This is a genomic window from Streptomyces sp. NPDC101227, from assembly GCF_044767545.1.
In the GTDB taxonomy this organism is placed as follows: domain Bacteria; phylum Actinomycetota; class Actinomycetes; order Streptomycetales; family Streptomycetaceae; genus Streptomyces.
The window spans coordinates 113,768-157,904 of the sequence record NZ_JBIWOD010000021.1 but is presented as its reverse complement, the minus strand read 5'-3'; the positions used below and the strand labels follow the sequence as shown (position 1 = coordinate 157,904).

The following is a 44,137-nucleotide window of genomic DNA, read 5'->3' as shown; positions in this document are numbered from 1 at the left end:
ACGCATGCAGATGATCGTGGTGATGAAGTTGACCGAACCGAGGATCGTGCCGAAGCCGGAGAAGGCCAGACCCATGATCCACATATCGGCGCCGACGCCCGGCGAGCGGACCGCGTCCGACAGCGGGGAGTAGGCGAACCAGCCGAAGTCGGCCGCACCCTGCGGGGTGAGGAAGCCGGCCACCGCGATCAGCGAGCCGAAGAGGTACAGCCAGTACGCGAACATGTTCAGCCGCGGGAACGCCACGTCGGGCGCGCCGATCTGCAGCGGCATGATCCAGTTCGCGAACCCGGCGAACAGCGGCGTCGCGAACATCAGCAGCATGATCGTGCCGTGCATCGTGAACGCCTGGTTGAACTGCTCGTTCGTCATGATCTGCTCGCCGGGGCGGGCCAGCTCGGCGCGCATGAGCAGCGCCATCAGGCCGCCGACGCAGAAGAACGCGAACGACGTTGCCAGGTACATCGTGCCGATGGTCTTGTGGTCAGTGGTCGTGAGCCACTTGACCGCGGCGATACCCGGTTGCTTCTTGCGTACGGGCGGTGCTGCCGGAGCCGTATCGGCGGCGGCACCCTGAGGTTCGTTGAGGATGCTCACGTGTTCTTCGTCTCCGCATTCCTGGCGTGATCCGTCTGCTTGATGCCCGACGGCAGGTATCCGGTCTGGCCCTTCTTCGCCAGGTCCTTCAGGTGCTCCCGGTACTTAGCCGGAGAGACGACCTTGACGTTGAAGAGCATCCGGGAGTGGTCGACGCCGCAGAGCTCGGCGCACTTGCCCATGAAGGTGCCCTCCTTGTTGGGGGTCACCTCGAAGACATTGGTGTGGCCCGGGATGACGTCCTGCTTCATCAGGAACGGCACCACCCAGAAGGAGTGGATGACGTCACGCGACGTGAGGACGAACTGAACGGTCTCGCCCTTCGGCAGCCACAGGGTCGGGCCGGGGTTGCCGGTCTGCGGGTTCTTCGTACCCGGGGTGCCCGTGTCGTAGACGCCGTCGGCGCCGGCCGGCGCGGACTTCTTCCACTTGTCCGGGATGGCGGAGAGTTCAGGGGAGTTGATACCCGTGGTCGACTTGTCGCCGTCCACGTTCTCCAAGTAGTTGAACGCCCAGCTCCACTGGAAGCCCACCACGTTGATGACGTGGTCCGGCTTCTTGGAAGTCTTCAGAACTGCGCTCTCATCGCGCGCGGTGAAGTAGAAAAGCACCGCGATGATGATGAACGGGACGATCGTGTACAACGCCTCGATGGGCATGTTGTAACGCGTCTGTGTGGGGACCTCCACCTTGGTCCTGCTGCGGCGGTGGAAGATCACGCTCCAGATGATCAGGCCCCAGACCAGCACGCCCGTTGCGAGGGCGGCGGCCCAGGAGCCCTGCCAAAGAGAGAGGATCCGCGGCGCCTCGTCGGTGACGGGCGTTGGCATGCCGAGGCGGGGGAAGTCCTTATATGTGCAACCAGTAGCGGTCGCCAGGACCAGGCCCGCAGCAAGCACCTGCGGCAGCTTCCGCCGCATCGGGCGCCGCGACGAGCGGTCGGAGCCGTTGGGACTCACGTAGCGCCTTCCCGAGAGTCTCGCCCGCGCGGTCGGCTGCGGCCTTACTCGCTGGTCGGTCGCCGCCCTGCGTCGGGCAGGGGTTTGGATGTTTATGCGGACCAAACCCTACTGGACGCTATTTGGGGTCGCGCGGGGAGGGTGCCCAACGCGCCGCGAGCCACCCCGATGGGGTGGGCGTGTCCCTCCCGGGCCCCCCTCCGGACCCTCGAATGCCCCCTCCCACCAGGCATCTGACGGCGTGCCCGACTCCACGCCCGGCCCGTTCCCCCGCCGGGCCCGGGACCGGTGTTCTACCGTCTCGTACGTGCCCTACTTCGACGCCGCGTCCGCCGCCCCGCTGCATCCCGTCGCCCGGGAGGCCCTGCTCGCCTCTCTGGACGAGGGGTGGGCCGACCCCGCCCGCCTCTACCGGGAGGGCCGGCGGGCCCGGCTGCTGCTGGACGCGGCGCGGGAGGCCGCGGCGGAGGCGGTGGGCTGCCGCCCCGACGAGCTGGTTTTCACCCCTTCGGGGACGCAGGCGGTACATTCCGGGATTTTCGGGGCACTGGCCGCCCGTCGGCGTGTCGGCCGCCGTCTGCTGCACTCCGCCGTCGAGCACTCCTCCGTACTGCACGCCGCCGAGGTCCATGAGGCGGCCGGCGGCACGGCGGCGGCAGTGGGCGTGGACCGTACGGGCCGGATCGCGGCCGGGGACTTCGGTGCCGCGCTGCTGCCCGGCACCGCGCTCGCCTGCCTGCAGTCCGCCAACCACGAGGTGGGAACCGAACAGCCGGTCGAGGAGGTAGCGGAGCTCTGCCAGGAGGCGGGGGTGCCCCTCCTGGTGGACGCGGCACAGTCGCTGCCCTGGGGGCCGGTGCCCGGGGCCTGGTCGCTGATGGCGGCGAGCGCCCACAAATGGGGCGGCCCGCCCGGCGTCGGCCTGCTCGCCATCCGCAAGGGCACGCGCTTCGCGCCCCAGGGGCCCCTGGACGAGCGGGAGTCGGGCCGCGCGCCCGGGTTCGGCAATCTCCCGGCGATCGTGGCCGCGGCCGCCGCGCTGCGGGCCCTGCGCGTGGAGGCGGGGACCGAACGGGACGAAGCGGCCCGGCTGCGGGGGCTGGTGGAGCGGATTCGTGCCCGCGTACCGGAGCTGGTTCCCGATGTGGAGGTGGTCGGCGACCCGGAGCACCGCCTCCCGCACCTGGTCACCTTCTCCTGCCTCTATGTCGACGGAGAGATCCTGCTGCAGGAACTCGACCGCGCGGGCTTCTCGGTGTCGTCCGGATCCTCCTGCACGTCCAGCACCCTGACGCCGAGCCATGTGCTGCGCGCGATGGGCGTGCTGTCCGAGGGGAATGTCCGGGTATCGCTCCCCTACGGGACGCCCGAGGCGGATGTGGAGCGGTTTTTGGAGGTGCTGCCGGGGACGGTGCGGTCGGTGCGGGAGCGGCTGGGGGTGCCGACGGAGAGGCCGGCGCCAGCCGGCGCGGGGGAATCCGTGGCCGAGGAGTCCGCGCTGGTGGTCGACGCCCTCGGCGAGCGCTGCCCGGTTCCGGTCATCGAGCTGGGCAGGGCCATCGGCCGGGTACGGGTGGGCGGCACCGTCACCGTGCTGTCGGACGACGAGGTCTCGGCCGTGGACATTCCGGCGTGGTGCTGGACGCAGCAGCAGGAGTACGTGGGGCAGGAAGCGGCGGACCAAGGCGTCGCCTATGTGGTCCGCCGCTCCGTGTGACGTCCGCTCAGGTCCTCAGACGAGGTGCGTCTGGACCTCGGCCGCGGCGTCGTGGCCGTAGGCCTTGGTGAAGCGGTCCATGAAGTGGCTGCGGTGCAGCTCGTACTCCTGGGTGCCGACGGTCTCGATGACCAGCGTCGCCAGCATGCAGCCGATCTGCGCGGCGCGCTCCAGGCCGACGCCCCAGGCGAGGCCGGAGAGGAAGCCGGCGCGGAAGGCGTCGCCGACGCCGGTCGGGTCGGCCTTGACCTTCTCCTCGGGGACGCCGACCTCGATGGCGGGCTCGCCGACCCGCTCGATGCGGACGCCGTTGGAGCCGAGGGTGGTGACCCGGGTGCCGACCTTGGCGAGGATCTCCTCGGCGGTCCAGCCGGTCTTGGACTCGATCAGGCCCTTCTCGTACTCGTTGGAGAAGAGGTAGGCCGCGCCCTCCATCAGGGTGCGGATGCCCTCGCCGTCCATCCGGGCGATCTGCTGGGAGAAGTCGGCGGCGAAGGGGATACCGCGGCTGCGGCACTCCTCGGTGTGCCGGATCATCGCCTCGGGGTCGTCCGCGCCGATCAGGACGAGGTCCAGCCCGCCGACCCGCTCGGCCACGTGCTGGAGCTCGATCAGCCGGGCCTCGCTCATGGCGCCGGTGTAGAAGGAGCCGATCTGGTTGTGGTCGGCGTCGGTGGTGCACACGAAGCGGGCGGTGTGCAGCACCTCGGAGATGCGTACGGAGCGGGTGTCGACACCGTGCCGGTCGAGCCAGGCGCGGTACTCCTCGAAGTCGTTGCCCGCGGCACCGACCAGGATCGGCTGGATGCCGAGCTGGCCCATGCCGAAGCAGATGTTGGGGGCGACGCCGCCGCGGCGGACGTCGAGCTGGTCGACGAGGAAGGAGAGGGAGACCGTATGCAGCTGGTCGGCGACCAACTGGTCGGCGAAGCGGCCGGGGAAGGTCATCAGATGGTCGGTGGCGATGGAGCCGGAGACTGCGATACGCACGGCTGGTCTGCTCCTGCGGAAGGCGGAGGGACGGGCGGACGTAGGACAACGCTACCGGGCACAGCGCCGTACCACCCGGTCATCCCGGACGATTGGACATACTGAAACTACCCAATAGTAGGTCTTTCTTCGCGGAAGGCGGCTGCGTACGGTGCCCCTATGACCAAGCCTGTGAACGCCGTCACACCGTCCGCGGTACATTCCGCCTCCGCCACGGCCGACCCTGAGTCGCTCGACCAGCTGCGCGGCGACTGCGCGCGGATGGCGCCGCGCTTCCGGGCCCGGCGGTCCGGTGCCCCCGCGCCGGGCAAGGCATCGGATCTGCACGGGGTCTCCGTCCCGGCGAAGTCGGCCGCGCTCGTCGACGGGATGTCCGAGTACGGCGACTGAGTGACCGCGACCGGCGTACCGGCGACCGGGTAGCCCGGGGAGGGAACCACCCGCGCCCCGGCTCCGTCCCATCGACGTCCAGACCTCAGGGAAGCCGGCCTTCCGGCTTCCTGGAGGATGGCACGGCAGATGTTCAGCGGAGCTGAAGGAGCGATGCGGTGAACACCGAGGACAACGAGGACACCGGGGCGACCCCGAAGAGCCCGGAGCCCGAAGCGCGCAGGCGGCCGAGCCGGCTCGTGATCGCCTCGATGGCCGCAGCGGTGCTGATCGCCGGGGGCGGCGCGGCGTACTGGGCCTCGTCCGCGGCCGGCGACAAGGACGCCCCGACCGGGGCCGCGGCCAAGGGCAACCCGCCGCCGCTGGCCCTCGACGGCTACACCGGCGGCGGGATCGCGGCCGGCGAGCCCAATCCGCAGGGCGCGCACTACAAGGCGGTGAAGAAGCTGCCCGACGGGCCGGACTCGGCGCCGGTGTACCGGCCGAAGGGGCAGATCGGCAAGGCGGCCGTGGAACGGCTGGCGAAGGCGCTGGATGTGGCCGGAAAGGTCCGGTCGGAGGGCAATGCCTGGAAGGTCGGCGGGCTGACGCGGGATGCCCGTAGCCCCGTGCTCCAGGTCAACAAGACCGGCTCGGGGGCGTGGACGTACTCGCAGTACGGCACGCCGGGCGGGACGAACTGCGCGCTGCCCGACAAGGGCACCTCGTCGAACCGGCCCGGCTGCCCCTCGTACCGCGGTGGCGGGGAAGCGTCCACCGAGGACGACGGAAGCGGCAAGGGCGCGGTCTCGGCGGAGAAGGCCAAGCAGGCCGTGCGGCCGGCGCTCAAGGCGCTCGGCCAGCAGGACGCGAAGCTGGATGCGAGCGGGCTGTCCGGCGCGGTGCGGATCGTGACCGCGGACCCGGTGTTCGGCGGGCTGCCGACGTACGGCTGGCAGAGCGATCTCCAGGTCGGCTCGGACGGTCAAGTGGTCGGCGGCAGCGGCCAGTTGGCGCGTCCGGTCAAGGGCGCCGACTATCCCGTGATGAGCGCCGACCAGACCCTGGACCGGCTGAATTCCGGCGGCGGCCGCAACCCGGCCCCCTGCCCCTCGACGCCTCCGGAGGAGAAGAGCCACAAGCCGATCGCACCGTGCGAGCCCTCGCCGACGAAGGGCCAGCGGCCGACCGAGGTGACCGGCGCGGTCTTCGGGCTCGCGGTGGAGTACGTGGACGGCGGGCAGGCGCTGGTGCCGTCGTGGCTGTACCGGGTGCGGCAGCCGGGCGCCGATGACGGCCCCGACGCCACCTCGATCGTGGCGCCCCCCGCGGTGAACCCGAAGTATCTGGCGCACAAGGACCGGACGCCGGAGGTCCCGTCCGGGAAGCCCGGCGTGATGGCGCTGGAGTCGTACGACGTGAGCGGCGGCGGCCGGAAGCTGACCGTGCACTTCTGGGGCGGCGTGTGCAGCGTCTACTCGGTGAGCGCCGAGGAGTCGGGCACGACGGTGAAGACCAAGGTCGTCGGCCGGGACAAGAAGCCGCACCAGATCTGCGTGAAGATCGCCAAGCAGTTCACCAAGTCGGTGACGCTGAAGAAGCCGCTGGACGGCCGCAAGGTGATCGACGTCTCGACCGGCAGGTCGGTACCGAAGCAGTAGCGCCAGGTCAGGGCCTGAGGGAATGGCCTGAGGGAAATGCGATCAAGAACGGCGGCTGTGGGGCGCGGTGCCCCGCAGCCGCCGCTTTACGGCCGGTAGAGCGCCCGGGCGCGGGTGGCGTCGAAGGCGCCGTCCGTGCCGCCCGTGCCGCTGATCCCCAGGAAGTGCTCCAGCTGCCACCGCTGCGTGGTGCGGGCCTGGCGGTTCACCGTGGTGACCCACGGCGGGTAGACGCGGAAGGCCCGCTTACCGCCGGCGCCGTCCCTCGAGACGATGCCCCGTTCGCGGAGCGCGTCCCGCGAGAAGACGAACTGCCCGAAGTGGCCGCCGTCCCGGGTGCTGATGACGAAGAGATCGACGGGGTCGGCGGAGTCGAAGGGCCGGATCGGCCCGCTCGCCGACCGCTGCCACACCGTGACGAACTGGCCGATCTTCGTCGGGGTGATCTTGGCCGCCCGGAACCTCACCGAAAGGCCGTCCAGGGTGAAGGCGTACGCCCCGTATTCGGCGCTCTCCGCCTCGGGCTGCGGAGGGGAGCAGGCGAACCCGCTCGGGTCGTAGACCAGCGTCTTCGCGGCGAGCAGGTCGCCGTGGACCGGCCCCCCGCCGGGCCAGGGCCCGGCCGCGGGCGCACCGGCGGCCGGCGCGGAAATTTCATGATCCTTCGCCATTGCCCCATCGTGTCATCCCCGGCCGGCGGGCCGCGCCGAGGGCCGCCGCCCGGGAACGCCGAAGGCGGCGCTCCCCCACCAGGGGGCGCGCCGCCTTCGTACCCGCCGCTCCGCAGCTCAGCTGAAGGAGTCGCCGCAGGCGCAGGAGCCCGTGGCGTTCGGGTTGTCGATCGTGAAGCCCTGCTTCTCGATGGTGTCGACGAAGTCGATGGAGGCGCCGCCGAGGTAGGGGGCACTCATCCGGTCGGTGACGACCTTGACGCCGTCGAAGTCCTTGACCACATCGCCGTCGAGCGAGCGCTCGTCGAAGAAGAGCTGGTAGCGCAGTCCGGAGCAGCCGCCGGGCTGGACCGCCACCCGCAGCGCGAGGTCGTCCCGGCCTTCCTGCTCCAGCAGGCTCTTGACCTTCGACGCGGCCGCGTCGGACAGGATGATGCCGTCGCTGACGGTGGTCTTCTCGTCCTGAACGCTCATCTACATCTCTCCCGGGTTGTACGGACCGCTTGCCCTCGGCTGCAACCGAAGGACCCCCGGATCTATTCCGGCAGCGCCCAACTTGTCCTTGGCCTTCGTTCTTCATGCTCGCACATGACCGGGCGTACTCAGGTGGCTGCCTGGTCACACGGAGAGGCGGGAGGGGCGAAGCCCCAGCAAGGAGGGCGCGGAGCCGTCGCGGGAAGGGCGCGGAGCCCTCGCGGGAAGGGCGCGGAGCCCTCGCGGGAAAGGGGCGGAGCCGTAGCGGGAGGGGGGCGGAGCGGCAACGGGAAGGGGACGCCGCCGTAAAACGCAAGGGGAAGGCGGATGCGTCACATCGACACAATGGCCATCGTCAAAGTGACGTGAAGCGGTTATGATAGATAGCGTCAAATAGACGAAAAGGCAGTCCGTCCGAGAGGGCGGCTGCCTAAGAGCTGTCTGCGAAGAAGAGAGGGTGCGTGTCGTGACCACCGCCCAGCCCCTGGACGTCCAGCCGACCCCGCTGGCGCTGCTCCTCCTCGGCCGGGAGGCCGACCCGAAGAGCGAGCGCGGCGTGGAGTGTCCCGGCGACCTGCCGGCCCCGTCCGACCCCGACCTCGTCGAGCGCGCCCGCGCCGCCAAGGAGAAGCTCGGCGACAGGGTCTTCGTCCTGGGGCACCACTACCAGCGCGACGAGGTCATCGAGTTCGCCGATGTGACCGGCGACTCCTTCAAGCTCGCGCGGGACGCGGCCGCCCGTCCGGACGCGGAGTACATCGTCTTCTGCGGCGTCCACTTCATGGCCGAGTCGGCCGACATCCTCACCGGCGACGACCAGCAGGTCATCCTCCCCGACCTCGCCGCCGGCTGCTCCATGGCCGATATGGCGACGGCGGAGCAGGTCGCCGAGTGCTGGGACGTGCTGACCGAGGCGGGCGTCGCCGACCAGGTGGTCCCCGTCTCGTACATGAACTCCTCCGCCGACATCAAGGCCTTCACCGGCAAGCACGGCGGCACGATCTGCACCTCCTCCAACGCCAAGCGCGCCCTGGACTGGGCCTTCGAGCAGGGCGAGCCCGGCACAACAAAGGTCCTCTTCCTGCCCGACCAGCACCTGGGCCGTAACACCGCCGTCCGCGACATGGGCATGTCGCTGGACGACTGTGTGCTCTACAACCCCCACAAGCCGAACGGCGGTCTGACCGCCGAGCAGCTGCGGGCCGCGAAGATGATCCTGTGGCGCGGGCACTGCTCCGTCCACGGCCGCTTCTCGCTGGACTCCGTCAACGACGTCCGCGCCCGCATACCCGGCGTGAACGTCCTCGTCCACCCCGAGTGCAAGCACGAGGTCGTGGCCGCGGCGGACTACGTCGGCTCGACGGAATACATCATCAAGGCCCTCGAGGCGGCCCCGCGCGGCTCGAAGTGGGCCATCGGTACGGAACTGAACCTGGTCCGCCGCCTCGCCAACCGCTTCGCCGCGGAGGACAAGGAGATCGTCTTCCTCGACAAGACGGTCTGCTTCTGCTCGACCATGAACCGCATCGACCTCCCCCACCTGGTGTGGACCCTGGAGTCGCTGGCCGCCGGCAAGGTGGTCAACCGGATCGAGGTCGACAAGGAGACCGAGAGCTTCGCGAAACTGGCGCTGGAGCGGATGCTGGCGCTGCCGTAGTTGCCGCAGGCAAGCCGACGGACGCCGCGGGGCGCCCCTTCTTCGGGAGGGGCGCCCCACGGTCGTTACGGGTGGATCCGACCCTCGTCACGGGTGGATCCGACCCTCGTCACGGGTAGATCTGCTGACGGCAGGCGCGGCGGCAGGTCTTGCCGTCGAGTACGGTCTCCGCCTCGGCGAGCGACCTCTCCTCGTTGTCGTCCGCCGGCGCGGACCCGCAGCCGGGTGCCACCCTTCGCGGCACCAACTCGATGCTTCTCGCGGCACGTTGGCACCTGCTGGCCTGCGCTCGTCAGGTTGGCCACGGCCCGGCACGCACTAGCTTCGGTCCCGCGGCAGGAGCCAGGCGGCCAGTGCGGTCGTCACGCAGAGCGTGAGGCCCGCCGCGAGGAGGCTCTGGTGCATGCCGGGGAGGGAGAATTCCTCGCCCGTGCCGTCGCCCGCGAGCAGCACGCCGAAGAGCGCGACGGCCAGGGCGCCGCCCGTCTGGCGGAAGGCGTTGAGCAGACCGGAGGCCGTGCCGACGCGGTGGCCGGGGACGGCGTCCATGAGCAGGGCGGTGAGCGCGGGGACGGCCAGCGCGCCGCCCATGCCCGTGGGGATCAGGAGGATCACGACCAGCCAGAGCGGGGTGTGGGCCGTCAGCGGGAGCAGGACGAACATCGCCAGGGCCATCACCGCCTGACCCACCAGGATGACCGTGCGGCGGCCCAGACGTTCCGCCAGGCGCGGGGAGACGACGTTCATCGCCGTGGTGACGACGGCCAGGGGGACGAACATCAGGCCCGCCGCCGTGCCGGTCATGCCGCGCAGCTGCTGGTAGTAGAGGCCGAGCAGGAAGACCGCACCGTAGAAGCCGACGTTCGCGGCGAAGCCGGCCACGAGGGGCACGGCCACCTGGCGCTGCCGCAGCATGCCGAGCGGGACCATCGGCGCGCGGTGTCGCTTCTCGGTGGCGTAAAAGGCGAAGGCGGCGGCGATCGCGACGGAGAACGCGGCGAGGACGGGTACGGAGGTCCAGCCCAGGTGTCCGCCCTCGATCACCCCGTACGCGAGGCCGGCGAGGGCGAGGACGGCGGTGGCCTGTCCCGCCAGGTCGAGGGGGGCGGGGCGGCGCGGGGAGGCGGCGGTGCGCACGAGGAGCGCCAGGATCACGGCGCCTATCGGGAGGTTCAGCAGGAAGACGGTGCGCCAGCCCCACGCCTCCGTGAGGACGCCGCCGAGCACCGGTCCGGCCGCCAGGGCGACGGAGCCGCCCACCGTCCACAGCGCGATGGCGCGGGCGCGGCGGCGCGGGTCGTCGTAGGCCTGCCGTATCAGCGCGAGCGAGGCGGGCATGACGACCGCCGCCGCGCCGCCCTGTACGACGCGCGCCGCGATGAGCGAGCCGATGCCGGGGGCGAGGGCGCAGCCGAGGGAGGCGAGGGTGAACAGGGCAACTCCCCAGCCGTACGCGCGCCGCGCACCGGCCCGGTCGGCGAGGGCGCCGGCGGAGAGCATCAGCGCGGCGAACATCAGCGTGTAGGCGTCGACGACCCACTGCAGTCCGGCCATGCCGCCGTGGAGGGAGTTTCGGATGGCGGGCAGCGCGATGTTGACGGCGGAGACGTCGATGGTGATGACGGTGAAGCCGAGAAGGGAGGCGATCAGCGCGACGGAGGAGGCCGGGGACGAGGCCGACGGCGACGACGGCACGTGCGGGCGCGCCGCGGGTGGCGCGGGCCGTTGCGGTCGTACTGCGGTGGGGGACGACATGGACGAGGACCTCCTGCGGGGCGCGGGACGAGGCGCGGGCGGCGCCGTCCACCGCGTCCGCGGCCCGGCGACATGCGCCCCCTGGGACCGCGGTGGCCGGGCCGCCCGCAACGGTGACCAGTCTGTCCGGCCGGGCGGCGCGGTGGCAGGCCGTGGTTCACCGGGGTGCCGCGTTCCTGGCCCTGACACGGCCCCCCACCCACGGCGGCCACCAGGGACAATGAGGGAATGGCAGAGGCTACGGAACTGGGCAGATATCTTCGGGCGCGACGGGCCCGGATCACTCCCGAGGAAGCGGGGCTGCCCGCGGGCACCGGGATCCGTCGCACACCGGGTCTGCGCCGCGAGGAGTTGGCGACGCTGGCGGGCGTGAGCGTGGACTATTACACGCGACTTGAGCGCGGGCGCGAGACCAACCCGTCGCCGGCCGTGATCGACGCCCTCGGCCGCGCCCTGCGGCTGCGCGGAGACGCCCACGAGCGGCTGCACGACCTTGCCGAACTCTCCTCGGGGCGCTTCACGCAGCCGCTTCCGACCACGGAGCAGACGGTGCGCGAGTCCGTTCTGCACATGCTGGAGGCGCTGCGTCCGCTGCCCGCGTACGTCGTCAGCCCGCACAGTTACATGCTGGCCGCCAACCCGGCGGGACGGCGCCTGATGCCCGGTCTGTGGGACTGGCCGCCGGAGCAGCGCAATGTCACGCGGTATCTGTTCCTGCATCCCGTGGGGCGCACTCTCTACGTGCCCTGGGAGGAGACCGTCGCCCAGTCGGTGGCACATCTGCGGGCGGTCGGCGGCGCCGACCCGGACGTGCCCCAGCTGGCCGCTCTGGTGGGGGAACTCCTGCTGAAGTCACCGGACTTCGCGCGACTGTGGGAGCGCTACGACGTGCGGGAGCGCGGCGGCGGCACCAAGAATTTCGCGCACCCGAAGGTCGGCGCGATGACACTCTCGTACGAGGTCATGCAGCTGGCCCGGACGGGCGGACAGCGGCTCGTGGTCTATCAGGCTCCGCCCGGCAGCGCGGACGAGGCGGCGATGCTGCGGCTGGAGCCGGCGGCGGGTGCGGCCGGTGCGTCCCGGGGGCCCGAGTCGTAGGCCTGTGCCGGAGGGGGTGCTCGGGGGAAAAGGGTGACCCCACTCCTCACGAGGTCTGCTGAGCAAAAGAAAGGGTCCCGGCGCCAGGCCTGTGGCCAGGAAGCCGGGACCCCTTTCGCTTACTTCTCGCCGCCGCCGCCGACCATGTTGTTGCAGCCCATGCTCGAGCCCATCGCGGTCGACTGGGAGCCGGCGGCGCCCTCGCCGTTGAGCGCGTTGGCCAGCAGGCCGTTCGCGACCCCGACCTCGCCGAGGACGTCGACGTTCAGGTCGTGCGACCGGCACGAGCTGCCCGACTTGACGTCCCACGACGTGCCGCCCCTCCCGCCGCCGTACTTGCCGCCATCGGCGGAGGCGGTGCCGGCGCCGAGGAGGGCGACGCTGCCGAGGACGGCGGCCACGACGGCAGCCCTGTGAAGCTTGCTCATGGTCATCTCCGGTGATTGAACAGATGCGATCAGCGACTGATCGACTTCGTACAGTAATCAGAGGCTAATAGGGAAATATCCGGCAATCGCTGAGCGACGCGCCGAACCCTCATGGGCCGTCACACACGGGTGGGGGCCCGGGAGATGACCGCCGGCCTCCCGCCGCATGCGCCACCGGGGCCGCCGACGGCGAAAGCCCCCGCGGCCGTGGGATACGGCCGCGGGGGCTTTCGTCAGGGAGTCAGCGGATCGGGGTGGTCACACCCCCGCCGGCTCCGGAGTGCGCTCGGCCTCCTCGGTCGGCGCGCCGTCCTTCTCGGCGCGCTTGGCTGCCTTCTTCTTCGCCCGGCGCTCCTTGCGGAGTTCGATGATCGCGTAGAGCGTCGGGACGAGGAGGAGGGTCAGGAGGGTGGAGGTGATCAGGCCGCCGATCACGACCACCGCGAGCGGCTGGGATATGAAGCCGCCGTCGCCGGTGATCGACAGCGCCATCGGGAGCAGCGCCATGATCGTGGCCAGGGCCGTCATCAGGATGGGGCGCAGACGGTGCCGGCCGCCCTCGATGACGGCGTCGACGACGGAGTAGCCCTGCGAGCGGTACTGGTTGATCAGGTCGATCAGCACGATGGCGTTGGTGACCACGATGCCGATCAGCATCAGCATGCCGATCATCGCCGGGACGCCCAGCGGGGTGCCGGTGGCGACCAGCAGGCCGATCGCGCCCGTTGCCGCGAACGGGATGGAGATGAGGAGGATCAGCGGCTGGACGATGGACTTGAAGGTGCCCACCAGCAGCATGAAGACGATGGCGATGGCCGCGAGCATGGCCAGGCCCAGGGACGAGAAGGCGTCGGTCTGGTCCTGGGAGACGCCGCCGATGGTGGCCGTGGCGCCGTCCGGCAGCTTCAGGTCGTTGATCTTGGACTGGAGCTTGGTGCTGACCGCGCCGGTGTTGTCGCCGGTCGGCTTGGCGCTGATGGTCGCCGAGCGGGCGCCGTCGATGCGGGTCATCTGGACCGGGCCGGGGACCGTCTTGACGGTGGCGATGGTGCCGAGCTTGACCATGCCCGACGGGGTCGGGACGGCGAGGTTCTTCAGCTGGGCCTCGGTGGTGGCCGGGTGGGCCGACTTGATCACGACATCGCGCTCGGTGTCGTCCAGGATGGCCTTGCTCTGGCTGGTGGTGCCCCGGACGGCCTGGGCGACCACGCCGCCGAGGGTGGCCTGGTTGTAACCGGCCGCCGCCGCCTTGGCGTTGGGCGTCACGGAGATCCGCGGCACGCTCTGGGCGAGGTCGCTCTGGACGTCGGTGACGTTGTCGAGCGAGGCGACGGCCTTACGGACCTGCTCGCTCGCCTTCTTCAGGACATCGGCGTCGCCGGCCTTGACGACCACGCTCAGGTCCTGGTTGCCGAAGCCGCCGCCGCCCGCGGTGACGGTGGTCTCGCCGATGGACGCGCCGAGCTTGTCGAGGCCGGCCCGCAGATCGTCGGTGACCTTGGCGGAGTCCTCGGAGTTCTCGAGCTTGACCTGGTACGACGCCTCGTTGGCGCCGCTGCCGCCGCTGAAGGCCGCCATCATGCCGGCGGAGCCGACGCTGACCTGGTAGTCCGCGATGCCGTCCGTGTCGGCGAGGAGCTTTTCGACCTTCTTGGCCTGCGCGTTGGAGGCGCCCAGGCTCGTACCGGGCTTGAGCTCCTGCTTGATGCTCAGGGTGTCCTGGTCGCCCTGGTCGAAGAAGTTGGTCTTCAGCAGCGGGCCCATGCCGAAGGTGCCGATGAGGATGACGACGGCGATGAGCAGGCTCGTGAACCGGCGGCGGGTGGCGAAGCGCAGGACCGGGACGTAGAGGCGCTGGAGGGGACTGCGGCTCTCCTTCTCCTCGGCCTTGCGGCGGAGCTCGTCGGGGGTGGTGCCCTCGGCGATCTTCGGGGCGCGCAGGAACCAGTACGACAGCACCGGCACGACCGTGAGCGAGACGATCAGGGAGGAGAGGAGGGCGACCGTGACGGTGATGGAGAAGGAGCCGAAGAGGGCGCCCACCATGCCGCCGACCACACCGATCGGGAGGAAGACCGCGACGGTGGTGAGGGTGGAGGACGTGATCGCTCCGGAGACCTCCTTGACGGCGGTGAGGATGGCCTCGCGGCGCTCCTCGCCGTAGCCCAGGTGCCGCTTGATGTTCTCCAGGACGACGATCGAGTCGTCGACGACGCGGCCGATCGCGATGGTCAGCGCGCCGAGGGTGAGCATGTTGAGGGAGAGGTCACCCGTCCACAGGACTATCAGCGTGATGACGACGGACAGCGGTATGGAGACCGCGGTGACCAGCGTCGAGCGCAGGCTGAGCAGGAAGAGGAGGATGACGATCACGGCCATGACCAGGCCGAGCAGACCCTCGGTCGTGAGCGACTCGATGGACTTGGAGACCGCCGGGCCCTGGTCGAAGGAGACCGTGACGTCGGCGCCCTTGCCGAGATCCTGACGGATCTTGGGGAGCTTGTCCTTGACCGCGTCGGAGATGGCGACGGCGCTGCCGTCCTGGGCCATCGTCATGGTGACGGCGAGGCTGGGCTTGCCGTTGGTGCGGGTGATCGAGGTCGGGGTGGCCGACTGCTCCTTGACGGTGGCGACGTCACCGAGGCGGACGGGCTTGGCCGCGCCGGCGCCGGGAGCACCGGCCCCCGCACCGCCCGCGCCCGCCGTCGGCGCGATCGTCAGGTCCTGGATCTGCTTGACGGAGGTGTAGCCCGCGCCGACCTGGACGGTCTTGCTCTTGCCGTTCTCGGAGAAGGAGCCCGCCGGGACCGACGCCCCGCCCGCGTCCAGCGCCTGGCCGAGCGCGGCGGCGTTCAGTCCGGCTGCGGCGAGCTTCTTGTCGTCGGGGGTGACCGCCACGATCCGGTCCGTGACACCGCTGACGCTGACCTGGCCGACGCCGTCGATGTTCTTCAGGCCCGGGACGACGCTGCGGTTCAGCTGGTCGGCGAGGGTCTGCTGGTCCTTGGTGTCGGAGGAGACGGCGAGGACGACGGTGGGCAGGTCGTCCGTGCCGCCGGCCACGACCTGCGGGTCGACGTCCTTGGGCAGCTTCGCGCGGGCGCGGTTGACCGCCTGCTGGACGTCGGCGACCAGCGTCTTGGAGTCATTGCCGTAGTCGAACTGCGCCATGATGACGCCCGAGCCCTCGCTCGAGGTCGAGGTGACGCCCTTGATGCCGTCGACCGCCTGGATGCCGTCCTCGAGCGGCTCGATCACCTGCTTCTCGACGACATCGGGCGAGGCACCCTGATACGGCGCCACCACGGACACCATCGGAAGGTCGATGGAGGGCAGGAGCTGCTGCTTGAGCTGCGGGATCGCGATGGCGCCGAAGGCGATCGCGACGATCGACATCAGCGCTATCAGGCCCCGTTGTACGAGGCTGAGTCGGGACAGCCAGGACATGGGTGAGGGTCTCTCTTCTGTTCAGAAAAGTCCGGAAAGTCGGCGGGGCCTGCACAGGCCCACCTACACTTTCCGCCATGCCCAGGCCGGTTTTCCTCGCTCGCAGGTCGGTTTCCGGGCCCCGGCCGTACCGCGTTCGGAGTACGGCCGGCTCCACCTGCCCTGCACCCCTGGGCGTATGGGCCGCGGCGCACCCGTACGGGCTCACTGCATCCGCGGGCGGACCAGTCCCGATTCGTAGGCGATGACCACCAGCTGGGCCCGGTCGCGGGCGCGGAGCTTGGCCATCGCACGGTTGACGTGCGTCTTGACCGTCAGCGGGCTGACGGCCAGCCGCTCGGCGATCTCGTCGTTGGACAGACCGCCGGCCACCAGGATCAGCACCTCGCGCTCGCGGCCGGTGAGCGTCGCCAGCCGCTCGGCGCCGCGGCCGCCCGGCCCGCCCTCCTCGTCCGAACTGCCGCCCTGCGCAAGGAACTTGGCGATCAGACCCTTGGTCGCGACGGGCGAGAGCAGCGCCTCCCCGGCGGCCGCGATACGGATGGCGTTGAGCATGTCGTCCGGCTCGGCGCCCTTGCCGAGGAAGCCGCTGGCGCCGGCCCGCAGCGACTGCACCACGTAGTCGTCGACCTCGAACGTCGTGAGGATGACCACCTTGACGTCGGTGAGCTCCGGGTCCTGGCTGATCAGGCGGGTGGCGGCGAGGCCGTCCACGCCGGGCATGCGGATGTCCATCAGGACGACATCGGCGCCGCTGGTGCGGGTCAGCTCGTACGCCTGGGCGCCGTCGGAGGCCTCGGCGACCACCTGCATGTCGGGCTCGGAGTCGACGAGTATCCGGAACGCGCTGCGCAGCAGCATCTGGTCGTCGGCGAGCAGCACCTTGATGGTCATGACGTCTCCCCCGGGCGGGTGGTGTGCAGCGGAAGGGTGGCCCGTACCTGGAAGCCGCCGGTGGCGCGGGGGCCGGTGACGACCGTGCCGCGCAGCGCGAAGACCCGCTCGCGCATGCCGATCAGGCCGTGGCCGCCGCCGCTCTCCGCCGCTTCGTCCGACCGCTGCGGCGGGGGGCCGTCCGCCCGGCCGCCGTCGTCCTGGACGGTCACCGTCAGCGCGGCCTCGGAGCGGATGATGCGTACGGTGGCGCGGGCTCCGTCGCCGGCGTGCTTGTGGACGTTGGTCAGCGCCTCCTGGACCACGCGGTAGGCGGTGAGGTCGACGGAGGCGGGCAGGGACTGCGGCGCGGGCGGGATCTCGAGGTCGACGGGGAGGCCGGCGCGGACGAAGCCCTCGACGAGCTGGTCCAGGACGCCCAGGCCGGGGGCGGGTTCGGTGGGCGCCTTGGGGTCGTCGGACTGGCGCAGCAGGCCGACGGTGGCGCGCAGTTCGTCCAGGGCGGAGCGGGACGCCTCGCGGACATGGGCGAGGGCCTGCTTGGCCTGGTCGGGGCGGTTGTCCATGACATGCGAGGCGACCCCGGCCTGGACGTTGACCAGCGCGATGTGGTGGGCGACGACGTCGTGCAGCTCACGGGCGATGCGCATGCGTTCCTCGGCGACCCGGCGGCGGGCCTCCTCCTCGCGGGTGCGCTCGGCCCGTTCGGCGCGCTCGCGGATGGCGTCGACATACGCCCGGCGGCTGCGTACGGCGTCGCCGGCGGCCGCGGCCATGCCCGTCCAGGCGAAGATCGCGACGTTCTGCTGGGCGTACCAGGGGTGCTCGCCGAAGAGCATCGCGGCGGCGGTGAGCACGACGATGGTCAGCGCGCCGACCCGCCAGGTGGTGGGCCGGTCCGTGCGGGAGGCGACGGTGTAGAGCGCGAGGACGGCGGAGAAGGCGACGGGGGCGCGGGGATCGTCGGTGCGGGCGAGCAGCTCGACGACGGTCAGCGCGCCGGTGGCGGCCAGGACCGACCGCGGAAAGCGGCGGCGCGCGACCAGGGCGGTGCAGGCGAGCCCGGCCAGTACGACGGTGGTGACGGACAGCTCGCGGACGCCGAACCGGGGGCCGTGCGGGCCGTGCGGATCGATCACCGCGCCGCACAGCGTCGCCGCGAAGAACACCGTGGCCAGGGCGGCGTCGAACGCGAGCGGATGCGTCCGGTGCCACTGGAAGCGCCCGGCGCGGCGGGCGTCCGGCACGGCGTCGGGCGCGGCATCCGGTGCGGGCGCCGGCGTGGTGTCCGGAGCGGCGTCGAGGGAGGTCACAAGAGGAAACGGTAGCGCCCCGGTCCCACCTGGGGGCCGGGGCGCTGTGTGCCGTATGCGCTGGAGTGGAGCGGCAGGGAGACGGTCAGCCGGGGATGAGGCCGTCGTCGCTGAGCATCTCCCGTACCTCGTCGAGCGTCGAATCCTGGGACGGCAGGATCAGTTCGGACGGCTGCAGGGAGTCGTCGGGCATCGGCGATCCCAGGCGGCGGACCGCGTCCAGCAGGGCGCCGAGGGTGCGCCGGAAGCCCGTCTCGTCGCCGCTCTCCATCTCTTCGAGCAGCTCGTCGTCCAGTTTGTTGAGCTCGATGAAGTGGCTGTCGTCCAGCTTCACCTGACCCTCCCCCATGATCCGTACGATCACGACGGTCTCCCTTGGTCCGGTCCCGACGATCTCTGCGAGGCTAACCGCCGCCGACCGTCACTGCTTGTCGAAACGCGGCTGGTCCTGCTGCGGCGCGGGCCGGCCCTGACCGCCCTGGCCGCTCTCGATGGCCTGCTGGCCGGCCGACGAGCCGCCCGCCAGCTCGGCCTTCATCCGCTGCAGCTCCAGCTCGACGTCCGTGCCGCCGGAGAGGCGGTCCAGCTCGGCGGCGATGTCGTCCTTGGCCATGCCGGACGGGTCGTCCAGCGCGCCGGAGGCCATCAGCTCATCGATGGCACCGGCCCTGGCCTGCAGCTGCGCGGTCTTGTCCTCCGCCCGCTGGATGGCCATGCCCACATCGCCCATCTCCTCGGAGATGCCGGAGAAGGCCTCGCCGATCCGGGTCTGCGCCTGGGCCGCGGTGTAGGTGGCCTTGATCGTCTCCTTCTTCGTACGGAAGGCATCGACCTTGGCCTGCAGCCGCTGGGAGGCGAGGGTGAGCTTCTCCTCCTCGCTCTGCAGCGTCTGATGCTGCGTCTCCAGGTCGGTGACCTGCTGCTGCAGCGCGGCACGGCGGGAGAGCGCCTCGCGGGCGAGGTCCTCCCGGCCCAGCGCCAGCGCCTTGCGGCCCTGGTCCTCCAGCTTGGAGGACTGGCCCTGGAGCTGGTTGAGCTGCAGCTCCAGGCGCTTGCGGGAGGTCGCCACGTCGGCGACTCCACGGCGCACCTTCTGGAGCAGCTCCAGCTGCTTCTGGTACGAGTAGTCGAGGGTTTCGCGCGGGTCTTCGGCCCGGTCCAGGGCCTTGTTGGCCTTCGCGCGGAAGATCATTCCCATCCGCTTCATGACACCATCGCTCATGGGCCTCGCGCGCCCCCTTCTGACCGAGTTACATCGGGCATTGGCTCCAGCACATCTACAGACCCCACAGTACGGGCCTTGGTTCCATTACCGCACTGTTCGGGCCCGGATGCGCTCCTCCTCCAGGACGATCAGGAAGACCGTCTTCTCCCGCCCAGGGAGTAGGGCGGGCCCGGACGGGCCGTCCGGGCCGCTCGTCCGCACCGCGCCGGCTGTGCCGTGCCGGTCATGCCGTTGCGGGATCGTTCCCCGTCCGGCCCTGGCCCACACCCGGGCAGCACGTACCCTGGCAGTGTGTTCCGAAGCCGTTCGAACGATCAGCAGGCCGCGACCGCCAAGGCGAACGCGGACCAGCCCCAGCAGCCCCGCGACCCGCAGGCCCCCAAGGGTCGCCCGACGCCGAAGCGCAACGACGCCCAGTCGCAGCGCCGGTCCCGCGCGCAGACGCCCAGCAACCGCAAGGACGCGGCGAAGGCTCAGCGTGAGGCCCGGCGCGTGGACATGGCCCGCCAGCGCGAGGCCATGGCCAGCGGCGATGAGCGCTATCTGCCGGTGCGCGACAAGGGACCGGTGCGCCGGTTCGCCCGTGACTACATCGACTCGCGCTGGTGCGTCGCGGAGTTCTTCCTGCCGATGGCCGTGATCATCCTGGTGCTCACCATGATCCGGCAGCCGGGGATCCAGAACATCGCGCTGCTGCTCTGGCTCGTGATCATCGTGCTCATCGTGCTGGACTCGGTCGTCGTCTGGTTCCGCCTGGGCAAGGTGCTCAACGAGCGCTTCCCCAAGGAGAACCTCAAGGGCGTCAAGGCGTACGCGATCATGCGCACCCTGCAGATGCGGCGGCTGCGGCTGCCCAAGCCGCAGGTCAAGCGGGGCCAGCGGCCGTAGCGCGGCGGGCCGGCGGCCGGACGGGGCGCGGAGCGCCCGCCGGCCGCGAGGCGGGCGGGCGCCGCGGCGCCCCTCGCTCAGCCTTCGTCGGCGTGCAGGCTCATCGGGCCCGCGTAGATCTCCGTGCCGTCCTCGAAGAGCCGGACCTGGTCGACGCCGCCGTCGAGCAGCGCCTTCCACTCCTCGCCGACCCAGGACTCCGCGTCCCCCTGCGTGGTGAACTCCTCGGGTTCCACGGCAGGCGTCGCCTCGGTGCCGTCCGTCTTCTCAAACCGCCACGTCCACGCCATGTCCGCCTCCTGGGTCCCACCGAGTACGTGTCCCTGCCACGGCGGACGGCCCTAGGTCACGCCCCCGCCGTGTCGTGCTTCCGTGCTGATCCGCAGCCTAACGGCAGTGTCGAGAAGGCCTCCCGACCACGGGGAGAGACCACCAACGGCGCCTGCCCGGGCCCACCCGGTCGGACGGGAATGGCCGTGTCAGAGGTCCCCCGCGCGCTGAGCGCGGCCGGACGCGAGAAAATCGCCGAGTGGAACTGACTCTCCTCGGTACCGGCGCCCCCCAGGGCCTGCCGCGCCCCGACTGCCCGTGTGCCGCCTGTGCGGTCGCCATCGGCGACGAGGCGCGGGCGGCCACCGCGCTGCTCGTCGACGGCGTGCTGCTCATCGATCTGACGCCGGGCCCCGCCTTCGCGGCCGCCCGGGCGGGCAAATCGCTGGCCGGGGTGCGCCAGGTGCTGCTCTCACATCCGCACGACGGGCCCACGCTGGAGGTGCCGGCCGGGCTGCCGACGCCGGGCCGGGTCGCGGACGGGCGGGAGCTGGCGCTGCTGGACGGGCACCGGGTGAAGGCCCTCGCCGTGGACATCCCCGGCACGGGGTACGAGATCACCGGTACCGCGGGCGAGCGGCTGCTGTATCTGCCGCCGGGCGGGGCGCCGGCGGGGCTGGACAACGGGCACGGCCACGGGAACGGCGGGGGCGGCCCGTACGACATGGTGCTCCTGGACGTCCTGGAGCGGCCGGACGGGCTGGCGCGGCTGCGGGCGCGCGGGGCGGTGGACGCGGCGACGGATGTGGTGGCGGTGCACATCGACCACGGTGCGCCGCCGGGGCCCGAGCTGCACCGCCGGCTGGCGGCGGCGGGCGCGCGCACCGTGCCGGACGGCGGGACGCTGGTGGTCGGCGAGTATCACGCGGTGCCGGATCTGCCGCGCCGCACGCTGGTGCTGGGCGGGGCGCGCAGCGGGAAGTCGGCGGAGGCGGAGCGGCGGCTGACGTCGTTCCCGGACGTGCTGTACGTGGCGACCGGGGGGACGCGGGAGGGCGATACGGAGTGGGCGGAGCGGATCTGGCTGCACCGTGAGCGGCGCCCGGCGAGCTGGCGCACCGTGGAGACCTGCGATCTGGTGCCGCTGCTGGAGGGCGCGGCGGCGGGCGAGGAGGCGGCGGGCGACGGGACGGCCGGGCCGGGCGATCTCTCGCCGCTGCTCATCGACTGTCTGGCGCTGTGGCTGACGCACGTCATGGACGACGTCGGGGCGTGGGACGACGAGACGTGGGAGACGAGCGGCCGGCGGGCACTGCGGGAGCGGGTCGATGCGCTGGTCACGGCGGTGCGGGCGACGCGTCGTCCGGTGGTGGCGGTCAGCAACGAGGTGGGCTCCGGGGTCGTACCGGCCACCGCGGCGGGCCGTCGGTTCCGGGACGAACTGGGGCGGCTGAACGCCGCGTTCGGCGCGGAGTGTGAGCAGGTGCTGCTGGTCGTCGCGGGGCAGGCGCTTGCGCTGCGCGGATGACGCGGGGCCCGCGCGGCCCGTGTCCGCTTGCCTGGGGGCGCGGCGGCGGGTGCTCTTGGGGGCGTGAACGGATCCGAGCCGGGCGAGGCCGGTGTGCGGGGGGCTTTCGACGCGGTCGTACGGGCCTATGTGAGGGTGCGCCCGGAGGCGACGGTGGTCGCGCTCGGCGAGGGGCTGGGGACCGGCTTCTGGCGGCTGGACAACGGGCGGCTGAACTGGCTGACGGTGCAGCCCCCGGAGACCGCGGCGGTGCGGTGGATGCTGCTCCCGGACGGTCCCCGGCGCCGTACGCTCGCCCGCGCCGCCGGTGATCACAGCTGGCTGGACGCGGTGCGGGACCCGGATCTGGGGGTGATCGTCACGGCGCCCGGGGTGCTGACGCGGCTGTCGCCGGCGGCGGTGCGGGCGCTGCTGGCGGCGTGCGCGGAGCGGTTCCCGGACGGGGCGCTGGTCTTTGACGCTCCCCCACGCCTGAAGGGCGTGGGAGGTACCCCCGTCCGCCGGGTGGCCGCGCTCGCCCGGCGGGGCGCCGCGTGGTCCGGCGTGCGGTCGCCCGGTCCGCTGCGCTGGGGGCTGGACCGGGCGCAGTTGCCGCGGGTGGCGAGCGCGCATCCGGGGATCGTGGCGGTGCGGGAGGTGCCGGTGCGCCGGGGGCGTTTCGGGCGGCTGCCGGCGCCGCTGGTGTGCGAGGTGCGGTTCGCCGACGCCCGTTCCCGGCACCGTGCCGCGTCAGCACGGACTTGACGGTAATCTGCGCCGAATGAGTGCCCTGAACCTCGATGACTTCGCCCACCTGATCGAGCGGCCGGACGGCGGTGCGCGCCGTGATGCCGAGGAGCGGCGGGCGCGGCTGGCCGTGCGCCCGGGGGCCCTGGGCCGGCTCGACGAGCTGGGCGAATGGCTGGCCGCGGCGCAGCAGCAGGTGCCAGTGCGGCCCGTCGAGCGGCCGCGGGTGCTGCTGTTCGCGGGCGATCACGGGGTGGCGGAGCTGGGGGTGTCGGCCCGTCCGGCCGGTGGCACCAGGGATCTCGTACGGGCCGTGCTGGACGGTTCGAGCCCGGCCGCGGTGCTGGCGCGGGCCGCCGGGGCGCAGCTGCGGGTGGTCGACATGGCGGTGGACTGCGATCCGGAGGAGCTGCCGGAGGAGGTCTCCCGGCACCGGGTGCGGCGCGGTTCGGGGCGGATCGACATCGAGGACGCGCTGAGCGCCGAGGAGGCCGAGGCGGCGTTCCGGGCCGGGATGGCGATCGCGGACGAGGAGGCGGACGCCGGGACCGATGTGGTGGTGCTGGGCGATCTGAGCGTCGGTGGCACGACGGCCGCGAGCACGCTGATCGCCGCGCTGTGCGGTACGGACGCCTCGGTGGTCACCGGGCGGGGCGGCGCCGGTATCGACGATCTGGCGTGGATGCGCAAGTGCGCGGCGATCCGCGACGCGTTGCGGCGGGCCCGGCCGGTGCTCGGCGACCAGCTGGAGCTGCTGGCGGCGGTCGGCGGCGCGGATCTGACGGCGATGACCGGTTTTCTGCTGCAGAGCGCGGTGCGCCGGACGCCGGTGATCCTGGACGGGGTGGTCTCGGCGGCCTGTGCGCTGGTGGCGCAGCGGGTGGCGTTCCGGGGACCGGACTGGTGGATCGCCGGGCAGGCCAGCGGCGAGCCGGCGCAGGCCAAGGCCCTGGACCGGATCGCGCTCACCCCGCTGCTCGACCACGGCGTCACGGCGGGCGAGGGGACGGGGGCGCTGCTGGCGCTGCCGCTGGTGCAGGCGGCCGCGGCCCTGGCGGCGGAGCTTCCGGTTCGCGACTGAGTCGCGGTACGCGGCGGATCTCCGGCGTCCGCCGTACGCGGCCGGTATCGGCCACCCGCTGTACGCGACGGGGGGCGGGCCGGACTCGGCCGAAAGCGGTGAAGATCACTCGCCGCCCGCTCAACTTCGCGGTGTTCCGCTCCGTCTACGCAGATGGCACGCGGCTCGACGCGGGCCCGGCGCCGCGCCGGTAGCGCGCGCCGTTCGGCTTCTCCTCCCGGTGGTGGCAGATCAAATCGCTCCCTCGCTCAGGCGAAATACCGCCCTATAGGCGAACTGCGGTACATGCTCATCGACAAGAGGGCCGACACCCGGTACCTCCGGCTCGACCCCGGTCCGCCGCAACGGCCGCACCGCACGTACCTGGAGAACCACAGATGACCGAGCCGGCTCTGCGCCGCGCCGCGCGTGCCGAGTGGGGCCCGTTGCTGCGGACCGGCTGGTCCGCGCTGGCCGCGAAGAAGCTGCAGGCGATCCCGGTGACGCTCACCGCGGTGTGTGTGACGCTGGTCTTCCAGGTCGTACAGAACCAGCCCTGGGGCTACCGCCCGATCCAGAACATCGGGTCCGTGCAGGCCTATGAGCATCTGTGGCTGGCGCTGCTGCGCACTCCCCTGTCGCTGTTCGTACCGGCGCTGGATCTGCCGGTGTGGGGCGCGCTGGCGCAGATTCTGGTCGTCTTCGGGCTCGCGGAGATCTGTGTGGGCTGGCGGGTGATGTTCGCGGTCGCCTACCTGGCCACGCTCGCCGGGACGATGTACGCGCGGATCGGCCTGTGGATCGGGCCGGACTCGCCGATCGGGCTGCCGGACGCGGACAAGTACGTCATCGACACCGGCCCCTCGGCGGCGGTGGTGGGCCTGGCGATCTTCGTCAGCTGGCGCTACCGGGCCTGGTTCACCTGCGGCCTGGTGGTGGCCGCCATGGTCTTCGAGGTGCTCTTCATCAAGAGCAACCTGGCGGGCAAGGAGCACATCGCGGCGGTGCTGGCGGTGCTGGTGCTGTGCGCGGTGTGGGAGGTGTGGCAGCCGGGCATCCCGCGCGGCGCCTCGCGCGTCAGTGGCTGGGGGCGCCGCCGATGAGGTGCTCGGCCTTGCGGCGCAGGGCCGACCAGCGGCGGTCGTGGCGGTAGGCGCGGATCGTGGCGCGGGCCCGCGCCTTGGGGCGGTTGCGGTAAAGGCGTCTGGCCCAGGGCGAGTTGGGGCGGGCCAGCCGGACGGCACCGAACAGCGCGACGAAGGGCACGAAGACGCCGATGACGGCGAGCCGGCCCTTGCCCTTGACCAGGGCGATCACCGCGAAGAGGAAGTTGATGCCCACGGTCCTCACGACCTGGAAGCGGTCCTGGGCCTCGTCGGGGCTGAGCTCATTGACGCCGAACGGCAGGAAGCCGGCGAGGATCAGGGCGACCAGGGCGACGGTGAGGATGACGATCTCGACGCTCTTGGTGCCCTCCTCGGTCCAGTACACGTCGTCCAGGTGGAGGATCAGCGCGAACTCGTCCAGGACCAGCCCGACGCCCATGCCGAAGAGCACCGCGGCGACGCCGGAGCCGAAGCCGCGGTGGCCGCCCGCGAGGGCGATGAAGCCGCCGACGACCATCAGGACGACGCCGGGCACGACGTGATGGACGTGCACCCCGCCGGGCGCGATGTTGCGGAACGGGCCCTTGCCCGCGCGGATGAGCCGGGTGATGGCCCGGGTCACCAGGAAGGTCAGGACGAAGGAGGCGAGGGCGAGCAGCAGCGGGAACTTCCCCGGCTCGACGATGTTGCGGTACCACCAGTGACCCATCCCACGCTCCCCTTTGTCACGTAAGGGCAATTTACGGGGTTTGCGGGTGAATTCGACGCCTCCGGGGCGCGGAGCGGCCGGGATAGCCTGCCGCGATGAGCGACACCCCCGGCCGCCCCGCCCCCGCCGACACCCTGCGCTTCGCGTTCGGGACGCTGACCGCGCTCCCGGTGCGCCTCACCCGCTGGGACCGGGAGACCGCCCGCGGCGGGATGCTCTGCGCGCCGCTGGCCGGGCTGGTCGTCTCCCTCGCCGCGGCCGCGCTCGGCGGGGCGCTGCTCCTGCTCGGCGGCGGCCCGCTGCTCGCCGCGGTCGGCACCGCCGCGGTACCCGCCGCGCTCACCCGCGGCCTGCATCTGGACGGCCTCGCCGACACCGCCGACGGCCTGGGCAGCGGCCGGCCCGCCGAGGACGCGCTGCGCATCATGAAGCAGTCCGACATCGGCCCGTTCGGGGTCATCACGCTGCTGTTCACCCTGCTGGCCCAAGTGGCCGTGCTGGACGGGCTGTACGCGCGGGGCTGGGCGCAGGGCGCGGTGGCGGCGGCGGTCGCGGGCGTCACGGCCCGGTGCGCGCTGACCCTCGCCTCCCGTACGGGCGTGCCCGCAGCCCGGCCGGAGGGGCTGGGCGCGGCGGTCGCGGGCACCGTCCCGGTGCGCGCCGCGCTGCTGTGCGCCGCGCTGGTCACCGCCCTGTCCGCGGCGGCGGGTGGCCTGTTCGGCGCGTACGGCTTCGACGCGTACGGCGCGCTGCACGCCGGGCTGGCGGTGCCGGTCGGGCTCGGGGCCGGCGAACTGCTGCTGCGGCACTGCCGGCGGCGGTTCGGCGGAGTGACCGGGGATGTCTTCGGCGCGCTCGCGGAGAGCGCGGGGCTGACGGCGCTGGTGGTGCTCGCCCTCGGGTGACGACGGCCGGCGCGGGCGAGGCGGTACGGCGCGGGCGAGGAGCAGTCGGCGCGGCGGGATCGGGCGCTCGGCCGGCGCGGCCGATGCGGCGCGGGCGGCCCCACCCGGCCGGGGACCGGATCGCGCGACCGACGCGGGAATACCCTCCCCGCGCCCGACGTTGAGGCCCGCAAGGGGCACCCGTCACCCCTACGGGATCCGTTCGCCCACCCCCTAGGGATTCCCCGACCACTCCGAAGGGGCCCATCGAGCCCCTCGGACCCGTCCGGGCGGCGGGGCGCCCGCGCCCCCAACTCCCCAGCGGCGGATACGGGTTCACCGGCCGGGCGGTCCGCTTCCCCGACGCACCGTTACCGGCCGTTGCGGCGACAGGCCGGGCCTTGCGGCGTTGCCGAGCGTAGGCTCGGCCGCAGCAGCGCCCAGGGCGCACAACGGATTACCGGACGGAACAGGACTCTCATCACCGTGACTGCACTGACCCTCAGTACTTCTTCCGCCGCAACGGTGCGTGCGGATGCCGTCGTCGTCGGCGTGGCCAAGGGCCCCAAGGGCGTCGTTGTCGCCCTCGGCGCCGAGGCCGTGGACAAGGCCTTCGGCGGCAAGCTCGCCGCCGTGCTGGACACCCTCGGCGCGAGCGGTGCCGAGGGCGAGGTGACCAAGCTGCCCGCCGCCGACGGCCTCAAGGCTCCGGTCGTGCTGGCGGTCGGCCTGGGCGAGGCCCCGGCCAAGGGCGACGGCTACGGCAGCGAGACGCTGCGGCGCGCCGCGGGCAGCGCCGCCCGCGCGCTGACCGGCAGCAAGAAGGCCGGCTTCGCGCTGCCCGTCGAGGACGCCGAGGCGGCCGCCGCGGTCTCGGAGGGCGCGCTGCTCGGCGCGTACACCTTCACCGCGTACCGCAGCAACGGCAACGGCAAGGGCGCGAAGAAGAACGACGCCAAGTCGGCGCCGCTCGGCGAGGCGGCGATCCTCGGCACCAAGCCGCGCGACAAGGAGTTCAAGGCCGCCGCCGAGCGCGCCCAGGCGCTGGCCGCGGAGATCAACCGCGCCCGTGACCTGATCAACACCCCCTCCAACGGCCTCGACCCGAAGTCGTTCGCGGCCGAGGCGCAGGCCGCGGCCAAGGAGTTCGGCCTCAAGGTCGAGGTGCTGGACGAGAAGGCGCTGAAGAAGGGCGGCTACGGCGGTCTGATGGGCGTCGGCCAGGGCTCCGAGGCCCCGCCGCGGCTGGTGCGGATCGCGCACACGCACGCCAAGGCGACCAAGACCCTCGCGCTGGTCGGCAAGGGCATCACGTACGACTCGGGCGGCATCTCGCTCAAGCCGGCCGGCCACAACGAGACCATGAAGTGCGACATGAGCGGCGCCGCCGCCGTCTTCGCCGCGGTCGTGGCCGCCGCCAAGCTGGGCCTGGAGGTGAATGTCACCGGCTGGCTGGCGCTCGCCGAGAACATGCCCTCCGGCTCCGCCACCCGCCCCGGCGACGTGCTGACCATGTACAGCGGCAAGACCGTCGAGGTCCTCAACACCGACGCCGAGGGCCGCCTGGTCCTGGCCGATGCGCTCACCCGCGCCTCGGAGGAGTCGCCGGACGCGATCGTGGACGTGGCGACGCTGACCGGCGCGATGGTGCTGGCGCTGGGCCACCGCCACTTCGGGATCATGGCGAACGACGACGCTTTCCGTACTTCGATCCACGAGATCGCGGAGGAGGTCGGCGAGCAGTCCTGGCCGATGCCGATGCCCGCCCACCTGCGCAAGGGCATGGACTCGCCGGTCGCCGACATCGCCAACATGGGCGAGCGGATGGGCGGCGGCCTGGTCGCCGGGCTCTTCCTGAAGGAGTTCGTCGGCGAGGGCATCCCGTGGGCCCACCTGGACATCGCGGGCCCGGCCTTCCACGAGGGCGCACCCTGGGGGTACACCCCCAAGGGCGGCACGGGTTCCGCGGTGCGCACCCTGGTGCGGCTGGCGGAGCGGACCGCCGCGGGCGACCTCGGCTGAGCGGCTCGCCCGCCGTCTCGCTTTGCCTGTTTATGTCCGTACGGCCCCGGGCTCACCGCCCGGGGCCGTAGGTGTGCGTTTCCTCTCTCCCGTACGGGCCCCGCTCGGATCCGTTCGCCCTCAACGAAATCCGTACGTCCGTACGCCCCGGTAACCCCCTTGGGGTGGCCCATCGGCCGCCCCCGAGCCCGGCCCGCCGTCCCGTCCGTGTTCAACAAGTGCGAAGATGGGTTCTCGGCAGGACAGGGCCCCCCTTACCCAGGGCCGAAATTCAAGCGGCCGAACCACAGCCGCCGTCCGGTCATTGGAGACCGGCTCCGGCGTACCCATGCATGGAGGACGTGACGTGGCGAACGACGCCAGCACCGTTTTCGACCTAGTGATCCTCGGAGGCGGTAGCGGTGGTTACGCCGCTGCCCTGCGCGGGGCGCAGCTGGGCCTGGACGTCGCCCTGATCGAGAAGGGCAAGGTCGGCGGTACCTGCCTGCACAACGGCTGCATCCCCACCAAGGCTCTGCTGCACGCCGGTGAGATCGCCGACCAGGCTCGCGAGAGCGAGCAGTTCGGTGTCAAGGCCACTTTCGAGGGCATCGACATCGAGGCGGTCCACAAGTACAAGGACGAGGTCATCTCGGGCCTGTACAAGGGCCTGCAGGGCCTGATCGCCTCCCGCAAGGTGACCTACATCGAGGGTGAGGGCCGGCTGTCCTCCCCGACCTCCGTCGATGTGAACGGCCAGCGCATCCAGGGCCGCCACGTCCTGCTGGCGACCGGCTCCGTGCCGAAGTCGCTGCCGGGCCTGGAGATCGACGGCAACCGCATCATCTCCTCGGACCACGCGCTCAAGCTGGACCGCGTGCCGAAGTCCGCGATCGTCCTGGGCGGCGGCGTGATCGGCGTCGAGTTCGCCTCGGCGTGGAAGTCCTTCGGTACCGACGTGACCATCGTCGAGGGCCTCAAGCACCTCGTCCCGGTCGAGGACGAGAACAGCTCCAAGCTGCTGGAGCGGGCCTTCCGCAAGCGCGGCATCAAGTTCAACCTCGGCACCTTCTTCGACAAGGCCGAGTACACCGCCGACGGCGTCAAGGTGACCCTCGCCGACGGCAAGACCTTCGAGGCCGAGGTGCTCCTGGTCGCGATCGGCCGCGGGCCGGTCTCGGCGGGCCTGGGCTACGAGGAGCAGGGCGTCGCGATGGACCGCGGCTACGTCCTGGTCGACGAGTACATGCAGACCAACGTGCCGACCATCTCGGCCGTCGGTGACCTCGTCCCCACCCTCCAGCTCGCGCACGTCGGCTTCGCCGAGGGCATGCTGGTGGCGGAGCGGCTGGCCGGTCTCAAGACCGTGCCGATCGACTACGACGGCGTGCCGCGCGTGACGTACTGCCACCCCGAGGTCGCTTCGGTGGGTATCACCGAGGCCAAGGCCAAGGAGCTGTACGGCGCCGACAAGGTCGTCGCTCTCAAGTACAACCTGGCGGGCAACGGCAAGAGCAAGATCCTCAAGACCACGGGCGAGATCAAGCTCGTCCAGGTCAAGGATGGTGCCGTGGTCGGCGTCCACATGGTCGGTGACCGTATGGGCGAGCAGGTCGGCGAGGCCCAGCTGGTCTACAACTGGGAGGCCCTGCCGGCCGAGGTTGCGCAGCTCGTACACGCGCACCCGACGCAGAATGAAGCTCTCGGCGAGGCCCACCTGGCGCTGGCCGGGAAGCCTCTCCACTCCCACGACTGACCCCAGTCCCGGGCGCGACCACATCCGCACATTCGATAGGAGCAACAGAAACCATGGCGGTTTCCGTAACCCTGCCGGCGCTCGGCGAGAGCGTCACCGAGGGCACCGTCACCCGCTGGCTGAAGGCCGAGGGTGAGCGCGTAGAGGCCGACGAGCCGCTGCTCGAGGTGTCGACCGACAAGGTTGACACCGAGATCCCGGCGCCGGCCGCAGGCGTCCTGGCCTCCATCAAGGTCGCCGAGGACGAGACGGTGGAGGTCGGCGCCGAGCTGGCCCTCATCGACGACGGCACGGGCGCGCCTGCTGCTGCCCCCGCCCCGGCCGCTGCTGAGGCCCCCGCGGCCCAGCCGCAGCCCGAGCCCACCCCGGCCCCCGCGGCCGAGGCTCCCGCCCCCGCCGCCGCCCCCGCGGGTGGCGCCGAGGGCACCGATGTCGTCCTCCCCGCGCTCGGTGAGAGCGTCACCGAGGGCACCGTCACCCGCTGGCTGAAGGAGGTCGGCGAGGAGGTCTCGGCCGACGAGCCGCTGCTGGAGGTCTCCACCGACAAGGTCGACACCGAGATCCCGGCGCCGGTCTCCGGCACGCTGCTGGAGATCGTGGTCGGCGAGGACGAGACCGCCGAGGTCGGCGCCAAGCTCGCCGTGATCGGCTCTGCCAGCCAGGGGGCCGCGGCTCCGGCCGCCGCCCCGGCTCCGGCCGCTCCGGCCCCCGCGCCCGCCGCCCCGGCGCCCGCCCCGGCTCCGGCTCCGGCCGCCGCCGCTCCGGCTCCCGCGCCGGCCGCTCCGGCCCCGGCTCCCGCGCCCGCCCCGGCCCCCGCGCCGGCTCCGGTTGCCGCCCCGGCCCCCGTCACCCCGGCTCCGGCCGCGGGTGAGGAGGCCGCGTACGTCACCCCGCTGGTGCGCAAGCTCGCCGCGGAGACCGGCGTCAACCTCGCCACGGTCAAGGGCACCGGTGTCGGTGGCCGGGTCCGCAAGCAGGACGTCATCGCCGCCGCGGAGGCCCTCAAGGCCGCCGCTCCGGCTGCCGCCCCGGCCGCCGCGGTCTCGAAGGCCCCGGCCCTCGAGGTGTCCCCGCTGCGCGGTCAGACCGTCAAGATGCCGCGGATGCGCAAGGTCATCGGCGACAACATGATGAAGGCCCTGCACGGCCAGGCGCAGCTGACCTCCGTGGTCGAGGTGGACATCACCAAGATCATGCGGATGCGCAACCAGGCCAAGGACGCCTTCGCGCAGCGTGAGGGCGTCAAGCTCTCCCCGATGCCGTTCTTCGTCAAGGCCGCTGTCCAGGCGCTGAAGGCCCACCCGGTCGTCAACGCCCGGATCAACGAGGACGAGGGCACCATCACCTACTTCGACACCGAGAACGTCGGTATCGCGGTGGACGCGGAGAAGGGCCTGATGACCCCGGTCATCAAGGGTGCGGGCGACCTCAACATCGCCGGTATCGCCCGCAAGACGGCGGAGCTGGCGGGCAAGGTCCGCGGGAACAAGATCACTCCGGACGAGCTGTCCGGCGCGACCTTCACCATCTCCAACACCGGCTCGCGCGGCGCGCTGTTCGACACGGTCATCGTGCCGCCGAACCAGGTCGGCATCCTGGGCATCGGTGCCACCGTCAAGCGCCCGGTGGTCATCAACCACCCGGACCTCGGCGAGACCATCGCGGTGCGCGACATGACCTACCTCGCGCTCTCCTACGACCACCGTCTGGTGGACGGCGCCGACGCCGCCCGCTACCTGACCACGGTCAAGCAGATCCTGGAGGCCGCCGAGTTCGAGACCGAGATCGGTCTCTGAGTCCGGCGGGCAAGCCTTAGGTGCGCCAGGGGTCGGCCCCGGTTCTCACGAGCCGGGGCCGGCCCCTTTGCGCGTCCCTGACCCGCTCCGACCGGCCCTGACCGGCGCTGTCCTCTTTGCCTTCTGCCCGATCCGCCGGGCCTCCCGGATAATGGCCCCCTCGGCCCCGCTCGCCACCACCCGCTCTGAAGGAGCACCTCATGACCCCGCCCGTCGTCCATTCGCTGCGCGAGCAGATCCGCGAGCACATCCTCGAGGGGATCGTCAGCGGCCGCTGGCAGCCGGGCGAGCGGATCGTGGAGCGCCGGATCGCCGTGGAGCTGGAGGTCAGCCAGACGCCGGTCCGTGAGGCGCTGCGGGAGCTGGAGTCGCTGCAGCTGATCGAGTCGGCGCCGAACAAGGGCGTGCGGGTCCGGAACCTGACCGCGGACGACCTCAAGGAGAGCTACCCCGTACGGGCCGGGCTCGAGCAGGTGGCGGCGGAGCTGGCGGCGGGCCGGCTGGCGGACGACACGGCGGCCCTGGAGCGCGAGGTGGCGGCGCTGCGGGAGGCCGACCGGACGGGGGACGGGGAGGCTCAGGTGCGGCACACGGTGGCCTTCCACCGGGAGATCGTGCAGGCGGCCGGCAACGCCGTTCTGCTGCACACCTGGGAATCGCTGGGCATCGAGGTCTGGACGACACTGTCCATCCGCTGGTTCAGCCCGGAGCCGCGGTCGCATGCGCAGGACCACCAGGAGATCGTGGACGCGTTCCGGCGGCGCGATCCGAAGATCGGCACCTTGCTCAAGGCACACGTGCTGAGCTGCGCGCCGAGGGTCTGAGGGCGTTTCGGCGGGGCCCGCGGGGCGTATCGGAGGAAGCCTCCGGCGCCCCGCTTTTCGTTGGCCCGGGCACCGATTCCGAGTGCCGTCGCGCCCCCTCTCCGGCCGGCGCTCAGCCCTCTTTTTGACTGGCACCGCGTGCCGAAATGTGCGGCACGCCGTGCCGACCTGCGGTTATTCCCGCGCGGAGCGTTGATCGATCATCGATCAGGGGCGTATCGTCGTCTCTCGGGGCGCGACACCCCTGCCTGCCAAGCACCACTCGCACTCCCGACCCACCGTCCGGAAAGGGGCCACCCATGCCCGAACCCGTACGCCTGCCGTACAGCCAGCTCGACCAGCTCCCGGACCGGGACCCCGAGGAGACCGCCGAGTGGCGCGAATCCCTTGACGCCGTCACCAAGGCCGCGGGCCCGCACCGCGCCGCGTATCTGATGCGCCGCGCCCTGGAGCACAACGGTGCCCCCGGGCTCGCGCCCCTGGAGACGGACTACGTCAACAGCATCCCGACCCGCGCCGAGCCCGCCTTCCCGGGCGACGAGGCGATGGAGGCCCGGATCACCGCCTGGAACCGCTGGAACGCGGCGGCGATGGTCACCCGCGGCTCGCGGTTCGGCGTCGGCGGCCACATCGCGACCTTCGCGTCCGCGGCCTGGCTGTACGAGACCGGCTTCAACCACTTCTTCCGCGGCAAGGAGGGCGACGGCAGCGGCGACCAGCTCTACATCCAGGGCCACGCCTCCCCCGGCATCTACGCCCGCGCCTTCCTCGACGGCCGCCTCACCGAGGACCACCTCGACCACTTCCGCCAGGAGTCCGGCGGCAAGGGCCTGCCCTCCTACCCGCACCCGCGGCGGCTGCCGTGGCTGTGGGAGTTCCCGACCGTCTCCATGGGCCTCGGCCCGCTGTCGGCGATCTACCAGGCCCGCTTCAACCGCTACCTCCAGGGCCGCGGCATCAAGGACACCGCCAACTCGCACGTCTGGGCGTTCCTGGGCGACGGCGAGATGGACGAGCCCGAGTCGACCGCCGCCCTCGCGCTGGCCGGCCGCGAGGGCCTGGACAACCTGACCTTCGTCATCAACTGCAACCTGCAGCGCCTGGACGGTCCGGTCCGCGCCAACTTCAAGATCGTGCAGGAGCTGGAGTCGCAGTTCCGCGCCGCCGGCTGGAACGTCGTCAAGTCGCTGTGGGGCTCGGCCTGGGACGAGCTGTTCCAGCTCGACACCGCCGGCGCGCTGGTCCGCCGGCTGCGCCAGGTGCCGGACGCGCAGTTCCAGACGTACGCCACCCGCGACGTCGCCTACATCCGCGAGCACTTCTTCGGCGCCGAGCCGGCCCTCGCCGAGATGGCGAAGGTCCTGACCGACGCGAAGATCTCCGAGTGCTTCCACACCTCCCGCGGCGGCCACGAGGCCCGCAAGGTGTACGCGGCGTACAAGGCGGCCGTCGGGTTCAAGGGCGCGCCGACCGTGATCCTCGCCCAGACCGTCAAGGGCTACACCCTCGGCCCCGGCTTCGAGTCCAAGAACGCCAACCACCAGATGAAGAAGCTGTCGGGCAAGGAGTTCCGCGCGATGCGCGATCTGCTCGACCTTCCCATCCCGGACTCCAAGCTGGACGAGGAGCTCGTACCGTACGGCCACCCGGGAGCCGACTCCCCCGAGGTCCGCTACCTCCAGGAGCGCCGCGCCGCGCTCGGCGGTCCGGCCCCGGCCCGCCGCAGCCACGCCTCGGCCGCGCTGCCGCAGCCCGACGACCGCGCCTACAAGGCGCTCCAGAAGGGCTCCGGCAAGCAGGAGATGGCCACCACCATGGCCTTCGTCCGCCTGGTCAAGGACCTGATGCGGGACAAGGAGACCGGCCGCCGCTGGGTGCCGATCGTCCCGGACGAGGCCCGTACCTTCGGTATGGAGTCGCTGTTCCCCTCGGCCGGCATCTACTCGCCGAAGGGCCAGACGTACGAGCCGGTCGACCGCGACCAGCTGATGTACTACAAGGAGGCCACCGACGGCCAGATCCTCAACGAGGGGATCACCGAGGCCGGCGCCATGGCCGACTTCATCGCCGCCGCCACGTCGTACGCGACCCACGGCGAGCCGATGATCCCCTTCTACATCTTCTACTCGATGTTCGGCTGGCAGCGCACCGCCGACCAGATGTGGCAGCTCGCCGACCAGCTCGGCAAGGGCTTCATCGTCGGCGCCACCGCGGGCCGTACGACGCTGACCGGTGAGGGCCTGCAGCACGCCGACGGCCACTCGCACCTGATCGCGTCCACGAACCCGGCGTCGCTCAACTACGACCCGGCCTTCGCGTACGAGATCGCGGTGATCGTCAAGGACGGTCTGCGCCGGATGTACGGCGAGACAGCTGAATTCCCCACCGGCGAGAACGTCTTCTACTACCTCACCGTCTACAACGAGCCCAAGCAGCAGCCGGCCATGCCCGAGGGCGTCGAAGAGGGCATCCTCAAGGGCCTCTACCGCTTCAAGGAAGCCGCCGGCGCCACCGCCGAGGCCCCGCGCACCCAGCTGCTGGCCTCCGGCACGGCGATCCACTGGGCCCTGGAGGCGCAGCGGCTGCTCGCCGAGGACTGGGACGTGGCCCCCGACGTATGGTCCGCGACCTCCTGGGGCGAGCTGCGCCGCGACGCCCTGGAGTGCGACGCCGCCCGCCTGGACGGCGAGGACCGGGTCCCGTATGTGACCCGCGCGCTGGCCGGCGCCCCCGGCCCGGTGGTCGCGGTCAGCGACTGGATGCGGGCCGTTCCGGACCAGATCGCCCCCTGGGTCGAGCAGGACTGGGTCTCCATCGGCACCGACGGCTTCGGCCTCTCCGACACCCGCGACGCGGCCCGCCGGCACTTCGGTGTCGACGCGCAGTCGGTGGTCGTCCAGACGCTGGCCGCGCTGGCCCGCCGGGGCGAGGTCAAGCCGGAGACGGTCAAGGAGGCCCGGGCGCGGTACGGGCTGTGAGGCCCGCGGCCCGGCGCCCTCCGGCCCACGGCCGATGAGACGCGGGCGGCCCCGGCCGACACCGGGCGCCGCCCGCCCCGCGGGCCCACGGGCCCGCCCCACAGAGCCCCTTGCGGGGCTCCCCCGACTCCCGTGCGGAGGCCACCTTCCCGCGCCCGGGGCCTTCGCACGGGAACCCACCGGCCCGGCCGGCCATGCCCTGACTCGGCCGGGCCGGTTTTTGCTGCGCCGGCGTCGTTGGCGGGTGGCGTCGTCAGCGCGTGGCGTCGTCAGCGCGTGGTCGGGCCGCTGCGCGGGGCGTTGTCAGTGGCGCCCGGCATGATGAAGGTATGCGTGCTGCCCGGCTGATCAAGATGGTGCTCCTGCTCCAGTCGCGGCCGTCGATGACGGCCGCCGAGCTGGCACGCGAGCTGGAGGTCTCCGAGCGCACGGTCGCCCGCGACGTCCTCTCGCTCTCCGAGGCCGGTGTGCCCGTCTATGCCGACCGCGGCCGGGCCGGTGGCTACCGCCTGGTCGGCGGCTACCGCACCCGCCTCACGGGGCTGGGACGCAGCGAGGCGGAGGCGCTCTTCCTGTCCGGAGTGCCCTCCGCGCTGCGCGAGATGGGCCTCGCCGATGCCGCCTCCGCCGCCCGTCTCAAGGTCTGCGCCGCCCTGGTGCCCGAGCTGCGGGACGCCGCCGCGGGCGCCGCCCAGCGCTTCCACCTCGACGCGCCCGCCTGGTATCAGGAGCCCGAGACCCCCGCCCTGCTGCCCGCCCTCGCCGGCGCGGTCTGGGACGACCGCCGCATCAGCGCGCGCTACCTCCGCAAGGACACCGAGGTGCGGCGGGAGTTGGAGCCGTACGGCCTCGTGCTGAAGGCGGGGGTCTGGTATCTGGCGGCGCGGGCCGAGGACGGCTCCCGGGGCTATCGGGTCTACCGGGTCGATCGCTTCGCCGCCGTCGAGGCCGGGGACGAACGCTTCGACCGGGACGAGGAGTTCGATCTGCCCGCGTTCTGGGCCGAGCGGGCGGCGGAGTTCGCCCGCTCGATCCTGCACGAGGAGGTGGTCCTGCGGCTCTCCCCGCGCGGCGCGCTCCAGCTGCCGTACGTCGCCGAGCGCGCGGCGGCCCGGGAGGCGATAGCCGAGGCCCGGGCGGCGGGCGGGCCCGACGACGACGGGCGGCTGACCGTCACCCTGGCCGTGGAGTCCGCCGAGGTCGCCTACGCCCAGCTGCTGGCGCTCGGCCCGGAGGGCGAGGTGCTGGCGCCCCCCGGGCTGCGCGAGCGGCTCGCGGCGGCCGCCCGCCGGACGGCCGCGCTGTACGCGTAGCCGTTCCGGCCGCACGCGTGCGTTCCCGCGTGCGCCCGCCGGTGCCCGCCGGTGCCCGCCGGTGACCGCCGCGAATTGCGCCCTACCGATAGTCCGCCGCCGTCTCCGCCTTCCCGCCGAAGACCACCTCCTCGAAGTAGCGGAAGCAGTCCGGCCGGGAGCCGTCCGTGTCGGTGAAGTCGTACTCCTTCGCCAACTGGCCGCTGGAGAGCGACTGTCCGCTCCAGCGCCCCCTGTCCGGGTCGGCGGCCAGCGCCCGCACGGCGCGGGCGATCAGGGCCGGCGATTCGGCGATGGCGAAGTGCGGCTCCTTGGCCACGGCGTCGCGCCATTTCTCCTCCGTCACACCGAAGTGCTCCAGCATCGCCTCGGACCGCAGGAAGCCGGGGGTGAGCGAGACGGCCGTGCCGCCGTACTCCTCGAGCTCGGCGGCGAGTCCGAAGGCGATGCGGTGCGGGGCGTTCTTGGCGAGGTCGAAGCAGAGGTTGCCGCGGTAGGTGCGGTTGAAGGCGGCGGTGCCGTCGGTGATCTCGACCACCAGTCCGCCGGGCCGCCGGATCAGCAGCGGCAGCGCGAAATGGCCGGTGATGATGTGGCTGTCGACGCCGAGGCGGAACATCCGCAGTCCGCCGGCCAGATCGAGATCCCAGAGCTTGGTGTCGAACTCCAGCAGATGGTCGCCGCCCCACAGGCCGTTGACCAGGACGTCCAGCCGCCCCTGCTCCCGGTCGATGCGCTCGACCAGCGCCTTGACCTGCGCCGGCTCCAGATGGTCGGTCGGTACGGCGATGCCGGTGCCCCCCGCCGCGGTCACCAGCTCCGCGGTCTGCTCGATGGTCTCCGTCGGCCGGCCGACCTCGCTGACCCGCTCCCGGGTGGTCCGTCCCGTCACATACACCAGCGCGCCGGCCCGGCCCAGTTCCACGGCCATCGCCCGCCCCGCGCCCCGGGTCGCCCCGGCGGCCAGCACCACCTTGCCGGTCAGGTCCCCCGCCACGGCCCGTTCGTGCTGTCCCGTCATGTCGCCACTCCTCATCACCGGGCGCGCCCGTCGCCGGCGCGCCGCCGTACCTCTGCGTACAGCGCGACCCTGACAGCGAATCCGGACACCTACTGTCGGGTTTCCCCGCGGGTTCTCGTCATCTGCCGTCGCCCTCACCGGGGAACGCAAGGCCCCTCGATCTCGGCCTCCCCCATGCCGCCGCTACGGCCGCAGCGCCCGCACGTTCCCCCCGTCCGCCAGCCGCCCCGACACCTCGGCCGGCGCACCCTGCGGAGCCGGTACGGCGAGCGTGGCCCCCTTGGCGCCGGCCCGTACGCCGCCCGTGACGTCGATCCCGCCGATTCCTGGGCTGCCCGCGGCGAGCAGGTACCACTTCCCGGACTTCGCCTGCCAGCGGACCTCGCCGACCACCGGGCGCCCGTAGGGGCTGCAGGCCGCGGTGTCGGCGGCGCGTCCGGCGGTGCGCCCGGGGTCCGCCGGACGGGCGGCGGGTGGCTGGAACTGCACGGTGATCCGGCCGGGACCGCGCCAGGTGTCGGCACGGTTGCAGACCCAGGTGGCGCCGGGTCCCCCGGCCTCCGGGAGGCGCTGTTCGGCGTACGCCCAGTTGTTGACGGACCGCACGCCCGCGCCCCGCAGCGAGCGCAGCGAGCAGGCGCTACGGGCCCAGCTCCGCAGCGCGGGGGCGTCGCCGGCCTCGCCCGGCCCGGCGGCGCCCGGGAGCGCGGGCCGGTACGTCAGATGGACGGGCGCGAGGTCCCCGAGGTCGGTCAGCAGGAAGGCGCGGTTCTCCGCGATCCGCGTCGAGGAGCGCAGCCGGGCCGCCGGCCAGGTCCCGCAGTCGCCGCCGTCCCCGGGCGGCGTCGGGATCCGGTCGGTGACCCCGTCGGGGGCGAGATGCAGCCCGCGGCCCGGGGCGTCGGGCGCGAGCAGATCCAGGGCGGTGATGTCCGACACCCAGGGTGCGAGCAGATAGCGCATCCAGCCGTTTCCGCGCCCGATCACCAGCGCGCCGCCGGTCGTCAGGTCCGCGTTGTCGACCCGCGCGAAATGCAGCGTGGGCGTGGTGTCCGCCGGCTCGGCGTAGCGCACCAGCCGGTCGCCGTCGTGGAAGACCACCACCATGACGTTGTCGATCAGGCCCGCGTACAGGAGGCGGGGCGGCTGGTCCGGCGGTCTGGTGGACGTCCCGGCGGATGCGGTGATCCGCGTTCCGGCGGGCGGCGTGGCCCAGACCCGTAGCGCCCGCCCCAGCAGCTCCCGGTCGCCGGCCTGCCGTCCGCGGGGCGGCCAGGCGGTGAAGTCCACCCGGGAGGTGTCGGCCCACCGGTCGTTGGGGGTGCGCAGCAGCCGGGCCGGGTCCAGCGCCTGCTGCGCGACGGTCTCGTGCCGCGGCCGGGTGTCGTCGCCGCCCGCCACTCCCGCCACTGCGGTACCGGCCGCCAGTGCGGCCGCCAGCGCGACCGAGGCCCGTACCCGCTGGCGGCGGCGCAGCAGGTCCGTGGGCCGGGTCTGCACCGTGCACGGGTCGAACTCCCCGGAGTTCAGCAGCGCCGCGGCGCCCGCGCCGGTGGCCCGGTCCAGCAGGCCGGCGGCCCGCTGCGCCACGTCCGGGTCCCCGACCCCGGCCGCCGCCAGGACGGCGCGGGCGGCGTCCCGGTCGAGCCCTTCCAGGTGCCAGAGCCCGACGGCGGCCCGTACGGGGGCGGGTACGGCGGACAGCGCTTGGTCCAGGGCGAGTTCATCGGCGCCGCCGGCCCGGGGGAAGAGCCGCAGTCCCCAGACGAGGGGCACCGCGGGCAGCGGCCGGGCGGGCCGGTCCTCGTACGCCAGCGCCAGCCGCAGGGTGCGCAGCCGCACCAGCTCGTAGCCGGATGCGGTCTCCGGGCCGCGCTGGGCCGGCAGGGCGCCGCGGTCCCGGCCGCGCCGGCCGGCCCGTGGCAGCGCCCGCTGTACCAGGCCGTGTGCGGCCAGGACCCGGCGGTGGCGGCCCATCGACGGCGGCAGTACGAGGTAGCCGAGGCGGACCAGCCGCGGATAGTGCTCGACGATGGCCGCCTCGGCCCGCTCGACATCGGCCCGAGTTCTTTCGTCCATGGGCATGGCCTGAAACAGCCCTTCGCGTATGGGGGGAAATACCGCGGATGGTCGTTGCACGCCTTCCAACGAGTGATTCTTGAGACGGTCACACGACGGCCGTAGGACGGGCCGCGGGCCCGGACGGGCGGCCACCGGGTCCGCGCCCGCGCCCCCTGGCGGACGTCCCGTCACCGGGCCGTCAACAGACGTGCCGTCACCGGTCGGGTAACAACCGCGTCGCATCCGGGGGACTCCGCGTGCGCGGCGCTGCGCCAGGGCCGATGCTGGAGCGGTGATGGACGAGACGGAGTTCTGGGAGCTCATCGACGCCTCCCGCGAGGCCGCCGAGGGCGACCCCGAGGAGCAGGCCGACGCCCTGGTCGAGCGGCTGATCGGGCTGGACCCGGACGCCGTCACGGACTTCGCCCGCCATTTCGAGTCCCGCTACAACCGCGCGTACTCCTGGGATCTGTGGGCCGCGGCCGCGGTGATGCTGGACGGCGCCAGCGACGACGCCTTCGACTACTTCCGCTGCTGGCTGATCGGCCAGGGCCGGGAGGTCTTCGAGGGCGCGCTGCACAACCCGGACCACCTCGCCGAGCTCGTGGAGGACTTCGACGAGGAGGTGGACGGCGACGCGGAGGAGCTGGGCTATGCGGCCGACGAGGCGTACGAGCGGCTGACCGGCGTGGTGATGCCCGACCTCGGCCTGCCGCCGCCGCCCCGTGAACCGCTCGGCACCTACCTCGACTTCGACGACGACGAGACCCTGGCGGAGCGCTTCCCCCAGCTCTGGGACCGTTTCAAGCCATAGGGGCGCGCAGCATCCCGCGTGCGGCCCCTCCCCCGCCCCGGCGGGCAGTATGGGCCCCATGCGGATCGCGATCACCGGCTCGACCGGTCTCATCGGCACGGAACTCGTTCGCTCGCTGCGGGCGGACGGGCACGACGTCGTCCGGCTCGTGCGGCGCCCGCCCGCGGCCGCCGACGAGGTGCGCTGGGACCCCCGGCGCCAGGAGGTCGATGTGGCCGGGCTCGCGGGCTGCGAGGCGGTGGTCCATCTGGCGGGCGCCGGGGTCGGCGACCACCGCTGGACGGCGGCGTACAAACGCGAGATCCGCGACAGCCGCGTCCTGGGAACCAAGGCCCTCGCCACCGCCCTCGCGTCGCTGGACGCCCCGCCCCGCGTCTTTGTGTGCGGCAGCGCCATCGGCTACTACGGCGACACCGGCGACCGGCGTACGGACGAGTCCGGGGCGCCCGGTACGGGCTTCCTGCCGGACGTCTGCGTCGCCTGGGAGGACGCCGCCGGGCCCGCCCGGGAAGCGGGCATCCGTACGGTCTTCGCCCGCACCGGCCTGGTCGTGGGGCGTTCGGGCGGCGCCTGGGGGAAGCTCTTCCCGGTCTTCCGGCTGGGCCTGGGCGGCCGGCTGGGCGACGGCAGCCAGTACTGGAGCTTCATCTCCCTCCAGGACCACATCGCCGCGCTCCGCCACCTCATCGACACCGAGTCCCTCACCGGCCCCGTCAACCTCACCGCCCCCGAGCCGGTCACCAACCGGGAAGCGACCGCGGTGATGGGCAAATTCCTGCACCGCCCCACCCTCTTCACGGTCCCGGCACCCGTACTGCGGGTCGCCCTGGGCGAGTTCGCCGACGACGTCCTGGCCAGCCAGCGCATCATCCCCCGCCGCCTGCTGGACTCCGGCTTCGCCTTCACCCACCCCCGCATCATGGACGCCGTACGCGCCGCGTGACCGCCACCGCCCGGCGCCGCACCACCACGCACCGGGCACCGTGCACCGTGTAAGGCAACGCAACGGCGCGCCCCGGACGCCCCCTGTCGCGTCCCCCCGCCCCCTCCCTAAGGTCCCGGCACAGACCACCGGCTTCCCGCACGGCGGCACCGGACACCACACCGGTGCCGCCACCGCCGGGACAGACCCCCCGGGAGGGCCCCGTGCCGCGCACCGCATCGACCGTGGACGTCGTCATCGTGGGAGCCGGCACGGCCGGCCTCGCCGCCGCCCGCCATCTGACCGGCGCCGGAGTGTCGGTCACCGTGCTGGAGGCCGCGCCACGGGTCGGGGGCCGGGCCGCCACCGAGGAAGTCGACGGCTTCCGGCTGGACAGGAGCGGCCGCCCGCTCGCGGTCTCCATCGGCGAGCTGCGCCGTACGCCCGGCCTCGGGGCGCTGGCGCTGCGGCCGTTCGCGCCCGGTCTGTGTCTGCACAACGGCCAGCGGGCGCAGCGCATCAGCTCGCCCCGGAGCACAAGGGGCGCACTGTATGCGGCGCGCGCCCTTTCACGCGCCACCTCCTCAACGCCCGCCGACCGCCCGGTGGCTGACACCCTGGCGGGCCGCCCCGGCTTCCCCCCGCGCCCTCAGGACGCGTTTCTGCGGCCGCTGCTCGCCGCGCTGACCTGCGACCCCCGGCTGCGCGGCTCCAGTCGCGCGGCCGCCCGGGTACTGCGCGACTTCGCCGAGGGCCGCCTGGCCCTGCCGGCCGGCGGCGCCTGTGCCGTCCCCGAACTCCTCGCCGCCGCCCTGCCCCCCGGCACGGTCCGTACGTCCGTCCGCGCCACCTCCGTCTCCACCACCAGCGTCGGCACCGCCGAACACGGGGCCCTCGCCTGCCGCGCCGTCCTGGTGGCGACCGGAGCGCATGACGCGGCCGAGCTGCTGCCGGGGCTGCGGGTGCCCGCCTTCCACCCGGTGACCGTGCTGCACCACACGACGGGCACCGCCCCGGGCCCGCGCAACGGCCTGGCCCCCTCCCGCGACACGGCGCTGATCCTTCCGACGGACGGCCCGGTGGCGCACACCTACGCGGCCGGGGCCATCGATCCCTCGCGCACGCCGCCGGGCCACTCGCTGATCACCACGACCGTGCTCGGCGCCGCCGCCGCCCTGCCGCTGTCCGTCCTGGACAAGACGGTCCGGCCGCAGCTGGAGAAGCTCTACGGCGCGGTGACCGACGACTGGCGGCTGCTGAGCGGTCATCACGATCCCTACGCGGTACCGGCGATGCCCGCGCCGTTCGATCCCCAGCGGCCGGTGCGGGTGCTGTCGGGGCTGTATGTGTGCGGCGACCACCGGGACACCGGCACGCTCCAGGGGGCGCTGCACTCGGGCCGCCGGGCCGCCCGTGCCCTGCTGCGGGACTTCGGCCTGCCGGCCGTCGTCGAGTCGCGCACCCTGCACCCGGCGGCCTGAGCCGCGTCGCCGGCCGGGGCCTCACCCCATGGCCGCGACCCGGTCCCGGTACCCGCGCACCGCCGCCGCATCGCGGTACGGCTCGAGGCGGCGCTCGAAGTCCCGTACGTACTCATGGGCGCGTACGGACCGCATTTCGGACGCCTGGAGCGCCGCCTCGGCGCCGAGCGTGCAGGCCTGCTCCAGCTCCCCCAGGCCCAGCCGGGCACTCGCCAGCACCACCCGGCAGAACAGGCGGCTGCGGGCGAAGGAGGCCGGCCGGAGCTGGAGCGAACGCTCGGCGTGCTGGGAGGCGGCGCGGTACTGCTGGAGGTCGCGGTGGCAGTGCGCCAGCTCGTCGGCCAGCTGGGCCTCGTCGAAGAACCGCGCCCAGTACGGGGTGTCGTCCCCGGGCCGGGCGGCCTCCAGCGCCCGCTCCGCGCGGGCCAGGGCCGCCGTGCACGCCCGGACCTCGCTCATCAGGCCGTGCCCGCGCGCCTCCGCGGAGTGCAGCAGCGCCTGGACGACCGGCGGCGCGCTGCTGCCGACGCCCTGCTGGGCGACCCGCGCCAGCTGGACGGCCTCCCTGCCGTGCCCCAGATAGACGGCCTGCCGGCTCATCGTCACCAGGACGTAGGACCCGTACGCCCGGTCGCCGGCCGCCTGGGCCAGCCGCAGGGCCTGGACGAAGTACCGCTGCGCCAGGCCGTGCGCGGCGATGTCGTACGAGGTCCAGCCGGCCAGCCGGGTCAGGTCGGCGGCGGC

At 72.5% G+C, this 44,137-nt stretch carries 38 protein-coding genes (1 of these 38 only partly in view); 20 read left to right on the top strand and 18 right to left on the bottom strand.

The genetic code is table 11. The features are described 5' to 3' along the window. Positions 1–597: cbb3-type cytochrome c oxidase subunit I (locus ACIRPT_RS35045; protein ID WP_403834743.1), on the bottom strand; the 597-nt coding region annotated here is incomplete at its 3' end. After that, positions 594–1,556, bottom strand: coding sequence for a cytochrome c oxidase subunit II (coxB, locus tag ACIRPT_RS35040; protein WP_403834740.1), 963 nt, complete (start codon positions 1,554–1,556; stop codon positions 594–596). The genes ACIRPT_RS35045 and coxB, both read right to left, overlap by 4 nt. Positions 1,557–1,863: 307 nt before the next feature. On the opposite strand from coxB, the gene ACIRPT_RS35035 reads away from it, so the two are divergent. Then, positions 1,864–3,273, top strand: a complete 1,410-nt coding sequence (locus tag ACIRPT_RS35035) for a cysteine desulfurase/sulfurtransferase TusA family protein (protein WP_403834737.1) — start codon at positions 1,864–1,866, stop codon at positions 3,271–3,273. Positions 3,274–3,288: 15 nt separating this feature from the next. Here the strand turns inward: ACIRPT_RS35035 and ACIRPT_RS35030 are convergent, their stop codons facing one another. Beyond that, positions 3,289–4,263 (bottom strand): carbohydrate kinase family protein, encoded by a 975-nt coding sequence (locus ACIRPT_RS35030; RefSeq protein WP_403834734.1) that lies wholly within the window; start codon positions 4,261–4,263, stop codon positions 3,289–3,291. Positions 4,264–4,422: 159 nt separating this feature from the next. Between ACIRPT_RS35030 and ACIRPT_RS35025 the strand changes: the two genes are divergently transcribed. Then, positions 4,423–4,653, top strand: coding sequence for a hypothetical protein (locus ACIRPT_RS35025; RefSeq protein WP_403509600.1), 231 nt, complete (start codon positions 4,423–4,425; stop codon positions 4,651–4,653). A 158-nt stretch (positions 4,654–4,811) separates the two neighbouring features. Then, positions 4,812–6,293: a hypothetical protein gene (locus ACIRPT_RS35020; protein WP_403509597.1), complete on the top strand. Its 1,482-nt coding sequence runs from the start codon at positions 4,812–4,814 to the stop codon at positions 6,291–6,293. Between the two features lie 86 nt (positions 6,294–6,379). Here ACIRPT_RS35020 and ACIRPT_RS35015 read toward each other — a convergent pair whose 3' ends face one another. Further along, a complete protein-coding gene (locus ACIRPT_RS35015; RefSeq protein ID WP_403834731.1) occupies positions 6,380–6,964 on the bottom strand; it encodes a MepB family protein in 585 nt (194 codons plus the stop codon). Positions 6,965–7,081: 117 nt separating this feature from the next. Continuing rightward, positions 7,082–7,438 (bottom strand): iron-sulfur cluster insertion protein ErpA, encoded by a 357-nt coding sequence (gene erpA / locus ACIRPT_RS35010; protein WP_030070025.1) that lies wholly within the window; start codon positions 7,436–7,438, stop codon positions 7,082–7,084. Between the two features lie 457 nt (positions 7,439–7,895). Here erpA and nadA point away from each other — a divergent pair, with 457 nt between their 5' ends. Continuing rightward, entirely contained in the window at positions 7,896–9,095 is a 1,200-nt protein-coding gene (gene nadA / locus ACIRPT_RS35005; protein WP_403509592.1) for a quinolinate synthase NadA, read from the top strand. Between the two features lie 109 nt (positions 9,096–9,204). Here the strand turns inward: nadA and ACIRPT_RS35000 are convergent, their stop codons facing one another. Together ACIRPT_RS35000 and ACIRPT_RS34995 are read right to left on the bottom strand one after the other, a co-directional pair. Further along, on the bottom strand, positions 9,205–9,339 hold the full coding sequence (locus ACIRPT_RS35000; RefSeq protein WP_403834727.1) for a hypothetical protein: 135 nt from the start codon (positions 9,337–9,339) through the stop codon (positions 9,205–9,207). Between the two features lie 74 nt (positions 9,340–9,413). Further along, complete coding sequence (locus tag ACIRPT_RS34995; protein WP_403834724.1) at positions 9,414–10,850, bottom strand: MFS transporter; 1,437 nt, start codon at positions 10,848–10,850, stop codon at positions 9,414–9,416. Positions 10,851–11,078: 228 nt separating this feature from the next. Between ACIRPT_RS34995 and ACIRPT_RS34990 the strand changes: the two genes are divergently transcribed. Further along, a complete protein-coding gene (locus ACIRPT_RS34990) occupies positions 11,079–11,948 on the top strand; it encodes a helix-turn-helix transcriptional regulator (protein WP_403834722.1) in 870 nt (289 codons plus the stop codon). Between the two features lie 119 nt (positions 11,949–12,067). Here the strand turns inward: ACIRPT_RS34990 and ACIRPT_RS34985 are convergent, their stop codons facing one another. The 6 genes from ACIRPT_RS34985 to ACIRPT_RS34960 all read right to left on the bottom strand — a co-directional run bounded on the left by ACIRPT_RS34985 (position 12,068) and on the right by ACIRPT_RS34960 (position 19,252). Continuing rightward, positions 12,068–12,376, bottom strand: a complete 309-nt coding sequence (locus ACIRPT_RS34985) for a hypothetical protein (protein WP_403509582.1) — start codon at positions 12,374–12,376, stop codon at positions 12,068–12,070. Between the two features lie 258 nt (positions 12,377–12,634). Then, positions 12,635–15,823 carry an efflux RND transporter permease subunit gene (locus tag ACIRPT_RS34980; protein WP_403834719.1) on the bottom strand — a complete coding sequence of 1,063 codons (3,189 nt, stop codon included), beginning with the start codon at positions 15,821–15,823 and terminating at the stop codon, positions 12,635–12,637. Between the two features lie 204 nt (positions 15,824–16,027). Further along, a complete protein-coding gene (locus tag ACIRPT_RS34975; protein WP_403509577.1) occupies positions 16,028–16,717 on the bottom strand; it encodes a response regulator in 690 nt (229 codons plus the stop codon). Continuing rightward, positions 16,714–17,964 carry a sensor histidine kinase gene (locus ACIRPT_RS34970; RefSeq protein WP_403834758.1) on the bottom strand — a complete coding sequence of 417 codons (1,251 nt, stop codon included), beginning with the start codon at positions 17,962–17,964 and terminating at the stop codon, positions 16,714–16,716. Before ACIRPT_RS34970 ends, ACIRPT_RS34975 begins: the two co-directional genes overlap by 4 nt. Before the next feature lie 151 nt (positions 17,965–18,115). Next, positions 18,116–18,394 (bottom strand): hypothetical protein, encoded by a 279-nt coding sequence (locus ACIRPT_RS34965; protein ID WP_403509574.1) that lies wholly within the window; start codon positions 18,392–18,394, stop codon positions 18,116–18,118. Between the two features lie 57 nt (positions 18,395–18,451). After that, on the bottom strand, positions 18,452–19,252 hold the full coding sequence (locus ACIRPT_RS34960) for a PspA/IM30 family protein (RefSeq protein WP_403509571.1): 801 nt from the start codon (positions 19,250–19,252) through the stop codon (positions 18,452–18,454). A gap of 294 nt (positions 19,253–19,546) precedes the next feature. Between ACIRPT_RS34960 and ACIRPT_RS34955 the strand changes: the two genes are divergently transcribed. Further along, positions 19,547–20,143: a DUF3043 domain-containing protein gene (locus tag ACIRPT_RS34955; RefSeq protein WP_403509568.1), complete on the top strand. Its 597-nt coding sequence runs from the start codon at positions 19,547–19,549 to the stop codon at positions 20,141–20,143. 77 nt (positions 20,144–20,220) lie between these two features. On the opposite strand, the gene ACIRPT_RS34950 is transcribed toward ACIRPT_RS34955, so the two are convergent. Then, positions 20,221–20,433: a hypothetical protein gene (locus tag ACIRPT_RS34950; protein ID WP_403509565.1), complete on the bottom strand. Its 213-nt coding sequence runs from the start codon at positions 20,431–20,433 to the stop codon at positions 20,221–20,223. 239 nt (positions 20,434–20,672) lie between these two features. Here ACIRPT_RS34950 and ACIRPT_RS34945 point away from each other — a divergent pair, with 239 nt between their 5' ends. From ACIRPT_RS34945 to ACIRPT_RS34930, 4 genes are all read left to right on the top strand, one after another. Then, a complete protein-coding gene (locus tag ACIRPT_RS34945; RefSeq protein WP_403834715.1) occupies positions 20,673–21,941 on the top strand; it encodes a bifunctional adenosylcobinamide kinase/adenosylcobinamide-phosphate guanylyltransferase in 1,269 nt (422 codons plus the stop codon). A 63-nt stretch (positions 21,942–22,004) separates the two neighbouring features. Continuing rightward, positions 22,005–22,685 carry a class I SAM-dependent methyltransferase gene (locus tag ACIRPT_RS34940; protein WP_403834712.1) on the top strand — a complete coding sequence of 227 codons (681 nt, stop codon included), beginning with the start codon at positions 22,005–22,007 and terminating at the stop codon, positions 22,683–22,685. 16 nt (positions 22,686–22,701) lie between these two features. Then, complete coding sequence (gene cobT / locus ACIRPT_RS34935; RefSeq protein ID WP_403834709.1) at positions 22,702–23,748, top strand: nicotinate-nucleotide--dimethylbenzimidazole phosphoribosyltransferase; 1,047 nt, start codon at positions 22,702–22,704, stop codon at positions 23,746–23,748. A gap of 377 nt (positions 23,749–24,125) precedes the next feature. After that, a complete protein-coding gene (locus ACIRPT_RS34930; protein WP_403834707.1) occupies positions 24,126–24,830 on the top strand; it encodes a hypothetical protein in 705 nt (234 codons plus the stop codon). Here ACIRPT_RS34930 and ACIRPT_RS34925 read toward each other — a convergent pair. Next, entirely contained in the window at positions 24,805–25,542 is a 738-nt protein-coding gene (locus tag ACIRPT_RS34925) for a hypothetical protein (RefSeq protein ID WP_403834704.1), read from the bottom strand. The two genes, ACIRPT_RS34930 and ACIRPT_RS34925, sit on opposite strands and share 26 nt — an antisense overlap. 95 nt (positions 25,543–25,637) lie before the next feature. Here ACIRPT_RS34925 and ACIRPT_RS34920 point away from each other — a divergent pair, with 95 nt between their 5' ends. From ACIRPT_RS34920 to ACIRPT_RS34890, 7 genes are all read left to right on the top strand, one after another. Further along, a complete protein-coding gene (locus tag ACIRPT_RS34920) occupies positions 25,638–26,447 on the top strand; it encodes an adenosylcobinamide-GDP ribazoletransferase (RefSeq protein WP_403834701.1) in 810 nt (269 codons plus the stop codon). Between the two features lie 465 nt (positions 26,448–26,912). Next, positions 26,913–28,448: a leucyl aminopeptidase gene (locus ACIRPT_RS34915; RefSeq protein WP_403834698.1), complete on the top strand. Its 1,536-nt coding sequence runs from the start codon at positions 26,913–26,915 to the stop codon at positions 28,446–28,448. Positions 28,449–28,794: 346 nt separating this feature from the next. Then, complete coding sequence (gene lpdA / locus ACIRPT_RS34910) at positions 28,795–30,183, top strand: dihydrolipoyl dehydrogenase (RefSeq protein ID WP_403834695.1); 1,389 nt, start codon at positions 28,795–28,797, stop codon at positions 30,181–30,183. Between the two features lie 53 nt (positions 30,184–30,236). Next, positions 30,237–31,979, top strand: a complete 1,743-nt coding sequence (gene sucB, locus ACIRPT_RS34905; protein WP_403834692.1) for a 2-oxoglutarate dehydrogenase, E2 component, dihydrolipoamide succinyltransferase — start codon at positions 30,237–30,239, stop codon at positions 31,977–31,979. 200 nt (positions 31,980–32,179) lie between these two features. After that, positions 32,180–32,803: a GntR family transcriptional regulator gene (locus ACIRPT_RS34900; protein WP_403509537.1), complete on the top strand. Its 624-nt coding sequence runs from the start codon at positions 32,180–32,182 to the stop codon at positions 32,801–32,803. Between the two features lie 299 nt (positions 32,804–33,102). Continuing rightward, a complete protein-coding gene (aceE, locus tag ACIRPT_RS34895) occupies positions 33,103–35,781 on the top strand; it encodes a pyruvate dehydrogenase (acetyl-transferring), homodimeric type (RefSeq protein WP_403834690.1) in 2,679 nt (892 codons plus the stop codon). A 329-nt stretch (positions 35,782–36,110) separates the two neighbouring features. Further along, positions 36,111–37,094, top strand: coding sequence for a helix-turn-helix transcriptional regulator (locus ACIRPT_RS34890; RefSeq protein ID WP_403834688.1), 984 nt, complete (start codon positions 36,111–36,113; stop codon positions 37,092–37,094). A gap of 82 nt (positions 37,095–37,176) precedes the next feature. Here ACIRPT_RS34890 and ACIRPT_RS34885 read toward each other — a convergent pair whose 3' ends face one another. Further along, the gene (locus tag ACIRPT_RS34885) at positions 37,177–38,115 is read right to left on the bottom strand and encodes an SDR family oxidoreductase (protein ID WP_403834686.1); all 939 of its coding nucleotides are present in this window, start codon (positions 38,113–38,115) and stop codon (positions 37,177–37,179) included. Positions 38,116–38,298: 183 nt separating this feature from the next. Further along, entirely contained in the window at positions 38,299–40,194 is a 1,896-nt protein-coding gene (locus ACIRPT_RS34880; RefSeq protein ID WP_403834684.1) for a hypothetical protein, read from the bottom strand. A gap of 277 nt (positions 40,195–40,471) precedes the next feature. On the opposite strand from ACIRPT_RS34880, the gene ACIRPT_RS34875 reads away from it, so the two are divergent. The 3 genes from ACIRPT_RS34875 (at position 40,472) to ACIRPT_RS34865 (ending at position 43,393) form a co-directional block, all read left to right on the top strand. Then, positions 40,472–40,990: a DUF4240 domain-containing protein gene (locus tag ACIRPT_RS34875; RefSeq protein WP_403834682.1), complete on the top strand. Its 519-nt coding sequence runs from the start codon at positions 40,472–40,474 to the stop codon at positions 40,988–40,990. Between the two features lie 58 nt (positions 40,991–41,048). Then, the gene (locus tag ACIRPT_RS34870) at positions 41,049–41,933 is read left to right on the top strand and encodes a TIGR01777 family oxidoreductase (RefSeq protein ID WP_403834680.1); all 885 of its coding nucleotides are present in this window, start codon (positions 41,049–41,051) and stop codon (positions 41,931–41,933) included. Positions 41,934–42,136: 203 nt separating this feature from the next. Continuing rightward, positions 42,137–43,393, top strand: coding sequence for an FAD-dependent oxidoreductase (locus ACIRPT_RS34865; RefSeq protein ID WP_403834678.1), 1,257 nt, complete (start codon positions 42,137–42,139; stop codon positions 43,391–43,393). A 21-nt stretch (positions 43,394–43,414) separates the two neighbouring features. Here ACIRPT_RS34865 and ACIRPT_RS34860 read toward each other — a convergent pair whose 3' ends face one another. After that, positions 43,415–44,137, bottom strand: the 3' portion of a protein-coding gene (locus ACIRPT_RS34860) for a regulator (protein WP_403509513.1). 735 nt of this gene lie beyond the right edge of the window; 723 of the gene's 1,458 nt are visible here — the last part of the coding sequence; the start codon falls outside the window, past its right edge; it ends in the stop codon at positions 43,415–43,417.

Excerpts from the sequence above, each read along its gene's own strand:
- ACIRPT_RS34925 (WP_403834704.1), bottom strand. The coding sequence starts at position 25,542 with ATGGGTCACTGGTGGTACCGCAACATCGTCGAGCCGGGGAAGTTCCCG.
- ACIRPT_RS35025 (WP_403509600.1), top strand. The coding sequence starts at position 4,423 with ATGACCAAGCCTGTGAACGCCGTCACACCGTCCGCGGTACATTCCGCC.
- ACIRPT_RS34870 (WP_403834680.1), top strand. The coding sequence starts at position 41,049 with ATGCGGATCGCGATCACCGGCTCGACCGGTCTCATCGGCACGGAACTC.
- ACIRPT_RS34950 (WP_403509565.1), bottom strand. The coding sequence starts at position 20,433 with ATGGCGTGGACGTGGCGGTTTGAGAAGACGGACGGCACCGAGGCGACG.
- erpA (WP_030070025.1), bottom strand. The coding sequence starts at position 7,438 with ATGAGCGTTCAGGACGAGAAGACCACCGTCAGCGACGGCATCATCCTG.
- ACIRPT_RS34900 (WP_403509537.1), top strand. The coding sequence starts at position 32,180 with ATGACCCCGCCCGTCGTCCATTCGCTGCGCGAGCAGATCCGCGAGCAC.
- ACIRPT_RS34890 (WP_403834688.1), top strand. The coding sequence starts at position 36,111 with ATGCGTGCTGCCCGGCTGATCAAGATGGTGCTCCTGCTCCAGTCGCGG.
- sucB (WP_403834692.1), top strand. The coding sequence starts at position 30,237 with ATGGCGGTTTCCGTAACCCTGCCGGCGCTCGGCGAGAGCGTCACCGAG.
- cobT (WP_403834709.1), top strand. The coding sequence starts at position 22,702 with ATGAGTGCCCTGAACCTCGATGACTTCGCCCACCTGATCGAGCGGCCG.
- ACIRPT_RS34960 (WP_403509571.1), bottom strand. The coding sequence starts at position 19,252 with ATGAGCGATGGTGTCATGAAGCGGATGGGAATGATCTTCCGCGCGAAG.
- ACIRPT_RS34980 (WP_403834719.1), bottom strand. The coding sequence starts at position 15,823 with ATGTCCTGGCTGTCCCGACTCAGCCTCGTACAACGGGGCCTGATAGCG.
- ACIRPT_RS34985 (WP_403509582.1), bottom strand. The coding sequence starts at position 12,376 with ATGAGCAAGCTTCACAGGGCTGCCGTCGTGGCCGCCGTCCTCGGCAGC.
- ACIRPT_RS34930 (WP_403834707.1), top strand. The coding sequence starts at position 24,126 with ATGACCGAGCCGGCTCTGCGCCGCGCCGCGCGTGCCGAGTGGGGCCCG.
- aceE (WP_403834690.1), top strand. The coding sequence starts at position 33,103 with ATGCCCGAACCCGTACGCCTGCCGTACAGCCAGCTCGACCAGCTCCCG.
- ACIRPT_RS34875 (WP_403834682.1), top strand. The coding sequence starts at position 40,472 with ATGGACGAGACGGAGTTCTGGGAGCTCATCGACGCCTCCCGCGAGGCC.
- ACIRPT_RS34995 (WP_403834724.1), bottom strand. The coding sequence starts at position 10,850 with ATGTCGTCCCCCACCGCAGTACGACCGCAACGGCCCGCGCCACCCGCG.
- ACIRPT_RS35015 (WP_403834731.1), bottom strand. The coding sequence starts at position 6,964 with ATGGCGAAGGATCATGAAATTTCCGCGCCGGCCGCCGGTGCGCCCGCG.
- ACIRPT_RS34880 (WP_403834684.1), bottom strand. The coding sequence starts at position 40,194 with ATGGACGAAAGAACTCGGGCCGATGTCGAGCGGGCCGAGGCGGCCATC.
- ACIRPT_RS34975 (WP_403509577.1), bottom strand. The coding sequence starts at position 16,717 with ATGACCATCAAGGTGCTGCTCGCCGACGACCAGATGCTGCTGCGCAGC.
- ACIRPT_RS34990 (WP_403834722.1), top strand. The coding sequence starts at position 11,079 with ATGGCAGAGGCTACGGAACTGGGCAGATATCTTCGGGCGCGACGGGCC.
- ACIRPT_RS34885 (WP_403834686.1), bottom strand. The coding sequence starts at position 38,115 with ATGACGGGACAGCACGAACGGGCCGTGGCGGGGGACCTGACCGGCAAG.
- ACIRPT_RS34920 (WP_403834701.1), top strand. The coding sequence starts at position 25,638 with ATGAGCGACACCCCCGGCCGCCCCGCCCCCGCCGACACCCTGCGCTTC.